General features: G+C 68.8%; 50 protein-coding genes and 1 tRNA gene (1 of these 51 cut by a window edge). 30 read left to right on the plus strand and 21 right to left on the minus strand.

The window, feature by feature from the left end; genetic code table 11:
- The first annotated feature begins 184 nt into the window (after positions 1-184).
- The 11 genes from HDC34_RS15085 to HDC34_RS15135 all read left to right on the plus strand — a co-directional run bounded on the left by HDC34_RS15085 (position 185) and on the right by HDC34_RS15135 (position 15,366).
- On the plus strand, positions 185-1,102 hold the full coding sequence (locus tag HDC34_RS15085; protein ID WP_179557617.1) for a PRD domain-containing protein: 918 nt from the start codon (positions 185-187) through the stop codon (positions 1,100-1,102).
- 205 nt (positions 1,103-1,307) lie between these two features.
- Entirely contained in the window at positions 1,308-3,167 is a 1,860-nt protein-coding gene (locus tag HDC34_RS15090) for a beta-glucoside-specific PTS transporter subunit IIABC (protein WP_179557618.1), read from the plus strand.
- 81 nt (positions 3,168-3,248) lie between these two features.
- Positions 3,249-4,661 carry a glycoside hydrolase family 1 protein gene (locus HDC34_RS15095; RefSeq protein WP_179557619.1) on the plus strand — a complete coding sequence of 471 codons (1,413 nt, stop codon included), beginning with the start codon at positions 3,249-3,251 and terminating at the stop codon, positions 4,659-4,661.
- A 314-nt stretch (positions 4,662-4,975) separates the two neighbouring features.
- Positions 4,976-6,436 (plus strand): FAD-binding oxidoreductase, encoded by a 1,461-nt coding sequence (locus tag HDC34_RS15100; protein WP_179557620.1) that lies wholly within the window; start codon positions 4,976-4,978, stop codon positions 6,434-6,436.
- A gap of 86 nt (positions 6,437-6,522) precedes the next feature.
- Complete coding sequence (locus HDC34_RS15105) at positions 6,523-8,181, plus strand: ABC transporter substrate-binding protein (protein ID WP_179557621.1); 1,659 nt, start codon at positions 6,523-6,525, stop codon at positions 8,179-8,181.
- A 26-nt stretch (positions 8,182-8,207) separates the two neighbouring features.
- Positions 8,208-9,272 carry an ABC transporter permease gene (locus HDC34_RS15110; protein ID WP_179557622.1) on the plus strand — a complete coding sequence of 355 codons (1,065 nt, stop codon included), beginning with the start codon at positions 8,208-8,210 and terminating at the stop codon, positions 9,270-9,272.
- The gene (locus HDC34_RS15115) at positions 9,269-10,138 is read left to right on the plus strand and encodes an ABC transporter permease (protein WP_179557623.1); all 870 of its coding nucleotides are present in this window, start codon (positions 9,269-9,271) and stop codon (positions 10,136-10,138) included. The genes HDC34_RS15110 and HDC34_RS15115 overlap by 4 nt, the downstream gene beginning before the upstream one ends.
- Positions 10,139-10,181: 43 nt before the next feature.
- The gene (locus HDC34_RS15120) at positions 10,182-11,885 is read left to right on the plus strand and encodes an ABC transporter ATP-binding protein (protein WP_179557624.1); all 1,704 of its coding nucleotides are present in this window, start codon (positions 10,182-10,184) and stop codon (positions 11,883-11,885) included.
- A gap of 93 nt (positions 11,886-11,978) precedes the next feature.
- Positions 11,979-13,217 (plus strand): PLP-dependent aminotransferase family protein, encoded by a 1,239-nt coding sequence (locus HDC34_RS15125; RefSeq protein WP_179557625.1) that lies wholly within the window; start codon positions 11,979-11,981, stop codon positions 13,215-13,217.
- A 60-nt stretch (positions 13,218-13,277) separates the two neighbouring features.
- Complete coding sequence (locus tag HDC34_RS15130) at positions 13,278-14,162, plus strand: AraC family transcriptional regulator (protein ID WP_179557626.1); 885 nt, start codon at positions 13,278-13,280, stop codon at positions 14,160-14,162.
- Positions 14,163-14,505: 343 nt separating this feature from the next.
- Positions 14,506-15,366: a hypothetical protein gene (locus HDC34_RS15135; protein WP_179557627.1), complete on the plus strand. Its 861-nt coding sequence runs from the start codon at positions 14,506-14,508 to the stop codon at positions 15,364-15,366.
- Between the two features lie 23 nt (positions 15,367-15,389).
- On the opposite strand, the gene HDC34_RS15140 is transcribed toward HDC34_RS15135, so the two are convergent.
- The 6 genes from HDC34_RS15140 to HDC34_RS15165 all read right to left on the minus strand — a co-directional run bounded on the left by HDC34_RS15140 (position 15,390) and on the right by HDC34_RS15165 (position 22,256).
- Positions 15,390-16,343, minus strand: coding sequence for a PRD domain-containing protein (locus HDC34_RS15140; RefSeq protein ID WP_179557628.1), 954 nt, complete (start codon positions 16,341-16,343; stop codon positions 15,390-15,392).
- Positions 16,344-16,486: 143 nt separating this feature from the next.
- Entirely contained in the window at positions 16,487-17,920 is a 1,434-nt protein-coding gene (locus tag HDC34_RS15145) for a 6-phospho-beta-glucosidase (protein ID WP_179557629.1), read from the minus strand.
- Positions 17,921-17,965: 45 nt separating this feature from the next.
- Positions 17,966-19,918 carry a beta-glucoside-specific PTS transporter subunit IIABC gene (locus tag HDC34_RS15150; protein WP_179557630.1) on the minus strand — a complete coding sequence of 651 codons (1,953 nt, stop codon included), beginning with the start codon at positions 19,916-19,918 and terminating at the stop codon, positions 17,966-17,968.
- Positions 19,919-20,153: 235 nt separating this feature from the next.
- Positions 20,154-20,939: an EI24 domain-containing protein gene (locus tag HDC34_RS15155; RefSeq protein WP_179557631.1), complete on the minus strand. Its 786-nt coding sequence runs from the start codon at positions 20,937-20,939 to the stop codon at positions 20,154-20,156.
- Positions 20,940-21,031: 92 nt separating this feature from the next.
- The gene (locus HDC34_RS15160; protein ID WP_104310709.1) at positions 21,032-21,655 is read right to left on the minus strand and encodes a superoxide dismutase; all 624 of its coding nucleotides are present in this window, start codon (positions 21,653-21,655) and stop codon (positions 21,032-21,034) included.
- A 61-nt stretch (positions 21,656-21,716) separates the two neighbouring features.
- Positions 21,717-22,256 (minus strand): flavin reductase family protein, encoded by a 540-nt coding sequence (locus HDC34_RS15165; protein ID WP_179557632.1) that lies wholly within the window; start codon positions 22,254-22,256, stop codon positions 21,717-21,719.
- 115 nt (positions 22,257-22,371) lie between these two features.
- On the opposite strand from HDC34_RS15165, the gene soxR reads away from it, so the two are divergent.
- Together soxR and HDC34_RS15175 are read left to right on the plus strand one after the other, a co-directional pair.
- The gene (gene soxR / locus HDC34_RS15170) at positions 22,372-22,845 is read left to right on the plus strand and encodes a redox-sensitive transcriptional activator SoxR (protein ID WP_258067888.1); all 474 of its coding nucleotides are present in this window, start codon (positions 22,372-22,374) and stop codon (positions 22,843-22,845) included.
- Between the two features lie 198 nt (positions 22,846-23,043).
- A complete protein-coding gene (locus HDC34_RS15175) occupies positions 23,044-23,214 on the plus strand; it encodes a hypothetical protein (protein WP_179557633.1) in 171 nt (56 codons plus the stop codon).
- Between the two features lie 149 nt (positions 23,215-23,363).
- Here the strand turns inward: HDC34_RS15175 and HDC34_RS15180 are convergent, their stop codons facing one another.
- Positions 23,364-24,032, minus strand: a complete 669-nt coding sequence (locus HDC34_RS15180; RefSeq protein ID WP_179557634.1) for an SRPBCC domain-containing protein — start codon at positions 24,030-24,032, stop codon at positions 23,364-23,366.
- A gap of 251 nt (positions 24,033-24,283) precedes the next feature.
- Entirely contained in the window at positions 24,284-25,573 is a 1,290-nt protein-coding gene (locus HDC34_RS15185) for an MFS transporter (protein ID WP_308807366.1), read from the minus strand.
- 165 nt (positions 25,574-25,738) lie between these two features.
- On the opposite strand from HDC34_RS15185, the gene HDC34_RS15190 reads away from it, so the two are divergent.
- A tRNA-Arg gene (locus tag HDC34_RS15190) sits at positions 25,739-25,811 on the plus strand.
- Positions 25,812-25,992: 181 nt separating this feature from the next.
- Here the strand turns inward: HDC34_RS15190 and HDC34_RS15195 are convergent.
- Positions 25,993-26,244 carry a hypothetical protein gene (locus tag HDC34_RS15195; protein WP_179557636.1) on the minus strand — a complete coding sequence of 84 codons (252 nt, stop codon included), beginning with the start codon at positions 26,242-26,244 and terminating at the stop codon, positions 25,993-25,995.
- Between the two features lie 186 nt (positions 26,245-26,430).
- Between HDC34_RS15195 and HDC34_RS15200 the strand changes: the two genes are divergently transcribed.
- Positions 26,431-27,009 (plus strand): hypothetical protein, encoded by a 579-nt coding sequence (locus HDC34_RS15200; protein WP_179557637.1) that lies wholly within the window; start codon positions 26,431-26,433, stop codon positions 27,007-27,009.
- A 77-nt stretch (positions 27,010-27,086) separates the two neighbouring features.
- On the opposite strand, the gene HDC34_RS15205 is transcribed toward HDC34_RS15200, so the two are convergent.
- Both HDC34_RS15205 and HDC34_RS15210 read right to left on the minus strand, forming a co-directional pair.
- Positions 27,087-28,391, minus strand: coding sequence for an FAD/NAD(P)-binding oxidoreductase (locus tag HDC34_RS15205; protein ID WP_179557638.1), 1,305 nt, complete (start codon positions 28,389-28,391; stop codon positions 27,087-27,089).
- Positions 28,392-28,506: 115 nt separating this feature from the next.
- Positions 28,507-29,121, minus strand: coding sequence for a TetR/AcrR family transcriptional regulator (locus HDC34_RS15210; protein ID WP_179557639.1), 615 nt, complete (start codon positions 29,119-29,121; stop codon positions 28,507-28,509).
- A gap of 114 nt (positions 29,122-29,235) precedes the next feature.
- Between HDC34_RS15210 and HDC34_RS15215 the strand changes: the two genes are divergently transcribed.
- Entirely contained in the window at positions 29,236-30,060 is an 825-nt protein-coding gene (locus HDC34_RS15215) for an SDR family NAD(P)-dependent oxidoreductase (RefSeq protein ID WP_179557640.1), read from the plus strand.
- Positions 30,057-31,106, plus strand: coding sequence for a 2,3-butanediol dehydrogenase (locus HDC34_RS15220; RefSeq protein WP_179557641.1), 1,050 nt, complete (start codon positions 30,057-30,059; stop codon positions 31,104-31,106). Before HDC34_RS15215 ends, HDC34_RS15220 begins: the two co-directional genes overlap by 4 nt.
- A 78-nt stretch (positions 31,107-31,184) precedes the next feature.
- On the opposite strand, the gene HDC34_RS15225 is transcribed toward HDC34_RS15220, so the two are convergent.
- Positions 31,185-31,412, minus strand: a complete 228-nt coding sequence (locus HDC34_RS15225; protein ID WP_104310698.1) for a DUF1272 domain-containing protein — start codon at positions 31,410-31,412, stop codon at positions 31,185-31,187.
- Positions 31,412-32,032, minus strand: a complete 621-nt coding sequence (locus HDC34_RS15230; RefSeq protein ID WP_179557642.1) for a DJ-1/PfpI family protein — start codon at positions 32,030-32,032, stop codon at positions 31,412-31,414. Before HDC34_RS15230 ends, HDC34_RS15225 begins: the two co-directional genes overlap by 1 nt.
- A gap of 159 nt (positions 32,033-32,191) precedes the next feature.
- Between HDC34_RS15230 and HDC34_RS15235 the strand changes: the two genes are divergently transcribed.
- Positions 32,192-32,656 carry a hypothetical protein gene (locus HDC34_RS15235; RefSeq protein WP_179557643.1) on the plus strand — a complete coding sequence of 155 codons (465 nt, stop codon included), beginning with the start codon at positions 32,192-32,194 and terminating at the stop codon, positions 32,654-32,656.
- Positions 32,657-32,753: 97 nt separating this feature from the next.
- Here the strand turns inward: HDC34_RS15235 and HDC34_RS15240 are convergent, their stop codons facing one another.
- Positions 32,754-33,734, minus strand: coding sequence for an NAD(P)H-quinone oxidoreductase (locus HDC34_RS15240; RefSeq protein ID WP_179557644.1), 981 nt, complete (start codon positions 33,732-33,734; stop codon positions 32,754-32,756).
- A gap of 39 nt (positions 33,735-33,773) precedes the next feature.
- On the opposite strand from HDC34_RS15240, the gene HDC34_RS15245 reads away from it, so the two are divergent.
- The 8 genes from HDC34_RS15245 (at position 33,774) to HDC34_RS15280 (ending at position 42,750) form a co-directional block, all read left to right on the plus strand.
- Positions 33,774-34,673 carry a MurR/RpiR family transcriptional regulator gene (locus HDC34_RS15245; RefSeq protein WP_179557645.1) on the plus strand — a complete coding sequence of 300 codons (900 nt, stop codon included), beginning with the start codon at positions 33,774-33,776 and terminating at the stop codon, positions 34,671-34,673.
- A gap of 316 nt (positions 34,674-34,989) precedes the next feature.
- A complete protein-coding gene (locus HDC34_RS15250) occupies positions 34,990-35,709 on the plus strand; it encodes a tyrosine-protein phosphatase (RefSeq protein WP_179557646.1) in 720 nt (239 codons plus the stop codon).
- Positions 35,706-36,686 (plus strand): metallophosphoesterase, encoded by a 981-nt coding sequence (locus HDC34_RS15255; RefSeq protein WP_179557647.1) that lies wholly within the window; start codon positions 35,706-35,708, stop codon positions 36,684-36,686. The genes HDC34_RS15250 and HDC34_RS15255 overlap by 4 nt, the downstream gene beginning before the upstream one ends.
- Before the next feature lie 33 nt (positions 36,687-36,719).
- Positions 36,720-37,763, plus strand: a complete 1,044-nt coding sequence (locus HDC34_RS15260) for an ABC transporter substrate-binding protein (protein ID WP_179557648.1) — start codon at positions 36,720-36,722, stop codon at positions 37,761-37,763.
- Positions 37,764-37,782: 19 nt separating this feature from the next.
- Complete coding sequence (locus HDC34_RS15265; RefSeq protein WP_179557649.1) at positions 37,783-39,474, plus strand: iron ABC transporter permease; 1,692 nt, start codon at positions 37,783-37,785, stop codon at positions 39,472-39,474.
- Positions 39,475-39,529: 55 nt separating this feature from the next.
- The gene (locus HDC34_RS15270) at positions 39,530-41,080 is read left to right on the plus strand and encodes an ABC transporter ATP-binding protein (protein WP_179557650.1); all 1,551 of its coding nucleotides are present in this window, start codon (positions 39,530-39,532) and stop codon (positions 41,078-41,080) included.
- A complete protein-coding gene (locus tag HDC34_RS15275; RefSeq protein ID WP_179557651.1) occupies positions 41,077-41,616 on the plus strand; it encodes a histidine phosphatase family protein in 540 nt (179 codons plus the stop codon). Before HDC34_RS15270 ends, HDC34_RS15275 begins: the two co-directional genes overlap by 4 nt.
- Positions 41,617-41,643: 27 nt before the next feature.
- Positions 41,644-42,750, plus strand: a complete 1,107-nt coding sequence (locus HDC34_RS15280; protein ID WP_308807367.1) for an alpha/beta fold hydrolase — start codon at positions 41,644-41,646, stop codon at positions 42,748-42,750.
- 184 nt (positions 42,751-42,934) lie between these two features.
- On the opposite strand, the gene HDC34_RS15285 is transcribed toward HDC34_RS15280, so the two are convergent.
- Positions 42,935-43,576, minus strand: a complete 642-nt coding sequence (locus HDC34_RS15285) for a TetR/AcrR family transcriptional regulator (RefSeq protein WP_179557652.1) — start codon at positions 43,574-43,576, stop codon at positions 42,935-42,937.
- A gap of 136 nt (positions 43,577-43,712) precedes the next feature.
- On the opposite strand from HDC34_RS15285, the gene HDC34_RS15290 reads away from it, so the two are divergent.
- Both HDC34_RS15290 and HDC34_RS15295 read left to right on the plus strand, forming a co-directional pair.
- The gene (locus HDC34_RS15290; protein WP_179557653.1) at positions 43,713-46,280 is read left to right on the plus strand and encodes an MMPL family transporter; all 2,568 of its coding nucleotides are present in this window, start codon (positions 43,713-43,715) and stop codon (positions 46,278-46,280) included.
- Between the two features lie 153 nt (positions 46,281-46,433).
- Positions 46,434-47,528: a type I restriction endonuclease gene (locus HDC34_RS15295; protein ID WP_179557654.1), complete on the plus strand. Its 1,095-nt coding sequence runs from the start codon at positions 46,434-46,436 to the stop codon at positions 47,526-47,528.
- Between the two features lie 128 nt (positions 47,529-47,656).
- Here the strand turns inward: HDC34_RS15295 and HDC34_RS15300 are convergent, their stop codons facing one another.
- Positions 47,657-48,316, minus strand: coding sequence for a dihydrofolate reductase family protein (locus HDC34_RS15300; protein ID WP_257023352.1), 660 nt, complete (start codon positions 48,314-48,316; stop codon positions 47,657-47,659).
- A gap of 261 nt (positions 48,317-48,577) precedes the next feature.
- The gene (locus tag HDC34_RS15305) at positions 48,578-50,905 is read right to left on the minus strand and encodes an HNH endonuclease signature motif containing protein (protein ID WP_179557655.1); all 2,328 of its coding nucleotides are present in this window, start codon (positions 50,903-50,905) and stop codon (positions 48,578-48,580) included.
- A gap of 267 nt (positions 50,906-51,172) precedes the next feature.
- On the opposite strand from HDC34_RS15305, the gene HDC34_RS15310 reads away from it, so the two are divergent.
- Positions 51,173-51,841 (plus strand): hypothetical protein, encoded by a 669-nt coding sequence (locus HDC34_RS15310; protein WP_179557656.1) that lies wholly within the window; start codon positions 51,173-51,175, stop codon positions 51,839-51,841.
- A gap of 123 nt (positions 51,842-51,964) precedes the next feature.
- Here HDC34_RS15310 and HDC34_RS15315 read toward each other — a convergent pair whose 3' ends face one another.
- The 3 genes from HDC34_RS15315 to HDC34_RS15325 are packed head-to-tail and all read right to left on the minus strand — an operon-like array spanning position 51,965 to position 55,171.
- Entirely contained in the window at positions 51,965-53,254 is a 1,290-nt protein-coding gene (locus HDC34_RS15315) for an ABC transporter permease (RefSeq protein ID WP_179557657.1), read from the minus strand.
- Positions 53,251-54,111, minus strand: coding sequence for an ABC transporter ATP-binding protein (locus HDC34_RS15320; RefSeq protein ID WP_179557658.1), 861 nt, complete (start codon positions 54,109-54,111; stop codon positions 53,251-53,253). Before HDC34_RS15320 ends, HDC34_RS15315 begins: the two co-directional genes overlap by 4 nt.
- 1 nt (position 54,112) lies before the next feature.
- Positions 54,113-55,171, minus strand: coding sequence for a hypothetical protein (locus HDC34_RS15325; protein ID WP_179557659.1), 1,059 nt, complete (start codon positions 55,169-55,171; stop codon positions 54,113-54,115).
- A gap of 158 nt (positions 55,172-55,329) precedes the next feature.
- On the opposite strand from HDC34_RS15325, the gene HDC34_RS15330 reads away from it, so the two are divergent.
- A complete protein-coding gene (locus HDC34_RS15330) occupies positions 55,330-56,223 on the plus strand; it encodes a hypothetical protein (RefSeq protein WP_179557660.1) in 894 nt (297 codons plus the stop codon).
- A 234-nt stretch (positions 56,224-56,457) separates the two neighbouring features.
- On the opposite strand, the gene purT is transcribed toward HDC34_RS15330, so the two are convergent.
- Positions 56,458-57,082: the 3' portion of a formate-dependent phosphoribosylglycinamide formyltransferase gene (purT, locus tag HDC34_RS15335; protein ID WP_179557661.1), read on the minus strand. It continues 584 nt past the right edge of the window; the window shows 625 of its 1,209 coding nt (coding positions 585-1,209); its start codon lies beyond the right edge, outside the window — the gene reads right to left on this strand; it ends in the stop codon at positions 56,458-56,460.

The following is a 57,082-nucleotide window of genomic DNA, read 5'->3' on the forward strand; positions in this document are numbered from 1 at the left end:
GGTACTGCAGGGGGGACCCTGTGGGAGAGTAGGTCACCGCCGGACTTCTTCATGAGCCGGGGTTGGTTGGTGAGTGAGCAGAGATGCTCCTCACCCATCAACCCCGGCTTTTTTGTTGCCCGGAAACACGGCTGCAGACCACGCACGACGATTCCTCCGAGCCAGGAGCAATACAATGCCGCACATGGGTGAATCCCGCAGGAGGAACTCCCACGACGCCAGCAACTCCCCGGGCCCCGGCATCTCGAAGGTCATCAACAACAACGTTGTGATCCAGATCGACGGATCCGGGCACGAGCGCGTGCTGATGGGGCGAGGGCTCGGCTTCCAACTCAAGCCGGGCGACCTCATCGAGCCATCCCGCGTCGAGAAGACCTTCGTGCTCGCAACGGGCAGCGAGGGCGACCAGGCACTGCAGCTGCTGAGCGCCGTGCCCTACGCGGTCGTCGAAGCCGTCATGGGCGCCGTCGACGAAGCCGAGCGCACCCTCGGCCGTGACCTCGGCAAGCGCCTGCCCCTCGCGATCATCGACCACATCCAATACGTCCTCGAACGCCTCGACAAGGGCATCCGCATCCCCGCGACCTCCATGCCGGAGCTCCGGGTGCTGCACCCCCAGGAATTCGCCGCCTCCAAGCAGATGGCAGCGTCGATCTCCGCGGCACTCGGACGTGAGCTCCCGCCGGAAGAAGCAGTCTTCCTGACCATGCACGTGCTGAACTCCACACGCGACGAACCGGACGGCACCTCGGCGCTCCTGTTCCGGCGCGTGCAGCACGTCGTCGTCACCGTGGAGGCCGGCCTCGGGGTCGACCTCGACGTGGACAGCCACGACTACGCGCGCTTCATCCTCCACATCCAATTCCTCCTGCAGCGGCTCGTGTCGCGCAGCATGCTCCGCTCAACAGACTCGTCATTCTTCGACTTCACGAAGCGCACCTACCCGCGCTCGTTCGCGATCGCCGAGCAGGTGAAGGGCTACGTGCGCGAAGCGACGGGGGTCGAGCTGACCGACGAGGAGCTGCTGTACGTCACCGTGCACATCGAACGCCTCGCTCAGCACATTGCCTATGGCACGGACGTCGAGCCGATGCTAGAGTGACTGCCGCAGGGCAATGAAGTCCTGCGGAATCCTTGGATTGTTACCGGTCAAGCGGGCAAAACCTGAACTCATATCGCCGAAATGGCGGTGTTCGAGTTCAGGTTTTTTTGTTGCCCAAAATCTCCTACGAGACGCCTGGCGGGGGCGACAGCCCAGGGACTCCAGACTGAGTTGCCGCCACAGGCGGGAGAAGGAGAGCGGTCCCATGGATCACTCAAGAGTTGCAGCGGATGTGCTCAAGGGCGTCGGCGGCGAAGAGAACGTCAAGTCGGTCGTGCACTGCATGACCCGACTGCGCTTCGCGATCAGGGACGACGCGAAGATCGACAAGGCGGCCGTCAAGGCCATCCCGGGCGTCATCACGACGGCCGAGGCCGGCGGCCAGTACCAGGTCGTCATCGGCAACGAGGTGCCAGAGGTCTACGCCGAGCTCGGCAAGATCTCGGGCCTCGTCGCGGGCACGCAGACCACGACGGTCGACCCCGACGAGCCGAAGAAGAACCTCTTCAACCGCTTCATCTCGATGATCGCGGCCCTCTTCACGCCCCTGCTCTGGGCGCTGGCGGGCACCGGCCTCCTGAAGGCCTTCCTGTCCGCTGCGGCGACGTTCGGCTGGATCGCAACCGACACGTCGACCTATCTGGTCCTCAACGCGCTGTCCGACGCGTTCATCAACTTCCTGCCGATGGCCCTTGCGATCACGGCCGCGCGGTACTTCAAGGCCTCCGAATGGACCTCCTTCGCGATCGCCGGAGCGCTCGTCTACCCGACGATCACCCCGCTGGTCGGAGCCGAGGGGCTGACGTTCTTCGGTATCCCGTTCACGATGGTCAGCTACGTCTCCAGCGTCATCCCGATCATCCTCATCGTGTGGCTGCAGAGCTACGCCGAGAAGTTCCTCTACGCGAAGCTGCACTCCTCGGTTCGCCGCTTCCTGACGCCCATGATCGTCGTCCTGATCGCGGTCCCACTCGTCTTCGTGGTCGTCGGCCCGATCTCCGCGCTCCTGAGCGGATGGCTCGGCGAGGGCATCGGCTGGGTCTTCGCGAACGTGCCATGGCTCGGCGGCGCCATCATGGGCGGTCTGTGGCAGGTGTTCGTCATCTTCGGTCTCCACTGGGGCTTCGTGCCGCTGTTCACGCTCGAACTCCAGTCGACGGGCCAGCTTTTCCTCGTCGGCCCCGTCTTCGCTGCTGTCCTGGCCCAGGCCGCGGCCGTCGCAGGAGTGTGGGTGCGAACGCGAAACAAGAACATCAAGTCGCTCGCCGCTCCCGCCACACTTTCTGGGTTCCTCGCCGGCATCACCGAGCCAGCCATCTACGGCATCAACCTGCCGCTCAAGCGCCCCTTCATCTTCGGTGTCGTCGGGGGTGCCATCGGCGGGGCGATCATCGCCTCAGGAGGCGTCTTCTCCAGCGCCTTCGTGATCGCCTCGGGTCTTGCCCTGCCGGCGCTGTTCGGCAACGGCAACATGGTGTTCCTCGGCCTCGGCCTGTTCGCCGCGATAGTGGTGTCCTTCCTGCTCACCGTCATCCTCGGCTTCAAGGACCCGGTGGATGAGGATGCCCCGGCCGCGGTCGCCAACAACGACCTCGAGGTCCGAAGCCCCCTCGACGGCACCGCCGTCGCGCTCTCCGAGGTGTCCGACCCAGTGTTCGCGGGCGGTGTGCTCGGCAAGGGCGCTGCCGTCCTCCCCAGCTCCGGCGCCGTCTACGCACCCTTCGACGGTGTTGTCGCTGCCGCCTTCCCGACGGGACACGCCATCGGGCTGCGCCACGCGGATGGTGCCGAGGTGCTCATCCACATCGGCGTCGACACGGTGAAGCTGAACGGCCAGCACTTCTCGATGAAGGTCGAGTCCGGCCAGGCCGTCACCGCGGGGCAGCTGCTCATCGAGTTCGACGTCGACGCCATCAAGGCGGCCGGCTACGACGTCACGACGCCCGTCATCATCACGAACGCCGACCTGTACCCGGAGATCACGAGCCAGGTCACCGGCCCCATCTCGCATGGAGAGGCGCTCTACCTGGCGAAGTCGGTCGAGGCCGTCGCGCTCGCCAAGTAGGCGCATCCACGCCTCCAGCCGCACCTCCACATCCACACGAACTCACGCACGAACGCATCGCAGAACGAAGGAGACACGCGTATGACGACAACGAACTTCCCAGACGGATTCCTCTGGGGCGGCGCGACCGCAGCCAACCAGCTCGAAGGCGGCTACCTCGACGGGGGCAAGGGCCTCTCCATCCAGGACGTCATGCCGAAGGGCGTCCTGGCGCCTCCCACCGAGGGGCCGACGGACGACAACCTCAAGCACGTCGGCATCGACTTCTACAACCGGTACGCGGAGGACATCGCGCTCTTCGCCGAGATGGGGTTCAAGACGTTCCGCTTCTCGATCGCGTGGAGCCGCATCTTCCCGAAGGGCGACGAGCTCGAGCCGAACGAAGAGGGGCTCGCGTTCTACGACCGCGTGCTCGACGAGCTCGAGAAGCACGGCATCGAGCCGCTCGTCACCATCTCCCACTACGAGACGCCGCTGCACCTCGCGCAGAAGTACGACGGCTGGGTGAGCCGTGAGCTGATCGGCTTCTACGAGCGCTATGCGCGTGTGCTGTTCGAGCGCTACGGGTCGCGCGTGAAGTACTGGCTCACGTTCAACGAGATCAACTCGGTGCTGCACGTTCCGCTCATGAGCGGCGGCATCCTCACACCGAAGGACCAGCTCAGCGAGCAGGACCTCTACCAGGCCATCCACCACGAGCTCGTCGCCTCGGCGCTCGCGACCAAGATCGCCCACGAGATCGCCCCGAACGCGCAGGTCGGCTGCATGCTCATCGCCATGCCCGTCTACCCGCTCACCCCGAGCCCGGCCGATGCGCTCGTCGTCATGGACGTCGACCACTCGAACCTCATGTTCGGCGACGTGCACGTGCGCGGCGAGTACCCGGGCTTCGCGCTTCGCCTCTTCAAGGAGAAGGGCATCAACCTCAACATCACGGATGAGGACCGCGAGATCCTGAAGAACACGGTCGACTTCATCTCGTTCAGCTACTACATGAGCATCGCGGAGACGGCGGATCCCGCGGCTGGCGCCGGCGAGGGCAACATCATGGGCGGCGTGCCGAACCCGACGCTCGAGAAGAGCGAATGGGGCTGGGCGATCGACCCGGTCGGTCTGCGCATCGTCATGAACCAGTTCTGGGAGCGGTGGCAGAAGCCCCTGTTCATCGTCGAGAACGGTCTCGGGGCGAAGGACCAGCTCATCGAGGTCGGCGGGGTCAAGACCGTCGAGGACGACTACCGCATCGCCTACCTCAACGACCACCTCGTGCAGGCCGGCGAGGCGATCGCCGACGGCGTCGAGCTGCTCGGCTACACGACGTGGGGCTGCATCGACCTCGTCTCGGCGAGCACGGCGCAGCTGAGCAAGCGGTACGGGTTCATCTACGTCGACCGCAATGACGACGGCTCGGGCACGCTCGAGCGCTACAAGAAGAAGTCGTTCGACTGGTACGCCGAGGTCATCCGCACGAACGGTGGCAGCCTGCAGGCGTAACGGCCAACCCCCATCTCCTCCGGTAGTCCATTACTCGGGGGATCGGCGCTCGCAGAGGCGGGCCGCGCACATCGCGCGGCCCGCCTTTCGTGTCTCTGCAGATGAAGCGGCGCGCGCCCGGTTCCACCGTGAGTTGCATGGCAGGCAACCTCATCGCGTCTCCGCGCCACTCTGCAGCGCGCGTCGTTACGAAGCGTGACGCTGTCTGAAGTCCGGCAACGTTTGGCGAAGGGATGCGACGAGGCCGCCTATCCAGGGCATCGGCCCTTCCGTACCTTTCGAGGGATCGCTCCCCGCCCCGTCGAAAGGCCAGCATGCCCACCGAGCTCGCCACCCCCGCGCCAACCGCCCAGCGCTCCGCGTCAGCCACCGTCCCAGGAGCTGAGTCCGCGGAACCTCTGCAGCGTGTCATCGGCGAGCTGGCGACCGAGCTGCCGCAGCTCGAGGTGCGCGTTCCTTCGGCAGAGACGCGCGAGTACGCGGTGGATGCGAGCACCAGGGCGCGCCTCGCCGGCATCGACCTCGGCCCGGCCGTCGCGTTCCCCGTCTCTGCCCAGGAGGTGCAGGCGGTTGTCCGCGCCGCGGGCAGGCACGGGGTCGCCGTCGTGCCGCGTGGCGCTGGCTCCGGGCTCGCGGGCGGTGCCACGGCAGACCAGCTTCAGCTCGTCGTCTCGACAGAGCGCCTCAACCGGGTCGTCGAGGTGAGCCCGCTCGACGAGGTCGCCGTCGTCGAACCCGGTGTCATCAACGCCGACCTCAACCGCCACCTCGAGCCGTACGGGCTCTTCTACGCGCCGGACCCCGCCAGCTGGGACATCTCCTCGATCGGGGGCAACATCGCCACCAACGCGGGCGGCCTGCGCTGCGCGAAGTACGGCGTCACGCGCGAGTCGATCCTCGCGCTCGACGTGGTGCTCGCCGACGGCAGTCTCGTGCATGTCGGCCACCGCTCCATCAAGGGCGTCACGGGCCTCGACCTCGTCTCCCTCTTCGTCGGCTCCGAGGGCATCCTGGGCATCGTCGTCGCGGCGACCGTTCGCCTTCGCCCCATCCCTGTCGCCCGGCGCACGGTCTCGGCATTCTTTGAGAGCCCTGCGGCGGGTGCGGATGCGCTCTCCGCCATCACGCGCAGCACGGTGCGTCCCAGCGTCGTCGAGTTCTTCGACGCGCGCACCCTCGAGAACATCGACAAGCACAGCGGCAGCACGCTCACCGCACGCGGCGGCGCCCTCCTGCTCATCGAGCTCGACGGCTACGGCATCGACGAGCAGTCCGCCGACCTGCGGGCCGCGCTCGAGGCCGTGGGCGGCCTCGTCACCGAGGAGAGCGTCGAGGACGGCGAAGCGCTGTGGGAGCTGCGCCGCTCAGGTCGTGGCTTCGACCCGGCCGAGTGGTTCGCGGGCGGCGACATCGCCGTGCCCAAGTCGCGCATCCCCGAGATCTTCGCGCACTTCCCGGTCGTCGAGGAGCGCTTCGGCGTGACGATCGGCGCCGTCGCGCACGCCGGCGACGGCAACCTGCACCCCGTGATCACGCTCCGCATCCCCGAGGGCGCCGACCCCGCCGTCGTGCCCCCGCAGCTGCACGACGCAGCCGTCGCCCTCGCACAGTTCGCGCTCGAACTCGGCGGAACAGTGAGCGGCGAGCACGGCATCGGCACCTCGAAGCTCGACCTCGCGGCCCTCGAGCTCTCCGACCGCAACCGCGAGGCGCAGCACGCCATCAAGCGCGCGTTCGATCCCGCCGCGCTCTTCAACCCGGGCAAGGCCATCTGACCCAGGCGCACGTACCCGGCTCCTCGAGCATCCCGCTCATCACCCCCTCCACGCAGCAGCACACCCCCGAGAAAGCAGCACACACCATGTCGACACGACACCCACGACTCCGACGGAAACTCGCCGCAGCCATCGGCGTGCTCGCGAGCATGTCGCTGCTCGCGGCCTGCGCGACCTCAGACGCGGCGCCCGGCGCGGCAGGGGAGGGTGAACCGCAGGACGGCGGCGACATCACGTTCCTCATCGACTCGCTCGGCGACACCTGGATCCCCAACAACAGCGCCATCTCCAGCTACCAGGGTCACGTCTGGGGCCACGTCACCGACAAGCTCGTCTACGTCGACGGGGAGGGCAACGTCAGCCCGTGGGTCGCGGAGAGCTGGGAGCAGAACGAGGACGCCACCGAGTACACGCTCAACCTCAAGGACGGCGTGACCTTCTCGGACGGCACCCCCGTCGACGCGGAGGCGGTCGTCGCGAACCTCGACATCTGGGCCAAGGGTGACCCCGACCGCGGCATCAACCGCATCGGCCTGTTCCCTGCCGCCAACTACGAGGGCGCGACCGCGGTCGACGCCACGACCGTCGAGGTGACGTTCTCGCAGCCCACGCTCGGCTTCATCCCGACGCTCGGCTACCACGGCTCGATCCTCACCTCGCCCTCCGTCATCGCGCTGCCCGCGGAGCAGCAGGCAGACCTCAGCAACTTCGTCGGCAGCGGCCCATTCACGGTCGAGTCGTGGCAGGAGGGCCAGGACGTCGTCCTGACCAAACGCGAGGACTACAACTGGGGGCCGGAGGCGCTCGAGCACACGGGGCCAGCGTTCCTCGACTCCATCACGTACCAGATCGTCGCCGAGCCGTCGCTGCGCACGTCCTCCGTGCAGGCGGGGCAGGCCGACGTCGCGTACAACACCTCCCCGCAGGAGCTGGATGCGCTTGCCGACGAGGGCTTCGAGGTCGCGGTTCCCCGCTACCTCGGCTTCGTCAACGGCTACGCGCTGAACACGCAGGTCGCCCCGTTCAACGAGACCGAGGTGCGGCAGGCGTTCCAGCACGGAATCGACCGCGACGAGATCCTCTCCACCGTCTACACGGAGGACTGGGAGGCCGCGGAGTCGTTCATCCAGAGCAACGTGCCGGAGGCGACCGACCACAGCGCCGCGTTCGCGTTCGACCCCGAGGAGTCCAAGAAGCTGCTGGATGCGGCCGGCTGGGCCGAGGGTGCTGACGGCATCCGCTCGAAGGACGGCGAGACGCTCGCCGTGACGCTCTACCCGAACCCGTACCTCGCCACCTCGCAGTCGGTCGACGAGCTCGTCGCGCAGCAGCTGAAGAAGATCGGCTTCGACGTGAAGATCGAGGCGTACGACGTCGTCACCTACGGGGAGCGTGTCCTCAACAGCGGCGTCGAGATCCCGGCGACGGAGATCACGCGCAGCTTCATCGACGTCGGCACCGTCGCGGGCATCCTCACGAGCCAGAACACCGGCGACGAGGACTGGTTCGGTGTCGGCACGAGCGACACGAAGCTCAACGAGTACGCCGAGGGCATCTCCAGCTCGAGCGACACGGATTCCCGCGCGGCGCTCGCCGACGAGCTCCAGGGTTACGTGCTCGAGCAGGGCTACTTCGCCCCGCTCACGCAGATCGTGCAGCGCGTCTACGTGCAGTCGCCGAACCTGCACGACGTCACCTACAACGGCGTCGCCTACGCCAACTACTACACGGCATGGGTCGACTAGGACCCGATCGTCGGGAGCTGAGCACCATGAGACAGAACTACACGCGTTTCGCGCTGAGGCGCACGGGACAGGCGGTCATCGTCGTCCTGCTCGCCTACGTCTTCACGTTCTTCGTCATCAGCGTGCTGCCGGGCGACCCGGTGACGAGCACGCTCCGGAACCCGGACAACGGGTTCACGGAGGAGGAGATCGCCCGCATCGTGGCCTACTACGGCCTCGACCAGCCGTTGCTCGTGCAGCTGTGGGGGTCGCTCACGCGGTTCGTGGTCGGTGACTTCGGCGTCTCGCTGCGGTCGAACCTCCCGGTCGCCGACCTCATCGGGGATGCGCTGCCCTCGACGCTCGCGCTCGCGGGCAGCGCCCTCCTCGTCGCCGTGGTGCTCGCCGTGCTCATCGCGTTCGGCACACAGGTGCTGCCTGTCCGCTACGGCCAGGGCCTGCTCCGCGCGTTCCCGTCGCTGTTCCTGTCGGTGCCGAACTTCGTCATCGGCCTGCTCCTCATCAACGTGTTCGCGTTCGGGCTCGGGCTGTTCCGCATCGTGGACCCGGAGAGCGGGTGGGCGACGTTCTTCGCCGCCGTCGCCCTGGGCATCCCCGTCTCGGCGCAGATCGCGGAGGTGCTCATCACGAACCTCGACCACGCGTCCTCGCAGGAATACGCGTCGGTGGCGCGCTCGCGCGGCCTCACGCAGCGTCGCCTCTTCACTCGCCACCTGCTGAAGCCGTCGGCGCTCCCCGCCGTCACGGTCCTCGCGCTCACGGTGGGCGAGCTGCTCGGCGGCTCGCTCATCACGGAGGCCGTCTTCGGGCGGAGCGGCATCGGCAGCATCGTGCAGCGCGCCGTCGCGAGCCAGGACCTCCCTGTGCTGCAGGCGGTCGTCGGCCTCGCCGCGGTCGTCTTCGTCGTCGTCAACCTGCTCGCCGACCTCGCCTACCCGATCCTCGACCCGCGCGTCGACATCGAGGGCAACCGCAAGAAGGGCGGCCCCGTGATCGGCGACGGGGATGCATCCACGCCCGAACGCGCGATGGCGACAGCCGCGTCGACCAGGTCCATCTCCCCGCTCAAGGAAGAGGCGAGCATCGTATGACCTCCGCAGTTCTGAACGCCGCCCCAGGCGCCACGGGCGGACGCAGCCCGAAGGCCGCATTCAAGGTGCGCGCGATCGGCGTGCTCCCGCCGACGGTCGTTCTGTCGTTCGTCGTTCTCGCCCTGGTACTGGCCTGGTCGCTGCTCCCCGGTGTCTTCACCTCGTACAGCCCCGTCGACGGGGTTCCGGCCGACAAGTTCCTCGGCCCGAGCCTGCAGCACTGGTTCGGCACCGACCACCTGGGCCGCGACCAGTTCGCTCGGGTCGTCTTCGGCACGCAGTCGTCGATCTCGTCGGCGCTCGTCGCCGTCGTCATCGGCGTCGTGGTCGGCGGCGCGATCGGCCTCATCGGCGGCTTCATCGGCTCGTGGACCGACACGGTGCTCGCCCGGTTCGTGGATGTGCTGCTCGCGATCCCGAGCTTCCTCCTCGCCGTCGTCATCGTCTCCTCGCTCGGCTTCCAGACCATCAATGCCGCGATCGCGACGGGCGTCTCCGCGGTCGCCGTCTTCGCCCGTGTCATGCGCTCCGAGGTGCTGAAGACGAGGCGGGCCACGTTCGTGGAGGCCGCGTACCTGCAGGGTGGCTCGAAGTGGCACGTGCTCGGCGGGCACGTCCTGCCGAACGCCTCCCGCTCCGTGCTGGCGCTCGCCGTGCTGCAGTTCGGGCTGTCGATCCTCGTCATCGCCGGCCTCGCGTTCCTCGGCTACGGCGACCCGCCTCCCGCATCCGACTGGGGCCTCCTCATCTCCAACGGCAAGGACTACCCGCGCGCCCCCTGGCTTGTCCTGTGGCCCGCGCTTGTCACCATCGCGACGGTGCTCTCCGTCAACCGCATCAGCCGGTGGCTCCGGCAGACGTCCTGATCGCTCGCCTGATCCCGACTGAACAGACGAAGAGAGACACGCTATGACTTCAGCATCAGCATCAGCATCAGCATCAGCATCAGCATCAGACCGTCAGCCCCTCCTGCAGGTGGAGAACCTCTCGGTCGCGTACGGGAAGAGCCAGGTCGTCACCGACGTGAGCTTCACCCTCGACCGTGGCGAGAGCCTCGCGCTCATCGGGGAGTCGGGGTCGGGCAAATCGACGATCGCCCGCGCGATCCTCCGCCTCCTGCCGGACGGCGGCAAGGCCGCCGGCAGCATCCGCTTCGAGGGCAGGGATGTGCTCGCCTACTCGCCGCGCCAGTTCCGGCCGCTGCGGGGCACGCGCATCGGCTTCGTGCCGCAGGACCCGGCCAACGCCCTCAACCCCGTGCGCACCATCGGCTCGCAGGCGCACGAGGCGGCCGACCTCGTCGACGGCCTGTCGCGCGACGAGCAGCGGGAGCTCATCTTCGCGACCTTCGAGCGGGTCGGGCTGCCCGACCCGAAGCGGGTCTACGAGTCGTACCCGCATCAGCTCTCCGGCGGCATGCTGCAGCGTGTTCTCATCGGACTCGCCGTGCTCCCGAGCCCCGACCTGCTCATCGCTGACGAGCCGACGAGCGCGCTCGACGTGACGATCCAGAAGCGCATCCTCGAGGTGCTCAGCGAACTGCAGAGCGAGCTCGGCATCGGGCTCGTGCTCATCACGCACGACCTCGCGATCGCGGCCGAGCGCACGCAGAAGATCGTTGTCCTCAGGGGCGGGGAGGTGCAGGAGTCCGGCCTCACCGAGCGGGTCTTCACCGAGTCGACGTCGCCGTACACGGTTCGCCTGCGACAGGATGCGCCAGCGCTGAACCCCGACCGGTACGGCTCGCTGCGCAATCGGGATCAGCAGAGCCGCGGCGGCCGCGGCGGCCCGGCCGACCGGGTCACCGTCGCGGGCGTCTCGAAGAGCTTCTCCGTCGGCGACCGGCAGGTGGCGGCGCTCGACGACGTGTCGTTCGCCGTCAAGGCCGGAACGACGCACGCGCTCGTGGGGGAGTCGGGCTCCGGGAAGACCACGGCCGTGCGCATCCTCCTCGGCCTCGAGGAGGCGGACGCCGGCGAGGTCCGGGTCGGCGACGCGCGGGTCGACGGCAGCTCGCCGAAGCAGCTGCGTGAGATCCGCCGCCACCTGCAGCTCGTCTACCAGAACCCGTTCACCTCGCTCGATCCGACGTGGCGGGTGGAGCGCATCGTGCGCGAGCCGCTCGACCGCTACAAGGTCGGCGACAAGCGGGAGCGTGCCGAGAAGGCGCGTGCCGCGCTCGCGTCGGTGGGTCTGGGCGCGGAGTTCCTGTCGAGGAAGCCCTCGGCGCTCTCCGGCGGGCAACGCCAGCGCGTCGCGATCGCGCGCGCACTCGTGCTGCGTCCCGACGTGCTTGTCCTCGACGAGCCGACCTCGGCGCTCGACGTGACCGTGCAGGCCGAGATCTTCGAGGTGCTGTTCCAGCTGCAGGCCGAGCTCGGCCTCACCTACCTGTTCGTCTCGCACGACCTCGCGCTCGTGCGGCAGGTCGCCGACACGGTGTCCGTGCTGCAGGGCGGGCGGGTCGTCGAGTCGGGGCGCGTCGCCGAGGTGCTCGCACATCCCGAGCAGCCGTACACGCGGGCGCTCATCGACGCCATCCCGACGCCGAGCTACGGGCATGCGGCCCCAGTGCCCACGACGCCGGCCGAGCAGGTCCCGGCGCTCGTCTGATGCACACCGGCACGCCCGCGCCGCGGGTGAGCCGCTTCGAGAATTCCTGATCTGTCCGGGGCTGACCGCCCAGGCGAAAGAGAGCGACACACGATGACGACCACCGCCACTCCCCAGCACCCCACCGAGACGTCGGCAGCATCAGCGCCCCCGACCTGGACCTCGACCGAACTCGCCCGTGCGTTCACGGCGCCGAAGGGCTTCGGCGACGCCACCCTGCGCGATCGTCACCCCGATGCGATCGAGCTGCTCGGCGGCATCCCCGACCCGTCGGTGCTGCCCTCGGCCGAGCTGGCCGAGGCGACCGCGCGTGTGCTCTCGGTGCCGGGCGTGCCGGCCCTGCAGTACGGGCGCACCGAGGGCGTCCCCGCGCTCCGGGAGTGGATCGCCGCCCGCGAAGGTGTGCCGGTGTCGCGCATCCTCGTCACGAACGGCGGTTTCCACGGCATCTCGCTGGCCGTGCAGCTCGTCGTCGAGCGCGGAGGGCTCGTAGCAGTCGACAACCCGATCTTCCCCTTGTTCCTGCGTGGGCTCGAGCTCTCGGACGCCAAGATCCTGCCGATCACGGTCGGTCGCAACGGCTTCGACGTCGCCGAGCTGGAGGCGCACCTCGACGCCGGTGCTCGCCCCTCTGCTGTCTACACGGTGCCCGACTTCCACAATCCGTCGCAGCACAGCCTCACCCTCGAGGGTCGCCGCGAGCTCGTGCGCCTCGCGGAGCAGTACAACTTCATCCTCCTCGCCGACAACCCGTACCGGGAGCTCGGCTTCCGAGGCGAGGAGCTCGATTTCGAGGTGTTCAACACCTCGTCGCACGTGATCCACATCAACACGTTCACGAAGACGCTCGGCCCCGGCCTGCGCCTCGGCTGGATCGTGCTGCCAGAGCGGCTCGTGCCCGACTTCGTGTCGTTGCGCGCCCGCCAGGACTCGCATTCGTCGCAGCTCGTGCAGCACGCGGTCGCCGAGCTGCTCGGCTCGACGCCCACGTTCTTCGACGACACCCTCGCCTCTGCCCGCGCCCTGTACCGGGAGCGAGCGGATGCGCTCGCGGCTGCCCTCGAAGCCGAAGCCCCCGGGGTCTTCGAGATCGACGCACCGGAGGGCGGCCTGTTCCTCTGGCCGCGCATCGCGGACGACTCGATTGACGCCGACAAGCTCGCGGACGACGCGACGGCCGAAGGCATCAGCTACCAGCGCGGCTCGTTCTTCCCGTCAGGGCCGGGCACGGATTCGGATCGACGCCTCCGGCTCTCCTACGGCGACACGTCCGTCGAGCGACTTGAAGAGGGCGCGTCGCGCCTCGGAAGAGCCGTCGCGAAGCAGCGATGAGGGGGGTGCGGGTGGACGTCGAATCCGTGCTGTTCAGCTGAGTCATGGGAAAATAGCCGGGTGGCATCCCCCCAACGACACCGGCACCGGGGGAGCAGTGCACTCACGTTCGCCGAGCTGAGCGGCTACCGGGTGGAGCAGGCCGGGCCCGACTTCGCCGTCGACGTCACCGCAATCGACCTGGGCGAGGTCGCCATGTGGAGGCTCCGGTTGTCCCCGGTGCGCGCCACGATCGGCGAGATCGCACCAGGCGACCTCGAGACCGTGCAGGTGCTCTCCTCCATCACCGGAACCACCACGGTCACCATCGCGGGCGTCGCGCACGAGCTGCCCCCTGGCTCGTTTCTCCTCTTCGATCCGCGGAAGCCGCACGAGTTCTCGAGCCCTGATGAGACGACCCTGTTCCTCTACTCGGTGCGACGCTCCGCCATCGAGCCGATCATCAGGGAGTTCCCGCTCAGAGTCGACGCCGACCCCGTCTACAGCCGCGCCCTGCGCGCGCTTGTCACGAGCATCCTGGATTCGGACACCGAGTACTCGGGGCCGGGTGCGGGCAACCTCCGCATCGCCATCGAGTCCGCCCTGCTCGCGAGCATCGCGGAGGCCGTCGGGCGGTTCAGGGCGGATGCGGGTGACGGGGGCGACCGCTTCATCGTGCTGCTCGAGGGGGCGCGGCAGATCATCGCACGCGAGTTCGCGGATCGCACGCTCACGGCGACGACGCTCGCTCAGCGCCTCAACGTCTCGCGGTCGCTGCTGCACAGGGCATTCGAGAGCGTGGGGATGACCCCGGCAGTGGAGTTGCGGAACGCCCGCGCGAGGCACGCCGGGCACCTGCTCGCCGAGGGCGATTCGGCCGCCCAGCGCAGATCGGCGGCGAAGTCGGCGGGCTTCGCGTCCGTGCTCTCCATGCAGCAGGCGATCGAAGCGCTCGGGCGCGACTGAACGCTACGCCGATCCGGGCCCTCGTTGAGGCGCCGGCGCTGCACGTCTCTCGGCGAGAAGGTCGACGATCTGTCGCGGGATTCGTCTGATGCGTCGCCGGACCGACCGGTAGGTCTATGGTTTCGCATAGTGTTTTGGGTATCGAGCCGTTCGTCGCGAACCGGCACCGCGTACCGCCACAGGGCGGAGACCGCGGCTGCGGAGGCGGCGATGGCCAGCACGCTCTCGCACCGAACGCACCCCCGCGCGGTGCTCTTCCGTGCGCCAGCACTCACATCGCCACTGCCCCCAGTGTCGCCGTTGTCGCTGGCGTGCTCTCATGCCCCCGCAGAAGGACGCGCTCATGCAGAACATCGAACCGACCAAGCCCGGAACCAAGACCGAAACCACCGCACTCCAGACCACGAGCCGCCGCAGCCTGCTCACCGCGGCGGCCTGGTCGGCGCCAGTGCTCGCGCTCGCGGTCGCCGCCCCGCTCGCAGCCGCCTCCACGCTGTGCATCGACCCCGACTTCAAGATCGACTGGGGTCTCGCCAGCGTCTCGGGTACGAGCGTGGCCCTTGGCCGCTCGACGCCCGTGGAAAAGATCGCTGTGTTCACTCCGCAGCCGGGCGCGAAGCCGGGTTCGACAAACATCGCGGGGCGCGTCACGCACACGTTTGCGGGACAGATGCGCACAGAAGCAACCAACGCGAGGATCTCATCTGGCTTCGTCGGAGGTATCGGCCAGCGCGGATATCAGATCAGCCAGCACAACGGCGCGAGCACGCAAGTCGCGCCGACTGCAAACGATGTCCAGACGGTCACGTTCTCGTTCGAGGAGGACCTCTACAACGTCCGCTTCGCGATCACCGATATCGACCGCATGTGGCAGGCGGGGTTCATGCGCACAAGGGATTTCATCGACGGAGTCGTGCTGGAGTCCTCAGCCCCCTGGGCTGCTCGTCTCCCTGTCGGTTCGACGGTTACTGGAGCGGGGAGGAGGGATGCCCCCTGGCGCAACACCGCCAACGAGGACAAGAACGAAGACGGCCCGGGCGGTCAGGTCGATGTCGTCTTCCCCGGGCCGATGCGCTCCTTCACGATTCGGTACTCGAACCTCGGGCACACCGAAGCGCCCGCTATGAACGGCGCGCCAACGCAGAACACCAACCAGACGATCTTCGTCACAGGCATGACGGTGGAGCGTCGCACCGTGTGCTGACCGCGCTCGCGCGGGGGACAGGCTTAAGTCTGAGGACTGTTCTGTGAGTGGGTTGCGGTCGCCGATTCAGTGGACGGCTCGTCCGCAGCCGCAGCTGACTCGGCGGGTGCCGCCTGCGGCTCCCGGCCGCTCGTCGAGAGGCGCGCGAGGTGGATCTCGAGGTAGCAGATCTCGGCCTCGCTGAGCTTCCCGCCCTGCGCTTCGATGATGTCCCGCACTCGGTCGCTCGTGGCGACGATCTCGGGGTACGAGTCGCGGATGGCCGTGAAGAGCTGCGGGGGAGCGCTGTCGAGCTGTGTGCGGGTCGTCATGCGCGCGTACAGGTAGCGCAGGTGGGTGACGAAGCGGGCGACGTTCGTGGGGTCGGCGGTCGCATCCGCCCCCAAGGTTTCGGTGACCACGTCGACGACGCTCTGCAGGGTCTTCGTCATGGCGACGGTCTGCGAGGTGTCGGACTTCGCGAACTGCGCGTTGACGAAGTGCATGGCGAAGGCGGTGGCCTCGTCGGCGTCGATGGCCGCATCCGCGCCGAGCTCCTCGTTGGCGAAGCCGACGGTCGCCTGCCCGAGCTGCGTCTCGCGCGGGTAGAGCTGCGCGATCTCCCACTTGAGGGGGAAGTCGACGCGCAGGCCGGTCTGGGCTCGGACGACCGCGAAGTGCAGGTGGTCGGCGACGGAGAGCAGGAGCGCCTGGCTCGGCCGCACGTCACCTGCCGTCTCGGCGTGGTCGACGGCCCGGCGCGCCACGCGGAAGACCTCGAGCGGGATCTCGCGGGCGAAGTCGGCGAGCTGCCGCAGCTCGAGCGCGGTGGAGGGGGCGAACGATTCGGTCGCGGAGGCCAGCTCGACGGTGTCGCCGAGGCGCTTCCCGAAGCCGATGCCGCGGCCGAGCAGGATGACGCGGTCACCGGCGGCGTCGACCATGACGGCGTTGTTGTTCAACACCCTCAGCAGGGTTCCCGTCTGCGTCTTCGTCATCGGGTCTCCCCTCCTCACGTTCTCTGGTTCGGCGTGCCGCGTCTGTATTCAGCCGCCGCACGCACAGATGAAGACTACGTCCGCTTGGACGCAGCCCGAGTGGATTCCCGGGGACCCCGACGTGCGGGGCCCCGGGAAGGACACTAGATTCCGGTGCCGTTGGCGCCGATGACGCCCGCGTACCAGTCGAACGACTTCTTCTTCGAGCGCTCCATGGTGCCGTTGCCGGCGTTGTCGCGGTCGACGTAGATCATGCCGTAGCGCTTCTTCATCTCGCCGGTCGTGAACGAGACGACGTCGATGATGCCCCACGGCGTGTATCCCATGAGGTCGACGCCGTCTTCGGAGACGGCGAGCTCGACCTGCTCGATGTGCGCCTTCAGGTACTCGATGCGCGCGTCGTCGTCGATCGAGCCGTCCTCGTTCACGACATCGATCGCCCCGAAGCCGTTCTCGACGATGAAGAGGGGCAGCTCGTAGCGCTCGGTGAGCACGTTGAGGGCGTAGCGCAGGCCGACGGGGTCGATCTGCCATCCCCAGTCGCTGGCCTTCACGTACGGGTTCGGCACGGAGTTGGCGAGGCCGCCGTTGAAGATCTTCTCGTCGTTCTGCACGTCGGCCTTCGCGACGGTCGACATGTAGTAGCTGAAGCCGAGGTAATCGACAGTGCCAGCCGCGAGGATCTCGGCGTCGCCGTCCTGCCAGCCGATGTCGTAGCCCTCGCGCTCGCGCTCCCGCACCGCGTAGGCCGGGTAGTGGCCGCGCACGTGCACGTCGGGGAACAGGAAGCGGTCGCGGCTCGAGATCTGCGCCTCGAGCACGTCGGCCGGGTTGCAGGAGTACGGGTAGATCGGGACGTGCGAGATCATGCCGCCGATCTGCAGGTTCGGGTCGACGTCGTGGCCGGCCTTCACCGCGAGAGCGGATGCGAGGAGCTCGTTGTGCGCGACCTGCAGCACGACCTCGCGCGGGTTGTCCTCCGGTGTAAGGAGCACTCCCGAGTTGGTCCAGAGGAACAGCTCGTTGCGGGTGTCGAGCTGGTTGTTGATCTCGTTGAACGTCATCCAGTATTTGACCTTCGTCGCGTACCGCTCGAAGCACACCTTCGCGAAGCGCTCGAAGAAGCCGACGAGGGCACGGTTGCGGAAGCCGCCGTACTCGCGGGCGAGGTGCAGGGGCACCTCGAAGTGCGAGAGCGTGACGACGGGCTCGATGCCGTGCTTCAGCAGCTCGTCGAAGAGGTCGTCGTAGAACTTCAGGCCGGCCTCGTTCGGCTCGAGCTCGTCGCCCTTCGGGAAGATGCGGGTCCACTGGATGGACGTGCGGAAGCACTTGAGGCCCATCTCGGCCAGCAGTGCGATGTCCTCGCGGTACCGGTGGTAGTGGTCGATGGCCTCGTGGTTCGGGTAGAACTCACCGGCCTCGACGGAGTCGGTGATGCGGCGGGGCACGCCGTGCTCACCCGCGGTGAGGACGTCGACGACGCTCGGTCCCTTGCCGTCCGCATCCCACCCGCCCTCGAGCTGGTGTGCTGCGACGGCGCCGCCCCAGAGGAAGTCGCTTGGGAGTCTGCTCATGGTGATGAGTGCCTTTCTCGTCTGTGATCTCGTCGGGAGTGCTGGTCAGTTGCCGGCGGGCGCGGTGGCGGATGCGGACGCGACGGCGACGGCGAGCTGGTCGCCTGCTGCGACTGCTCCCGCTCCGGTCGCGACGACCTCGCTGTAGCTGCCGGAGTTGGTGATGAGGACGGGGGTGATGAGGGAGTAGCCCTCGGCCTTGATGGCGACGGCGTCGAACTCGAGGAGGAGCGCGCCCTGCTTCACCTCGGTGCCCTCGGAGACGTGGGCGGTGAAGTGCTCACCGTTCAGCTGGACGGTGTCGATGCCGACGTGGATGAGCACCTCGACGCCCTCGTCGGAGATGAGGCCGATGGCGTGCTTCGACGGGAAGACGGAGACGACCGTGCCGTCGAAGGGGGCGAAGACCTGGTGGCCTGCGGGGTCGATGGCCGCGCCCGAGCCCATGACGCCTGCCGAGAAGACCTCGTCTGGCACCTCGGCGAGGGTCAGCACCTGGCCTTCGAGCGGGCTGGCGACGACGCCGGTGCTGTTCGATGCGGTGAGGGCTGCCTCGAAGCGGGCGTTCTGCTCAGGGTCGGTGGGGCGAGCCTGGTCGAGGTCGCTCGTGGGGAGGTTCTCGGCGACGACGTCCTTGAAGCCGATGAAGTACACGAGTGCGGCGGCTCCGAAGAAGGCGACGGCGCATCCGACGACCATGCCGATGATGGAGTTGGGGTTGTCGGGGCTGACCGAGTTGACGATGGTCAGCATGCCCGGCAGGCCGGCGTACGCGTAGTAGCGCGAGCCGAAGAAGGAGATCGTGATCGCTCCGACCGCGCCGGCGATGCAGGCGAGGAGGAACGGGCGCTTGAGTCGGAGCGTGACGCCGTAGATGGCTGGCTCGGTGATGCCGAAGATGCCGGTGACGGCCGCGGAGCCGGAGACGCCGCGCATCTCCTTGTTGCGGGTCTTGAGGAACACGCCGAACGCGGCACCGACCTGGGCGATGACGGCCGCGGTCTGGAATGCCTGGAACGAGTCCTGGCCGAAGCGGTCGAAGTTGTCGAGCACGAACGGCGTGACGCCCCAGTGCACGCCGAAGATGACGGCGACCTGCCAGAAGGCGCCGATGAGGCCTGCTGCGACGGCCGGCGCGATCTCGACGAGCCAGTTGTAGCCGTTGGCGACGCCGGATGCGCCTGCTGCGGAGAGCGGGCCGATGACGAGCAGCACAAGCGGAACCATGACGACGGCCGAGATGAGCGGCACGAGGAGGGCCTGCGCGACGCCGCGAAGGTATCTGTTGAGGAAGCGCTCGAGGTAGGAGAGCACCCAGACGAGGATCAGCGGGGGCAGCACGGATGACGAGTAGGTCGTCGAGTTGAGGGCGATGCCGAGGAAGTCGATGGTCTCGCCACCCTCGATGCGGCCCGCGAGGGCGGCCCAGTCGGGGTTCATGATCGCGGCGGCGCAGAGCACGGCGATGTAGGTGTTGACCTTGAAGTGCTTCGACGCGGTGATGGCGATGAAGATCGGCAGGAACGCGAATGGCGTCCAGGAGATGAACGTGAGCACGAGGTCGGTGCCGGTGCCTTCGAACGCCGGCCAGATCATGCGCGTGATGATGAGCGAGCCCTGCAGGAGGCCTGCGGAGGCGAGGATGTACACGAAGGGTGCGAACACGGCCGACATGGTCGCGATGACGCGGTTCAGGATGGACGGCTTGTGGGCCGTCGTCTCCGGCACGTTGTTCGAGATGTTGGCGTTCGACATGAGCGCCTCGTGCACCTCGCCGACGTGCGAGCCGATGACGACCTGGAACTGGCCGCCAGCCTCGACGACGGTGATGACGCCGGGCAGCGCGGCCACCTTGTCCTTGGCACCGGCGGGGGTGTCGTTCAGGACGAGTCGGAGCCGGGTCGCGCAGTGCGACGCCGACTGGATGTTCTTCTCGCCGCCGACGAGATCGACGATCTCGCCTGCGAGCCTGGGATAGTTGCGGACTGCTTCAGCCATGGCATTCTCCATTGATGCTTGGGATGGGGACGTTCCCGAGCGGAGAGCCTGACGACATGACGGTGCAAGAACAGATAGCGAGGTCGACGCCCTGCGGAGCAGCAATGCTCGCAGTGCGTTGCGTCAGCTCCACTCGGGAGCTGTGACGTGGGTTCTTGCCTCGCTGAGTAACAGGCCCGCAGTCGCCTCGAACTCTAACCTCATCCTCGCCGATTCGGCAAGCGCGGTTCGAGAGCTACATTGGTCCGGAGACCTCCGGCGTGCCCTCGCGGCTGCCGACACCAGTGAGGCCGCGCTCGTCGAGGAGGCGCCGCGCGAGCACCGTGGAGCCTGCGACGGCGGCTGGCATCGTGAAGACCGCGCCGCCCGGAACCATGAAGCAGAGCTGCGTCGCGACGCCGAAGCCGAGCAGCTGTGCGCGGTTGCCGCGGATGACGGACGCGCGCTGATCGCCGAGCAGGCGGCGCGCATCCAGTGCCCTGCCGGTGAGCTCCCGGGAGAGCACGGTGCCGTTGAGGGCGACGCCGACGATTGCCGCGGTGACCGAGCCGACGAGCGGGATCACGCCGATGACGGCGACGACGATGGCGGAGAGGATGCCCATGCCGACGAGCCAGAGGCTGCCTTTCGCGGCGGCCCAGAAGCCGAGGCCCTCCCCGGGGTTCTCGTCGCCGAGGTCGCGTTCGACGCTCAGCCAGATGCGCTCGTAGAACGGGTCGCCGACGGTCAGGGTGATGGCCGTGAAGGTCGTCACCGACAGGAAGACGCCACCGGCGATGATGAGGGTCATGAAGGCGATGCGGAGGGTGTTGCGCCAGACCTCGTCCCACTGCGCGGCCCACGGCGTCGCCCATTCGACGATGTCGTCGACGAAGAAGAACAGCGTCACGAGGGCTGCGCCGACCAGCACGAATACGATGAACGCCGGGATGAGCCCCAGCAGCATCATGTGCGGCTTCCGCTTCCAGTACCCGAAGCCCTGGAAGAGCGCGCCGACGCCTGCGAAGAACTGCCCGATCATGCCACCGAGACTACTGAGGCGCGGCAGGGAAGCGGATGCGTGCATCCACGTCCCCGCCGCGCCTCAACGCTCGCGGTTCGTGCGAGAAGGAACTACAGCGTGATGAGGCCGTTCGTCTTCGTGGTCGCGGCGTCGTAGCGCTGCTGCACGTTGTTCCAGTCGGCGATGTTCCAGAATGCCTTGATGTAGTCGGCGCGCACGTTGCGGTAGTCGAGGTAGTACGCGTGCTCCCACACGTCGAGCATGAGCAGCGGGACGAGGCCGAACGGCACGTTTCCCTGCTGGTCGAAGAGCTGGAAGATCGCGAGCTGCTCGCCGAGCACGTCGTAGGCGAGCACTGCCCAGCCGGAGCCCTGCACGCCGAGCGCGACGGCCGTGAACTGCGCGACGAACTTGTCGAACGAGCCGAACTGCGCGTCGATCGCCGTGGCGAGCGAGCCGGTCGCCTCACCGCCGCCGTTCGGGGAGAGGTTCGTCCAGAAGATGGAGTGGTTGACGTGGCCGCCGAGGTTGAACGCGAGGTCCTTCTCGAGCTTGTTCACGTTCGCGAGGTTGCCGCTCTCGCGGGCTTCGGCGAGCTGCTCGAGGGCCGTGTTCGCGCCCTTGACGTAGGTGGCGTGGTGCTTGGAGTGGTGCAGCTCCATGATCTCGCCGCTGATGCTCGGAGCGAGCGCGGAGTAGTCGTACGCGAGGTCGGGAAGGGTGTATGCGGTCATGGTGTGACCTTCTTTCTGTCGGTTTTCGTGGAGTGGTTCGTGGCGGCTGTTCGCGCGAGCGCTACTGGTCGAAGGACGACGCGTCGAGGCGACCGAAGCGACGGTTCTGGTACATGAGCGGCGGGGTGCTGCTGCCGTGAAGCACTTCGAGTACCTCGGCGAGCACGATCGTGGAGCCGCCGACCTTGACGGTGCTGGCGATGCGGCACCGAAGCGTCTCCCGCGCCTGGGGGAGGTACGGCTCGCCGGTGGGGAAGTGCTCCCACCCCTGCTCCGGCGTGAAGCGCGGGGCACCGCTTCGGGCGAAGTCGAGGGCGAGCGTCTCCTGGTCGAGGCTGAGGAGGTTCACCGTGATGTCGCCCGCCTCGAGGAGGCCTCCCGCGCTGCCCGTTGCGCGGGTCACCGAGAACGAGAGGGTGGCCGGGTCGACGGCGACGGAGCTGACGCTCGACGCGGTGAGTCCGACCGGGCCGGTGGCGGTCCGCCCCGCGATGATCGCCACGGCGGCGGGATGCTCCCGGAAGGCCGTCTTGAATTCGTCGGCCAGTGCTGCTTGGGCCGATGCCGCTTGAGCTGCTGCCTCGGGGGCGGAATCTGTCATCGAATCGGCTCTCTGCCTTCGCTGAAGGACGGGGATCGGAGTTGCGTGTGCGTTCTGTCTTCGAGGCTAGAACCTCAAGTATGGTTGAAGTCAATTCGAGCGGTGGGATTTCACTGTGAGCGAGACACGCAAGGACACACAGGGGTCGCCCCTGCCCTCCGACGAGCTGCTCACGGTGAGCGAGATGGTGCGACGCACCGGGGTCGCCGCATCCGCCCTGCGCTTCTACGAGGAGCTCGAGCTCATCGCGGCGGTGCGCACTGCGGGCAACCAGCGCCGGTACGCGCGGCACATGATCCGCCGCGTCTCGCTCATCTCGGTGGCGAAGCGCCTCGGCATCCCGCTCTCGGACGTGCAGGATGCGTTCGCGGACCTGCCGCGTGACGCGACCCCGAGCCAGGAGGACTGGCAGCGGGCCTCCGGGCGGTGGAAGCGCACGCTCGAGGAGCGGCGGCGCGGCATCGAGCGCCTCGAGGAGGAGCTCATGGGGTGCATCGGCTGCGGTTGCCTCTCGATGAAGGCGTGCGGGCTCCTCAATCCCGACGACGCCCTAGCGGGCGGCGGGTCCGGCCCGCGCAGGCTGGACTGAAGCGGGCTGTTGCAGTGCTTGCGCGCCGCTTCCGCTGGAAAGGGGTCCGCGATCGTGGGGGACGGCCGTTCCGTGACAAATGTCACGTCAGGAAGTGACGCGCGAGACTGGCTGGTGTCGGTGGTCGCGAATATCGTTCGAAGGACCGGCGCAGAGCCGGGACGGCAGAGAGCCGGAACAGCAAACAGGGGAGAGGCCATGGCTGAGTTCAAGATCGGTGACACTGTGCAGGTGACGGGGGACACGATGACCGGCAACGTGGGGACGGTCACGTCCTACGACGAGAAGCGCGAGAAGTACCTCGTGCTCATCAGCGCCGTCACGCAGAACTACTTCACTGCCGACGAGCTGAAGCTCTTCACGGCGTAGAGCGCGGCGGTCCGGAGGCGGCTACGGCGCAGCTAGCTCAGGAGTCTCAGCGGACGCAGCCAGCTCGTCAGGCTCAGCGAGTCGACTGTGCCTGATGACTGTGCCTGATGACTGTGCCTGGTGACTGCGCGTGGTGACGGAGCCTGGTCTCAGCTGTTGAGGCCGTCGAGGTAGGCGTCCGTGGTGCGCTTCTGTGCGGCGCGGGCGTCCGCCTCGTCTGAGCCCGCGGCGATGGATGCATCCGCCCAGGCTTCTGCGCTCAGCACGAGGAACGTGCTCGCGTCGTCCGTCTGCACCCAGGCGGTGGTCTCGAGGGGCACGCTTGCACCCGTCGCGAGGTGGTGGGCGAGGCTCGCGAAGCTGAGGTCCCAGCCGACTCCCGTCGCGCCGACCCCGAACTTCGGCCACGTCTCCTCGTCGGTTGGCGAGTGGTGCTCGAGTGAGAGGGTCGCGTGGGTCTCGTCGACCTTCGTGAAGTGAACCTCGATGTGGGAGTGCTCGCCGTCGTACTCCCACGTGGCAGTGAACGAGTCGGGGGCGTGGCATCCCGTGATGTGCCCGTGGGCGTTGTCCTGAATCTGGTAGGTGCCACCCTGGCGGAGGCTCCCGTCGACGGGGGCGAACCACTGTGCGAGACGGGAGATCTCGGTTGCGGCGGACCACAGCGAGCTGCGCTTCGCCGCGAACGTCTGCGTGAGGGTGATGACGAAGCCGTCGTGGCCGTCGAGCTCCTGCATCCGCACCGAGCGGGCGACGGCGGCAAGCTGGCCGGCGCCGTCGAACGTCGGAGTGCTGGTGGAGGCGGGCGTCGTGGTCATGTGCCCTCCTTCTGTGTGTCGGCGCGGGTTGAGCTGCGGGGTGAGGGTGATGAGCTGCGGGCGGCGGGGTCTGGGGCGCCTTGTCTTCTGGGGTGCGGGCGTGCGAGGTGGGCACGCAACCCGTCCCTCAAGGGTCCCACCCCGGCGCATACCTTTGCAGGCTCGGCGCGGGGTTCGCTGTGACGATTACGTGAAGTTGCGGTTGCGGGCGTGCGACGACGCCGCGGGTCGTGCGGGGTGGGTCCCGTGCGTCAGGGAACGCGGATGGCCTGGGTTGCCGCCGTCTCACCCTTCCACGGCAGGAGGAAGAGTGCGAGCAGCCCGGCGATGATGGTGAGCCCGCCGACCATCCAGATGACTCCTGGCCAGTCGAAGTGCTGGAAGAAGACGCCGCCGAGGAACCCGAAGATGCTGGAGCCGCCGTAGTAGCCGAGGTTGTAGAGGGCTGTCGCCTGGGCGCGGCCTCTGCTCGGGTAGGCACCGGCCCAGCCGACGGCGACGGAGTGGGCGCCGAAGAAGGCGGCGGTGAAGATCGCGAGTCCCGTGATGACGAGCCACAGCTGCGGCGAGAGGGTGAGCGCGAGCCCGCCGAGGGAGATGGTGGTGGATGCGAGCAGCACGAGCTTGCGTCCGTGGCGGCCGGCGAGGCGGGCGATGAAGGGCGACGAGAAGGAGCCGGCGAGGTAGGTCACGAAGACGAGCGACACGAGCCAGACGGGCAGGAAGTAGGGGGCTTGGGTGAGGTGGAAGCCGAGGAAGTTGTAGACGGCGACGAACCCGCCCATGAGGAAGAATCCCTGCGCGAAGAGCCCGAGCATCCTGGTGCTGGAGAGGTGGGCGGTGATGGCCTTCCAGGCGCGGCCGATGCTCGCGCCGAGGGTGCCGCCTGCGTTCTTCGCGAGTGGTGCGAAGCCGCGGGGCTTGGGGATGAGCCAGATGAAGAGCACGGCCATGGCGACGGAGATGAGCGACACCGTGAGCAGGCCGAGTCGCCAGTCGAGGAGCTCGGCGACGGGGGTCGGCACGATTCGGCCGCCGAGTCCGCCGAGGGTGTTGCCGGCGACGAACGTGCCGGCGGCGCCGGCCGCCGCGGTGGGGTGGAGCTCCTCGTTGAGGTAGGCGATGGCGCAGGCGGGGACGCCGCCGAGGGCGATGCCTTCGAGGAGGCGAAGCACGAGGGCGAGCTCGAAGCTGGGCATGAGGATCATGAGCAGGCCGAGGATGGTGGCGCTCGAGATGGAGATCGTGATGGCGCGGACGCGACCCATCCGGTCGGCGGCGATCGACCACGGCAGCACCGAGATGGCGACGCCGAGGGTGCCCATGGAGACCATGAGGGCGGCGGTCGCGGGGTCGATGGCGAAGGTCGTCGAGATCTCCGGCAGCAGCGCCTGCGGGGCGTACAGCTGCGCGAACGTCGCGAACCCGGCGCACAGCATCGCGAGCTGGATGCGCCGGTAGTCGCGGGACCCGCCGAGGTGACCGAGCCAGGGGTTGCCTGTGGATGGGGGCTTCGGGGTGTTGGTGCGGTCGGGCGTCACTCGTTCGAGGGTACTCCGGGGGCTTCGGGTCGGCGTTGTGCGCCTGCATGGGTGCGCGCGCATCGTTCGTCAGCTCGCCCGAATGGCCTGCGACCCGCCGGGTTTGCGGACCGGTCGGGTCGTGTGTAAGCTATCCCCTGGTCAATCGCGCAAGCGAAACACCGGGCGCCCGTAGCTCAACGGATAGAGCATCTGACTACGGATCAGAAGGTTAGGGGTTCGAATCCCTTCGGGCGCACAGTACAAGAGCTTCACAGTTCGGGTACACAGCTCTGTGTTGAGACAGATGCAGGAAAGGCTCGCGAAAGCGGGCCTTTTTTGTCGCCTGCTGCATTCTGCCTGGTGGGCCCAGCCTGATGGGCCCAGCCTGAAGTCTCCTGCCTGCCGCCTCGGCCCCGCGAGTCAGCCGCGCCCGCGAGTCAGCCGCGCCCGGTGGTCCGGAGCGCTTCGGAGTTCGCCGCCGCGTCGCGGCGCGCGGTGCGCACGAGCGCGATGCTGCCGAGGATTAGCACCGCGAGGGCGCTGACGGGCGCGAGCATCAGGCCGAGGTATCCGAGGCCCACGAGGAACTCGGCCGCCGCGGGGTCATCGGGGCGGAGGCCTGCTGCGAGCGCGAGGGCAGCGAGCGCGACTCCGAGGGTGACTGCTGCTGCGATGAGCAAGGGCTTCATGGGGTGATCCTGGCACACCTGTTCATTCCGCAACGCTGCACTTCCAGAGGCGCTGACCCTTCCGCGGTTCCCCTCTCTCCACAGGTTGGGTCTCTCCACAGGGTGGACGCCGATCCCGGGTCTTTCAGAGTGTGCCTCGTATGGTTGGAGTCGGTATTCGAGATCACTCCGGGGGAGTTCGTGACTGTGCGTAGATCATCACCTGCTGTCGGCGCTGTCGGCGCGCTTGCTGTTGCGCTGCTGCTGAGCGGATGCACGCTCGCGGAACGCATCGGCGCCGAAGGCTCCGGTTCGCCCAGCGCGCCCTCGACGGCCGCGTCCTCAACGGGCGCATCCTCGTCGGCGGTAGCGACGCCCGCGACGCCAGCCCCCACGACGTTCCCCGTCGCCGACGCCCTCGAGGGCGACGCACTCGTGTGCCAGGATGCGAACGCGGCCACGGATGCGATGTTCTCCCTCTCGGCCGATGGCGCGAGCTACGACGGCGATGCGGACAAGCAGGCGCAGTTCACGGCGGCCGTCGACCAGCTGCTCGCTGCACGTGATGCGGAGAAAGCCGACCCGGAGGTCAAGAAGGCGATCAGCGATCTCGTCTTCACGTTCACGGGGCGAGCCTCAGACCGCGACGACTGGCTCATCTGGGATGCTGCGCGGACGCACGCCGCCGACCCAGACTCCGGCACGGTGGATGACGCGCTCGACGATGCGGATGACGCCTGCGACGACGTCGGCTACGACTGGGTCGACTGGGAGCCCCGCACCTAGCTATCGAATCGGGACTTCACGGCCCGCACGCCCGCGTCGGCCTCGCTACGGGTCACGCAGCCCTGAAGCGTGTGGCCTCACGCCCGCCCCTTCAGGATGAGGTTCCAGTAGACCCAGGGCAGCACGTGGCGGTCGAACACCCACGTGAGGCGGCGCTCGCGGGCGAGGCCCTTCCAGAACGGGATGCTCGGCCGTTGCTTGAGGGTGTCGTCGAACTCCCCGAAGACGACGCTCGAGCGCGACACTGTGAACGGGGCGACCGTGTAGCCGTCGTAGTCGCTCTCCGGGGCCTGGTCGCGGAGCACGCTCACGAGGTTCTCGGCGAGCGCCTTCGTCTGCTTCCTCAGTGCACCCCCGGAGCGCTGGCTGCGCGACACGGCGGCATCGCCGAGCGACCACACGTTCGGGAACCGGTGGTGCCGCATCGTGTGCGTGTCGACGTCCACGAATCCGCGTTCGCTCCTCATCTCGGGGGTCGGGTAGGCGAGCTCAGCGCCTGCGAGCCCGGCCTCGGCGATCCATTCGGGAGCCCGCTGCGGCGGCTCGACGATGAGGGCGTCGTAGGGGATGCGCTCGCGGTGTTCCCCAGCGGTCTCGATGACCGCGGTCTTCGCGTCGCCGAGCACCTCGGTGAGCTGTGCCTCGCGGCGCACCTCGATGCCGTATTCGGTGATCTTGCGCTCGAGCTCGCGGTCGATCGCGGGCACGCCGAGCGGCGTCGCATCCGGCAGCACGAGCACGACCCGGATGCGGTCGAGCACGTCCCGGGATCGCCAGTAGTCGCAGGCGAGGTACATGGGCTTCTGGATCGCGCCGCCGAAGGACGCGGGCTCTGGCGCCTGAACGAACACGGCCGTTCCCTGCCGCAGCTCGCGCAGCATCCGGGAGGTCTTGTGGGCGAGGCTGATCTCGTAGCTGGACGCGACGTTCGGGGTGCCGAGCGCGGCCTCGAGGCCGGGGATCGCATCCCAGTCCTGCACGACGCCGGGGCAGACGACGAGGTGCTCGTAGCCGATGCTTCGACCGGATGCGAGGACGAGCGACGACGTCTCCGGGTCGACCGAGGCGACGGCGTCGCGGATGAGGGTCACGCCGTCCGGCATCACGTCGGCCTGCGGTCGCGCGGCCTGGCTCGCCTTCGCGGTGCCGCCGGCGACGTGCGAGAGGAGCGGCTGGTAGACGTGGTTCTCGCGCGGCTCGACGACGGTGATGTCGTCGACGCCGGCCCGCCGGAGTCGGCCCGCGACGGACAGGCCAGCATTGCCACCCCCGATGACCAGCACTCGGTAGGTGGTGAGCGTCGGCTGCTGCTTCGGTGTCGGCTGCGCTGTCGTCGCTGACTGCGGTGCTGGCTGGGCGGCGCCGTTCGGGGTGGGGGTCATCACAGCGACGCTATCCGCCAGTCGCTGTCGGGGGAGCCGCGACCGGGTCATGGTCACGCAACTCCCAGCCTGCTGCCACCATCGCGAAACAACTGCGCGTGTGCGGCGATGTCGCCTACGAACGTGAGCGTCCGAGCCACCAGTCGGGTGACGCGGCGATGATGGTGCGCGCTGCGGCGTCCACGTCCACGTCCCCGTCCACGTCGCCGAGCTCGCCCGAGCGCAGCCACTCCTCGATGGCGCTGACGGTGCCGCTGCCGGCGTAGGCGACGAGGATGCGGCGGTGCCGTTCGTCGCCGATGCCGGGCTGTGCTGGCGGAGCGATCTCGGGGTGCCGCTCGAGGTGGGTGAGGAGGCCCGCCTCGACTCGGTCGACGAGGGTGTCGCGCACGGGCCCCGTGAGGCGAGGCGCCATGGCATTGAGGTAGATCTGCGCGTGGCGGGCGACGTGCCGGAGGAGCTCGCGTTCGGGCTCGTCGAAGACGCTCAGCTCGGTGCCGCTCGTGGCTGGCAGGTTCGCGATCGGGGCCATGAGGGCGTCGATCTCTTCCCCGAGGAAGTCCGCGAGGAGGTGCTCCGGGGTGGTCGCGTGACGGTAGAACGTGTCGCGGGTGATGCCGGCGGCCCTGGCGACCTGGGCGACGCTCACGTCGGCGATGGGCTGGGCGGCCGCGAGCTCGTAGATCGCCGCGCGGAGGGCCGAGCGGGTTCGTGCCTGACGCGGGTCCATTCGCCAACCCTATGGGGTGCGTGGCTCCTTCTCGGCAAACTATCTGACAGGTGACTGATAGCGGGCGTATGGTGAAGGGGCTCGCCAACGAGGGCGGGCAGAACGGAGTGAGCAATGTCACAAGAAGCAAGCTCAAGCACAGCGAGCAGCGCCGGGACCAGCGCCGGCCGGTTCGCCGGCAAGGTCGCGATCGTCACGGGCGGGGTCTCTGGCATCGGCGCGAAGATCACGGAACGGCTCGTAGCGGAAGGCGCGTCGGTTGTCGTCGCCGACATCAACGCCGAGCTGGTCGCCTCGGCGGGCGAGACATTCGGCGCCAGCGTCGTCGGCCGCCGCACGGACGTGACCGACGAGGACGACTTCGCGGGGCTCGTCACCGAGACCGTCGAGAAGTTCGGCACGCTGGATGCGCTCTTCAACGTCGCGGGCGGGTCGCGTTCCGGCACGCTCACCGACATCTCCTTCGAGGACTGGGACTTCACGGTCCGCCTCAACCTCTACAGCGCCTTCAACGGCACCCGCCTGGCGGCCCGGCAGTTCCTCGCCGAGGGCAAGCCGGGCGCGATCGTCAACGTCGCGTCACTCAACTCGCTGGTGCCGATGCACTTCGGGGTCGGCTACACCGCGTCCAAGGCTGCCGCCGTCATGCTCACGAAGCAGGCGGCGCTCGAGCTCGGCGAGCACGGCATCCGCGTCAACGCGGTCTCGCCCGGCCTCGTCGCGACGCCGCTCACGAAGGGCCTCACCGATCTCCCCGGGGTGCAGGAGGCGTACGACGAACGCATCCCGTTCCGGCGCGCAGCGCAGCCGGAGGAGATCGCATCCGCCGCCCTGTTCCTCGCGAGCGACGACGCCTCGTACATCTCGGGCGACAACCTCGTCGTCGACGGTGCCTGGTCCACGACCGGCTACCCCGACCTGCGGAAGTTCCTCGCATGAAGGCGGCAGTGTTCCACGCCAAGGAGGACGTTCGCGTGGAGGAGGTCGCCGAGCCGACGCCCGGCCCCGGCCAGGTGAAGCTGCGTTGCGCGTACGCCGGCATCTGCGGCTCCGACCTGCACGTCTACTACGCGCCCGAATCCTCGGGGCTCGACTTCGAGCATCCGCACCCCGTCACGGGGTCCATGCCGCCGCAGATCCTCGGGCACGAGTTCTCGGGAACCGTGGTCGAGCTCGGGGAGGGCGTCGACTCGGTTCAGATCGGCGACCGGGTTGCGGTCTGGCCGATCTACGCGTGCGGCGAGTGCGCCGCCTGCCGTCGCGGCAAGCCGAACGTGTGCACGAAGATCGGCTTCCACGGCCTCTCGTCGCACGGCGGCGGCATGGCCGAGTTCACGACGGTGGATGCGACGAAGCTGCACGTGCTGCCCGAGAACGTCGATCTGCGCCTTGGAGCGCTCGTCGAGCCGATGGCGGTCGCGTGGCACGCGGTCGAGCAGAGCGGTGTGCAGGCGGGGCAGACGGCGCTCATCTCGGGTGCCGGTCCGATCGGCATCGGCGTGTGGTTCGCGCTGCGGGCCAAGGGTGTGGAGACGGTCATCGTCTCGGAGCCGAGTGCGGGGCGCCGGGCTGCGATCGCCGGAGTCGGGGCGTCAAACCTCGTCGACCCCACCAAGGAGGACCTGTCGGCTCGCGTCGCGGAGCTCACGGGCGGGGACGGCGTGGATGTCGCGTTCGACGCGGCCGGGGTGGGGCCCGCCGTGGCCGCCTCGCTCGCGAACCTCACGCCGGGCGGTCGGGTCGTGGTCGTCGCCATCCACGAGCGGCCCATGGACTTCCTGCCGACGCAGCTGGTCATGGGGGAGACCGCGATCGTCGGCACCCTCGCCTACCTGCAGAGCGACTTCGACGCGGTGATCGCGGCGATGGCGGCCGGCGGATACACGGCCGACGGATGGGTGGATGACGTGCCCGTCGACGACGTGGTCGGGGCCATCAAGCGCCTGCGTTCGGGCGAGGGCATGAAGGTGCTCGTGCGCACGTAGGCGGTGCGAGGCTCGGGGCGCGGGGGCTCTCCCGGCGCGGCCCTGCGCTCTCCCCGCGCCCTCCCGCGGTACCTGTCGCTACCCGCCGTGCACGCGGACCGTGCTCGGCGGGTTCGCGGCGAGCTTCGATGCCGGGCGCACGGGTCGCCGCTCCAGGTTGCCGCCGCAGTTCGGGCACGCTCGACCGGCGAACGTGCCGACGCAGTCTCGGCACCACGTGCATTCGAAAGTGCAGATGTAGGCCTCGGCGTGCGGGGGCAGGTCGACGTCGCAGCGCTCGCAGTTCGGGCGCAGCTCGAGGGCCATCAGGCGAGCCCGTTCTTCACCGCGTAGGGGTCCCAGCTCGCGTCGGCGTGTACCTCGAGCTCGGCGGCGTCGGTGAGCGTGGTCGCGACCTCGGGCCCGTGGATCGCGGCGATGATAGCGGCCGTCATGTCCATGCCGGCGGCGACGCCGGAGGACGTCCACCGGTTCCCGTCCTCGACCCAGCGGGCCTGTGGCACCCAGTCGACGGATGCGCCCTGCGATGATGCCCACGCGAACGCCCGCTTGTTGGAGGTCGCGCGGAACCCGTCGAGCAGGCCGGCCGCCGCGAGGAGCGCGGAACCGGTGCAGACGGAGGTCACGAGCCTCGCATCCGCTGCCCACCTCCCGAGCCAGGCCAGGAACTCGGGGTCGGTGGCGAGCGGGCGCGTTCCCTGCCCGCCCGGGACAAGCACGATGTCGGGGCTCGCCGCGTCGGCGAACGCGGTCGTGGCGATGACCTCCGGGCCCTGCGAGCTGCGGACCGGGCCGGCCTGTGGGGCGATGAGCTCGACGTCGAAGAGGGACGGGTCGATGCGGAACAGCTCGACGGGGCCGAACACGTCGAGGAGCTCGAACCCCTCGAACAGGACGACGGTGACGCGGCGCTTCGCTTCAGGCATGACGCCATTCTCACAGTGCGCGGCCCGGATCTTCCAGCGGAGGCCGCGGATTGCCTCGCCGAGGGCTGAGTTGTGGCCGTCGGGCGGCGACCGGAGCGACCACAACCCCACTTTTGCGGTCTCGGCTGACGCTCATCTGCTTCCGCCAGCATGTTCCGCATGAGCGATTCCCCTGAGACCCAGCCCGCCGGCGACCTTCCCAGCGACGCGATCGACTTCGCGGACCTCAACTTCAAGCTCGCCGTCATCCAGGAGCTGATGTACGAGCAGGAGCTGCTGACGCCCCAGTTCGTGCTCACCGACTTCCTCGAAGAGCACGTGGATCGGGAAGTGGACCTGTCGAAGGAGATCTCGGAGCCGATCCCCGAGGTGCTCGAGTACTTCCGGTCGCTGCCGGTGCCCATCGAGTTCGCGCCGGCTGTCGAGGAGCTGTTCCAGGACGGCGGGAACGACATCTACATGGAGATCGCTCCGCAGTGGAGCGGCGAGGACTCGACCTTCGACATCACCGACTTCACCGACACCCGCCACTTCCCGAACCTGTCGGCGATGACCCTTCTCGGCGTCGACGAGGAGGTTCTCGACGGGCTTCGCCGGAAGGGCATCGACGCGCAGCTGCTCTGAGCGCCGGTTGGCGAAGGCAGGTGCGCGTCGGTCAGCAGCTTCGGAGCGGCGCGCACCCGTCTGTCGCTGGTGACCGGCGCGCCGCTCAGCGCATCGGTCAGCGCACGGCGAGAAGGATCTTGCCGACGTGCTCGCCGGACTCCATGCGCCGGTGGGCCCGGTGCGCGAAGTCGAGGGTCTCGACGGTGTCGAGCAGGGGCCGTACCTTGCCCGCTTCGACGAGCGGCCACACGTGCTCGCGCACCTGCGCGGTGATCTCGCGCCGCTCTTCGAGTGGGCGCGCGCGGAGGGTCGTTCCCCAGATGCGGCCGCGCTTCTGCATGAGGCGCCCGACGTTGATGGTGGCCTCGTCGCCGCCCTGCGCCGCGATGACCATGATGCGGCCGTTGGTGGCGAGGGCGTCGACATCGCGCGCCAGGTAGTCTCCGCCGACGAGGTCGAGGATCACGTCGACGCCGCGACCGTCGGTGGCGTCGGCGATGACCTCCACGAAGTCCTGGTCGCGGTAGTTGATGCCTCGGGTCGCGCCGAGCTGCTCGGTCGTGGCGACCTTCTGGGCGGTGCCGGCGGTCGCGTAGACGGTGATGCCGAGGGCGGCCGCGAGCTGGATGGCGATGGTGCCGACGCCGCTGGTGCCGCCGTGCACGAGCAGGGTCTCGCCCGCCTTGAGCTGCGCGCTCATGAAGAGGTTCGACCAGACGGTGGCGACTGCTTCGGGGAGGCCGGCCGCTTCGACGAGGTCGACGCGCTTCGGCATGGGGAGCACGAGCCCTTCGTCGACGGCGACGCGATCGGCGTAGCCGCCGCCAGGCAGGAGCGCGACGACGTAGTCGCCGACCTTCCACGCCGTGACGGATGCCCCCACGGCGACGACGGTTCCGCTCACTTCGAGGCCAGGCCAGTCGGGTGCCCCGGCCGGTGACGGGTACTTGCCTTCGCGCTGCGCGACGTCGGCGCGGTTCACGCCGGCGGCGGCCACATCGATGACGACTTCGAGGGCCCCGGGGGTCGGCTCGTCGACTTCGGAGAGGATGAGGGCCTCCGGCCCGCCTGGCGTTGGAACCGTGATTGCGCGCATGGGGGTCAGTGTTTCATGCGGGCCCCTATACTCCCTCACATGTCAGGCCTCCCCACCCCGTCAGGCCTCCCTCCCGAGTCGGGGCGCGAGGACGCGTCGGTGCGGGGCGGTTCGGTGGCGCGGCCGGAGCTGAGCGTGCTCGCCCGCGTGCGCGCCGCATCCGCCGCCCTCGGGCCCAGCGAGCGCAAGGTCGCGCAGATGGTGCTGACGCGACCCGACGAGGTGGTCGAATGGTCGACGGCTGAGCTCGCGGACGCTGCTGGCACGTCGACGGCCACCGTCATCCGTGCGTGTCAGAGTCTCGGGTTCCGCGGCTTCCAGCACCTGCGGCTCGACCTCGCGCGTTCCGCTCCGCTCGCGCCGCGAGAGCAGGCGCAGTCGGTGGAGGCGAGCACCTTCGACGATGCGATCGACGCCGTGCGGCTCGCGCAGGACAGCGTCGACCCGGAACGCATCGCCGCGGCCGTCGCCGCCCTTCGCGGTGCCAGGCGCATCGTGCTCGTCGGCAGCGGGTTCTCGGGGCCGCCCCTGCAGGACTTCGCGATGCGTATCAGCACACTCGGGCACTCCGTCGAGGCCCCGGTGGATGCGCTCGCGCAGCAGTTCGCGGTGCGGTCGCTCTCCAGCGGCGACGCGTGCCTGACGCTCAGCTACTCGGGCGCGAACGTGCAGTCGCTGCGCGCGGCGGAGGCCGCCAGGGCGCAGGGGGCGGCCGTGGTGCTCATCACGAGCTACGCCCGTTCACCGCTTGGGCGGGTCGCCGACATCGTCGTGACGACGGGGCCGGCGGGAACGGCGCACGACATCGACCCGTTCCTCGCGCGCCTCGGCCACACCGTCGTGCTGCACACGCTGCACTCCACGCTGGGGCAGGTGCTCGGTGACGACGCGGCCGTCGGGATGCGCCACGTGGTGGCCGACGCGCTCTCCGAGGACTGAGCCGACCACCCGCTGCTGCACTGCGGCGACCACCTGCTGCTGGACTGCGGCTGCACTGAGCCGACCACCTGCTGCTGGACTGCGGCTACCACCTGCTGCCGGCGGTCGTGCAGGTGCCAGCGGACGTCTGAGTCGCCGCCTCGCGAACTCGCCTCGCGGCGTTCATCCGCTCGCTCGACGCCCGTCACCGCGCGTTCACCCTCGCTCGACACACTCCCGATGTAACGACGTTCCAAGCCGTACGGAATCCGTGTAACGGATGCTCCCCCGGTGCTTGGGACCGAGGCAAGTGGTGGAAACGCAACGGGAGGTGCTCGTGAGAGCAATCGAGATCGACGGGCTGTTCAACGCCCGCGCAGCTGACGCGAACTCGCCGTGGATCGTGCGCGCTGGCTCCCCGGACGCGCTCTCGGCCGACGGTGAGTCAGCGCTGCGGGCGCTGGGCGTCGAGCTCATCCTCGACCTCCGGGAGCGCGCCGAGTCCGGTGACCGCACCCACGGCGTCCAGGTGCGCCAGGTCCCTCTCTACGGAAGCGAACCGCCAGTCGCGGGCCGTCTCGAGGACATCTACGAGACGCTCCTGCGGCGTCGAGGCGGGGCGCTCACGGAGGCTGTCGCCGTGCTCGCCAACGCCGAGCGCGGCGTGCTCGTGCACTGCACCGCCGGCAAGGACCGCACGGGGCTCGTCGTCGCTCTCGCGCAGCTCGTGGGCGGTGCAAGCGAAGCCGACGTGGTGCGCGACTATGCGCTCTCCGGGGCCGCGGTCCGCTCTATCCGCGAGGCGTTCGCCTTCGCCGTGGCCGACGCGTACCCGTCGGATCAGCGCGACGAGATCCTCCGCCTCCATCTCGACAGTCCGCCGGAAGCGCTCGAGCATGCGCTCGACATCATCCGTGAGCTCGGCGGCGCTGAAGCGTACCTGCGCTCGCATGGCCTCACCGACGATCAGGTGCACGCCCTGCGCGGCAAGTCCGGCCGGACCACGGCGAGCGCGCTCACCTCGTCGGTCGCGCCCACCCCGACGGCCGCGTCATGACTGCCGACCTCGCGCATCCCGTCGACCTCGCCCATCCTGCCGACCTCGTGCTCCCCGCGGGTCGCGTCACGCCCGACGGTCCGCGCCCGTCGGGGTCGCGTCGCACGACGGTGCTCCACCTGAGCGACGTGCACGCAACCGCTGCCGCACCCCTCTACGGGGTTGTCGACGGCATCACGCGGATGCGCGCGGCGAGCGACTACGCGCGCGCCGCGGGTCTCGAACCCGATGCGATCGTCATCAGCGGCGACCTCATCGAGCGCGGGAACGCGGCCGCCTACCCGGCCCTTCGCGACGCCCTCCTCGAGCTGGAGGATTCGTGGGGTGTGCCAGTGCTCTCGGTGCTCGGCAACCACGACGAGAGGGCCGCAGCTCGCATCCTCCCCGGTCATCGGGCGCCGGTGGGTGCGCGCGCGGAGGACGCCTCGCCCCGCGCCGTGCGGGTCGGTGCGTGGCGCTTCGTCTTGCTGGACTCGTCCACGGGGACGCTGGGGGCGGAGCAGCTCGCGTGGCTCGACGCCGAGCTGAGGTTGCCTGCCGGCACCAGCACCAGCACCGGCACCGGCACTGGCAGCTCCAGCTCCCTCGCGCCCTCGGGGACGGTTGTCGTCATGCACCACCCGCCGCTCGGGTCGCCGCTGCCGATGCTGGCGCGGGCGGGCCTCCGCGACGCCGCAGACTTCCTCGACATCGTCGAGGGCACCGACGTTCGCGCGATCCTGTGCGGGCACTTCCACCATCCGCTGTCCGCCACGATGCGCGGCGTGCACGTCTCTGCGGGGCCGGCGCTCGCCTACCACCAGGTCATGGACGCCGAGCCAGGGACGGTGAGCGGCTTCGACCGCTCGATGTTCTCGCTGGTGCACCTCGGCGCGGACGGCGTCAGCGCCTCCAGCGTCGGCGTCGAGCATCCGGCCCTGCTCTTCACTCTCACCCCCACCCCCACCACGTCTCAACCTTCACCTGTCTCCTCCTGAACAGACCCGCTCTCCTCGAACAGTTAGGTCATCATGAACTCTCTCCGTACCCCAGCCGCGCTCGCGGCCTTCGGCCTCGCCGGGGTCCTCCTCGCGGGCTGCGCAAGCTCCCCCAGCACCGCCGCCAGCGGTGACGCCAGCCCATCGGCGGAATCCACGCTGGAAGCCGCCACCATCACCCTCTACACGTCAGAGCCGCAGGAGAAGGCGGATGCGCTTGTCGCCGCCTTCAACGAGGTGCACCCGGAGGTCACCGTCGAGGTGTTCCGTGCGGGCACGGGCGACCTCACGACGCGAGTCGCGACCGAGCAGGCCTCCGGCGGCGTGCAGGCCGACGTCTTCCTCGCGGCAGACGCCGGAACGTTCGAGGACTACGCGGCCGACGATCTGCTGCTGCAGTACTCGCCGGCCGACGTCGAGTCGCTCAACCAGGACATCGTCGACCCGGAGGGCTACTACACGGGCACGCGCATCATCCCGACCGTCATCGCCTACAACACGGGCCTCGTCAGCGAGCCGCCGACGTCGTGGGCTGAGCTCACCGACGCCGAGTACGCGAACAAGCTGGTCATGCCGAACCCGGACGTCTCCGGCGCGGCCGCCTACAACGCCGCCGTCTGGCTCGACGAGCCAGCACTCGGTGAGGAGTGGATGACGAAGCTCGCCGCGAACAAGCCCGTCATCGCGGACAGCAACGGCCCCGTCTCGCAGGCCATCGCGACGGGCGCACAGCCCGTGGGCATCGTCGTCGACTACCTGGCGCGCGAGCTCGCCGCCCAGGGGTCGCCGATCGCGGTGTCCTACCCGACCGAGGGAGTGCCCTACGTGTCGCAGCCCGTCGGCATCTTCGCCGACACCCAGGAGGCGGACGCGTCGAAGGCGTTCGTCGACTTCCTCGTGAGCGCTGACGGCCAGGAGCTTGCCGTCAGCCAGTCGTACCTGCCCGTTCGCGAGGACGTCGGAACTCCAGAGGGTGCTCCCTCCATGGACGAGATCACGATCCTCTCCCCGGAGCTCGAGACCATCCGCGCCAGCCAGGATGCGGCCGTCGAGAAGTTCCGCACGCTGTTCCTCTGATGACGGCGCTGCTCCTCTCATGACCGCAACCCTCACAACACCCCGGGGCGGTGCCGCTGAACGCAGCGGTGCCGCCTCGGCGGCGGTCCGGAAGACTGCGCGTTCCTGGCTGGATGGGGTCCACGGCCTGTCGCTTGCCCTCTGGGTCGCGGTCGCCGCGTTTGTGCTCGTGCCGATCGGCGCGATCCTCGTGCTCGCCGCCGGCGGCTCGCAGCTGCACGTCCTCTGGCAGAGCGACGTCGTCGAGGCCGCGACGAACAGCCTCGTGTCGGCAGGCGCATCCGCGCTCGGCGCCGTGATGATCGGCACGGCGCTCGCGGTGCTGCTCGACCGCACCGACCTGGCGGGACGCCGCGGCCTGCGGCTCCTCGCGCTCACCCCGCTGCTCGTGCCCCCGTTTGTCGGCGCGATCGCGTGGCTCGGCATCGCCGGGCCGACGAGCCCCGTGAACCTCTGGTGGTCGCAGGCGTTCGGTGGCCCGCTGTGGTCGATCTACGGCGCGGACGGCGTCATCCTGCTCCTCACCGTGCACAGCTACCCCATCGCGATGCTCATCGTCTCGGCCGCCCTGCGCCGCGTGCCGTCCGACCTCGAGCAGGCCGCGCGCATCGCCGGGGCGAGCCCCGCCCGCAGCGTGTTCACCATCACTGTTCCCCTTCTGCGGCCCGCCCTGCTGTCGTCGTTCGTGCTCGTCGCGGTCGGCAACCTCGCCGACTTCGGCATCCCCTCGATCATCGGACTGCCCGAGCAGTACACGACCCTCGCGACGCTCGTCTACCGCTACCTGCAGTCGGGGACCGTGGATGAGCCGCTTGCGGTCGTCGCGACGATCGGGGTCGTGCTGCTGCTGCTCGCGCTCGCGGCGCTGGTCGTCGACTTCCTCATCGGCAAGAGCCGTTGGGAGCTCGACTCGTCGTCGTCCGCGCCGCAACTCCTGCCGCTCGGGCGGGCGCGCATTCCCGCGTCCATCGTGACCTGGGTGCTGGTGCTCACCGTCACCGTGCTGCCGTTGCTCGCGCTGCTGCAGCAGTCGCTGCTCCGCGCGCCGGGGCTCGCCCTGGCGCCCGAGAACCTCACGCTCGACAACGTCGTGAAAGCCGTCACCTCCGCGAACGCAATCCAGGGCGCCACGAACTCGGTCATGCTCGCGGTGCTCGCGGCCCTCATCTGCGGGTTCCTCGGGCTCGGCATCGCGGTGCTCGTCACCCGAACTCGGATGCGCGGCAGCGGGCCCCTCCGCGCGCTCGCCATGCTGCCGCAGGCGGTTCCCGGCATCGTCATCGCCGTCGCGTGGCTCGTGCTGGCACCCCACATCGGGCTCTTCAACACGCCATGGCTGATTCTCTGCGCCTACGTCACCTCGTTCACGGCGCTCGTCGTGCAGGCCGTGGCGGCGCCGCTTGCGAGCACCCCAGCGAGTGCCGAGGAGGCCGCGAGGATCGGGGGAGCGGGGCGGATGCGCGCGCTCGTCGACATCTCCAGCCGCATGGCAGCGCCCGCTGCGATCTCCGGTGCGGTCCTCGTCGCCGTCACCGCGGTGCGCGAGCTGACGCTGTCCGTGCTGCTCCTCTCTCCCGGATCGCAGACGCTCGGCGTCGCGATCTTCAACCTCCAGCAGGCCGGGGCGTTCAACACCGCCGCAGCGCTGTCGCTCATCGTGGCGCTCCTCGGCGTCACCGTCATCGGCATCGCCACGAGGGCGCCGAAGTAGCGGTCGGCGCTCTTCTCGACCTTCTCTCTGCATCACCATCCTGGAAGGAAACACCGTGGCATCCGTCACTCTCGACTCAGTCTCCGTCCGCTTCCCGAGCGGCACCGTCGGCCTCGACGACATCGACCTCGCGCTGCGCGATGGCGAGTTCCTGGCGCTCGTCGGCCCGTCCGGGTCGGGCAAGACGACGCTGCTGCGCACGATCGCCGGTTTCCAGGCCCCCACGTCGGGGCGTGTGAGCATCGGCGAGCGGGTCGTCGCCGGCGGGGGATCCGTGGTGCCACCGGAGGCCAGGGAGCTCGGCATGGTGTTCCAGCAGCACGCCGTCTGGCCGCATTGGAACGTCGGCCGCAACGTCGACTACCCGCTGCGCCGCGCCCGTGTCTCGAAGCCCGAGCGCCGTCGCCGCGTGGATGAGGCGCTCGAGATGGTCGGCCTGGACGGCTCTGCGAAGCGCGATCCGGCGACGCTCTCGGGCGGTCAGCGGCAGCGGGTCGCGATCGCCCGCGCGCTCGTCGGGAGGCCGCGGGTCCTGCTGCTCGACGAGGCCCTCTCCGCGCTCGACGAGCCGCTGCGCGACAGCCTCAGGCTCGAGCTGCACACCCTCACGCGCGAGCTCGGCCTGACGGTGGTGCACGTCACCCACGACCGCTCCGAAGCGCTGGCCCTCGCCGATCGCGTGGCGGTGCTCGACGGCGGGCGCATCCAGCAGCTCGGCACCCCGGAGGAGCTCGTGACGCGTCCCGCGTCGCCGTTCATCGCGAAGTTCCTGTCCGACGCGACCATCGTGGACGGCACGGTTGGCGGGGCGGTCGACGGCACAGTCGACGGGGCGGGTTTCGCGGCGGATGCGCACCCGCTGCGCGTGGACCGGGGCGGGCTCGAGGGGCACCAGCAGGAAAGCCGCGGTCCGGTTCAGGCGGCCATCCTCCCGAGCGACGTCAAGGTGGAGATCGTGGGCACGGTTGCGGGCTCGGTTGTGGGCAGGGCTGCGGTCGGTGCTGCGGTCGGTGCGAAGGTCGCGGGCCCGACGGATGCTCCAGGCCAGTCCGCCCACGCAGTCGGGGTAGGCGATGTCCTGCGTGAGGGCGTCTCCTGTCAGGCAGGCGAGGCAAGCGATACAGGCGAGGCAGACCTCGCGGGTGACGCGACGGTCAGGTCGGCGCTCTTCACACCGGAGGGCAGCGACCTCGTCCTCGACTGGGCTGGCCTGCGGTTGCGCGCGCGGACCCGCGGCGTTCGGCCGAAGGTCGGCGACCGGGTCACGGTCCGCGTCGCGAGAGCACGGATCTACGGCGCTGGTGTTGGCGCTGATCTCGGGGCTGGCGCTGGTACTGGTGTGGGACCCGATGCTGGCGCTAGCGCGGGTGGCGCCGATGTTGGTGCTGCGGTCGCGGGTCCCGCGGCTGCTGACTCTGGTTCCGGAGCCCGCGCATCCGCGGCTCCCGACTCCAGCTCCGGAGTCCGCGCATCAGCGGGTGGTGTCGACGCATCCACCCCCTCGGCGACTCGCTCGGAAGTGACCGGGTCAGCTGCCGGTCCGACCCCGGCTGACGCGCCGGGACTCGCAGTCGGCGTTGCCGGCTCCTCCGGGTCGGGGGCATGACGCTCGCGCTGGTGCGGCACGGTCGCACCGCCTGGAACCTGGAACGCCGGCTGCAGGGCCGCAGCGACATCGCCCTCGATGCGCACGGGGCGGCGCAGGCGGAAGCCGCGGGCCGGCTCCTCGCCCGCGCGCAGTGGGGCCGGGTGGTCACCTCGCCGCTTGCCCGTGCGGCGCAGACCGCGGCGATCGTGGGCTCGCACCTCGGCGCCCCCGATCCTGTCGTGGAACCCGGCCTGCTCGAGCGCGACTTCGGGGAGGCTGAGGGGATGCGGGTGGCCGAGGCCGCAGAGCGATGGCCGTCTGGCGACTACCCGGGCTCGGAGTCGGCAGTTGAGCTGGGGAGGCGAGCTGGCAGCGCCCTCGGCGCCCTCCTCGAGGCGTCCGGGACTGCGGTGGTCGTGAGCCACGGCGTCTTCCTGAGGGCGGGGATCGAAGCGATCACGGGTGGCGTGTGCCCTCGCATCCTGAACGGGCAGGTCGTGCTGCTCGAGCCCGGCGCCGGGCGTCGGCCGACAGCGCGCTTCCTGGGGGAGTGACGGGCGCCCCTGGTTACAGTTGATGCCGTGTCTCCCGCTTCCCGACCGGCCTCCGCCTCTGACCTCGCTGGCCAGCACGTCCAGGTTCGGTACATCCGTCACGGGGAGGTTCGGGCGCGGGTGTCGACGATCGGAGCCGACGGCGACCGTGCGTTCGTGCTCGTCGCGGGCATCGGCGTCGCCTCGAACTACTACGAGAACCTCGCGCCCGGGCTCGGGGAGTTCGGGCCGGTGCACGCCCTCGACCTGCCCGGATTCGCGGGCGTGCCGTACCCGAAGCGGCCCATGAGCATCCAGCGCTACGCAGCTGTGGTCGGCACCGTCATCGACGAGCTGGGGCTCGTCGACCCCGTCCTCGTCGGCCATTCGATGGGCACCCAGGTGGTGGCCGAGCTCGCCTCGCAGCGCCCCGAGCTGAGCACGCTGGTGCTCATCGGCCCCGTCACGAACCCCCGCGAGCGGTCGCTGCTGAAGCTGGCGTTCCGGTTCCTCGAGTCGTCGGCGCACGAGCCGTTCAGGGTCGCGATGCTGGCCGTCGGCGCCTACCTGCTGTGCGGGTTCCGCTGGTTCTCCGCCGTGCTGCCGCGCATGATGCGCTACCGGATCGAGGACGTGCTGCCCCACATCCAGGCGCACACGCTCATCATCAGGGGCGAGCACGACTCGCTCGTGCCGCGCTCCTGGCTGCGCGAGATGGCCGGGCTGCTTCCTCGAGCATCCACGTGGGAGATCGAGGGCGCCGCGCACTCCGTCATGTACGACCACGCGAAGGGTGTCGCCGAGCTCTGCGTGGACCACGCGCGGGAACCCTTCGACACGCGAAGCGCGGAGGGTGCCGGGCAGGATCTCGCCGCCGACGCCGCCGCGGGCAAGCTCGTGCAGGTCGCCGACGAGGAAGCGCGCAACCGCAGGGTGCACGTCACACCCCGACTGGTGCTGCAGGTGCTGCGCTCGCGGTGGAACGAGTTCTTCGCAAGCGCCGACAACCGCCCGCAGGACATCGCCGAGGCGAAGACGGAGCACTTCCAAGCCCAGCTCGAGGCGTTCGGCGCTGCCGAAGCCGATGCTGATGCTGATGCTGAAGTCACCGAGGGAAGCCAGCCGGATGCGCGACCGGGCGAGGGCCGCGCCTGACCTCAGCTCGCTGAGGGTGGCCAGCCGGTGAGCGGCCGGTCCGGGAACGCGCCGAGCGCGATGTCAGAGCGCCCAGCGCTCACCGCCAGACGTGGACATCCGTCGTCCGACGTTACGTTGACGCCGGAACCCGTCGCCTGACCTCGATCATTGGCGCACTGCACTGGCTCTCAGCTCTCAGCTCTCAGCCTTCAGCCTGAGCCGGTCCGAGCACCGCGTCGAGGAGGCGCTGGAGACTTTCGTCACTCGATTCGGTGCGGCTCAGCGCGCGGAGGAGGAGCGCGCCGATGATGGCCTCGCCGATCTCCTCGAGCCGTGCATCCGCTGCCAGCTGACCATCGGCGATGGCGATTTGGAACCGTTCGGTGAGGGAGTGGCTCGCGCCGAGGCTTTCGTGCAAGCGCCGGCCGATGTCGGCGTTCTCGACGGATGCGGCGATCAGCGAGCGGACGAGCAGCTCGCCCTGCGGCTGACCGAGGAGCGCGAGAACGGCGCTGAGCCAGGCCGTGAGGTCGTGGCGCAGCTCACCCGAGTTCGGCACGGTGAAGCGGTTCGGGAAGAGCTGCCCCTGCAGGAGGCAGTCGGAGACGAGCGCGCCCTTCGAGGGCCACCAGCGGTAGATGGTCTGTTTCGAGACGCCCGCCTCTGCGGCGACACCCTCCATCGTGAGGCGCTCGTAGCCGCGCTCGGCGAACAGCTTCGAGGTGGCCTCAAGCACCGCGACCCTGGCGGCTTCGCTGCGCACCGGGCCCTGTCGGTGGCCGGAAGCGGCGCGCTCGTCGACGCCTGGGGCTTGCTCTGAGGCGTCTGCGGCTTGCTCTGGCATGCCCGCCATCATATTCACAAACTGCGTAGACGAGACGTTGCGTATGATCTAGGGCGGCGCTCCCTCAGGCGGACGGTTTGGGCTCGAGCGCCACTACGAACGAGCGCGCACGATCTCGTGCGCCGAGAGGATGCTGATGGCCGAACTGCTGTACCGCCTGGGGAACTTCGCGACCCGCCGAGTGTGGGTTGTCGTGGGGGCCTGGCTGGTCATCCTCGGGCTCGCCGTTGGCGGGTTCCTGATCGGGTTCAAGGGCCTCACGTCGAGCTTCGACGTGCCAGGCACCGCATCTGGTGAGGTCATCTCGGACCTCGAGGAGCAGCTGCCCGACTTCGCGGGCGCATCCGGCACCGTCGTCTATTCGACGGCGGACGGGTCGGCGCTCACGGACGCGCAGCGCGCGGAGATCAGCGCGGTCATCGCGGATCGCGGCGACCTCGCCGACGTGGCCGACGTCATCGACCCGTTCTCGGCGACCGCAGAGCTCGAGGGGCAGGCGGCGCAGGTCGAGAGCGGTCGCACGCAGATCGCCGAGGGTCAGACGCAGCTTGACGCGGGCCAGGCGCAGCTCGATGCAGGCAAGGCCCAGCTGGATGCCGCGCAGGCGCAGCTCGATGCCGCGAAGCAGCAGCTCGAGGCGGCGGGCAACCCGGCGCCGCAGGTCGAGGCCCTCGCGGGGCAGCAAGCGCAGCTGGACGCACAGGTGCAGGCTGTCGCCGAGCAGCAGGCGACGTTGGATGCATCGCAGGCTGAGATCGACACGCAGCTGCAGCAGCTGGAGAACGGCGCGACGCTCGTCGAGCTGTCGGACGGCATCAGCCTCGTCTCGGAGGACGGCTCGACGGCGATCGTGAACGTGTCGTTCACGGAGCCTCGCCTGGAGCTGAGCGAGGAAGCCAAGCAGGGGGTCATCGAGTACTTCGAGGCGCACCCCGTCGACGGTGTCAACGTGGCGTTCTCCACGGACATCGCCCAGAGCGTGCCGCAGATCTTCGGCATCGGCGAGGCGGTTGGCCTCGTTTTCGCGGCCATCGTGCTGCTGGTGCTGCTGGGGTCGGCGCTTGCCGCATCCCTCCCCATCCTCACGGCGCTCGTGGGCGTCGCGATCGGCGTCGTCAGCGTGCTCGCGTTCTCCGGGGTCGTGCAGATGGCGTCGGTCACCCCGGTTCTCGGCATCATGCTGGGGCTCGCGGTGGGCATCGACTACTCGCTGTTCATCGTGAACCGGCACCGGAAGCAGCTCATGCAGGGCATGGAGGTGCGCGAGTCGATCGGCCTCGCCAACGGCACCGCCGGCAACGCGGTGGTGTTCGCTGGCGCGACGGTCATCGTCGCCCTGCTTGCTCTCAACGTGACGGGCATCCCGTTCCTCGGCCTCATGGGCACGGCCGGCGCGGTGTGCGTGCTCATCGCGGTGCTCATCGCGGTGACCCTCACGCCTGCGCTGCTCGGCAAGCTCGGGATGCGCGTGCTGAACAAGCGTCGGCGGGCGCACATCCGGAAGCTGCACGGCACGGGCGGCGGGGCTGGCGAGGCCGGCGGCACTGCGACTGGCAGTGTCGGGGTTGTGACGGGTCAGGTGCGTGCGGCGCACGCTGCACCGCTGAAGGCGATGCCGACGTGGCGGGCCATCGTCACCGTGTTCGCGGGCGTTGCCGTGCTGCTGACGATCGCCATTCCCGCGCTCTCCATGAGAGTCGGGTTGCCGGATGGGTCGTCGGAGCCGGAAGAGTCGGCGTCGTATCAGGCGTTCACGATCACGGAGGAGCAGTTCGGGGCTGGCACGACTGGTCCGCTGCTCGTGACGGCGACGCTGCCAGAGGGGCTCGATGATGCGGGTGTGCTCGACAAGCAGGTGCTGGTCGCGGAGAAGCTGGCGTCGCTCGACGACGTGACGGCGGTCGCCCCGATCGGGGTTTCGGACAACAAGAGCCTGACGGCGTTCCAGGTGATTCCTGCGGAGGGGCCGAACAGCGTCTCCACGGAGCAGCTGGTCGGTGAGCTGCGTGCGCTGCCGGAGATCGAGGACGGCATCACGCTCGGCGTCGCGGGTCAGGCGGCGATCAATATCGATATCTCCGAGGGGCTCAACTCGGTGCTGCCGCTCTACATCGCCCTCGTGGTCGGGCTGTCGCTGCTGATCATGATCCTCGTGTTCCGGTCGATCCTCGTGCCGCTCATCGCGACGGGCGGGTTCATCCTGTCGCTGTTCGCTACGTACGGTGCCGTGGTTGCCGTCTTCCAGTGGGGTTGGTTCGCTGACCTCATCGGGCTGCACGCGACGGGCCCCATCCTGAGCTTCCTGCCGGTCATCCTCGTGGGCATCCTTTTCGGGCTCGCCATGGACTACCAGCTGTTCCTGGCGTCCGGGATGCGCGAAGCGTACGTGCACGGGGCGGAGGCGAGGGTCGCGGTCGTGCAGGGCTTCCGCGCTGGCCGGGCTGTCGTCATCGCGGCGGCGCTCATCATGGTGTCGGTGTTCGGCGGGTTCGTGTTCGCCGAGTCGACCATGATCCGTTCGATCGGGTTCGGGCTCGCGTTCGGTGTGCTGCTCGACGCGTTCATCGTGCGCATGCTCATCATGCCGTCGCTCATGCACCTCCTCGGCAAGTCAGCGTGGTGGCTGCCGAAGTGGCTCGACAAGATCATGCCGAACGTCGACGTCGAAGGGGCCGCGCTGGAGCGCAAGCACCCCGTGCACTAAGGCGCGGACGAGGCACAGCTGCGGGGTGAGACGAATAGTCTCGCCCCGCAGTCGTCTGGTGCCTGATTGATGCCCGGATAAACCGCCATTTGTCTGGGTATAACCGCGCGAAGCGAGCGAACTACTATCTCCTTCAATCCCCGAAGGAGTGAGATGGACTTCAATGAGCGACTCGCCGCACTCGCACTCAAAGTAGCGAACCAGCGCGAGGCCATACAGACCGAAGAAGCGACGAAGAACGCGTTCATCATGCCGTTCATCTCCACGATCTTGGGTTACGACGTGTTCAACCCGCTCGAGGTCGTGCCCGAGTTCACTGCGGACGTCGGCGTGAAGAAGAACGAGAAGATCGACTACGCGATCATGCGAGACGGCGAAGTCCAGATGCTGATCGAGTGCAAGAGTTCAACAGGCACTCTCAGGATCGAGCACGCCTCGCAACTTTTCAGATACTTCGCGGTCACGAACGCTCGTATAGCGGTTCTCACCAATGGCGAGGTCTACAACTTCTACACGGACCTCGACGCGCCGAACAGGATGGACGAGAAGCCCTTCCTCGTGCTGGACCTCGGTGACATCGATGAGACGCTGATCCCTGAGCTCAAGAAGCTCACGAAGGAGGTCTTCGATCTCGATTCGATCATCAACGCCGCCGAGGAGCTCAAGTATGTAGGTGCTCTCAAGCGTGAGATTGCCGCTCAGTTCCGCGAACCGTCCGATGAATGGATCAAGTTCTTCACAAGCCGGGTCTACGACGGGTCGTTCACGCAGAAGGTGCGTGAGCAGTTCAGCCTCCTTGTGCCGAACGCCACCAAGCAGTTCCTGACGGAACAGGTCAACGACCGCTTGAAGACAGCGCTGGGGGCGTCTGCCCTGCCGGTTCCCGCACCCGCCGAGTCTCAGCACGAACTCGAGAGCGAAGCGGTCGCCATCGACGATCTCGATCGCGACACGGAGATCGAGACTACCCTCGAGGAGCTTGAGGGCTACCAGGTCGTGAAGGCCATCGCCTGCGCCCACGTCAAACCGCAGCGTGTGACGCACAGAGATGCGAAGTCCTACTTCGCCGTTCTGATCGACGACAACAACAGGAAACCGATCGCTCGCCTCTGGTTCAACGGCAAGAAGCAGAAGTACCTCGGAATCTTCGATGAAGCCAAGAACGAGACCAAGGTCCCCATCGACGAGGTCCAGGACATCTACGAGCACGCCGAGGCGATTCGCGCGTCGGCGGCTCGTTACGAGTAGGCGCCGGTTGCGGGGAAGGTGCCGGACGCCCCTGGCAGAGGCCAGACCAGGGCAGTCTGGGTCAGTTGCCCGGACCATCCTTCGACGAACGACGAGTGGATTTCTGCCAAAGGCGCCGGCCAGGCCGGTCAGCGCTCGCGAAGAGCCTCGTCCATGTCGGCGGTCTCCACGGGCCCGCCTGGTCCGTATTTGAGGAGCACGGTGCCCCTCGGAGACGCGATGGGCGGCTCGAGGAGCGTCAACCCGAGGGGTGGCCCGTCGTCGGGGAAGAGGCGCTTCCCGGCCCCCAGCACCACCGGATAGACCCACAGGTTCAACACATCGAAGAGCCCCTCCCGCACGAGTTCCTGCGCGAAGTCGACGCTCCCGACCACGTGGATGCTCGAGTGCCGCTCTCGGAGTGCCGCCACCTCGGTCGCCAGGTCCGGCCCCAGAAGGTGTGAGGTCGCCCACAGGAGTTCTGGGTTGCCGCGCGACGCCACGTACTTCGGGATGCTGTTGAACACCGAGGCGATGCTGTCCGACGGGCCGTCCGCGTATCGCGGCCAGTACGCCGCGAAGATGTCGTACGTCTTGCGGCCCAGCAGCAACGCATCCATGCTCTGGATGCCTGCGTTCACCTGCTCGCCGTCCACCTCATCGATGAGCGGCCCCTGCCAACCCCCGAACCTGAACCCACCCTCCGGGTCTTCCTCCGGACCGCCCGGAGCCTGCTGCACTCCGTCCAGCGTCGTGAAAAGGTCGATGATGATCTGGCCGGCCATGGCGTCTCCCTTGATCGCACTCATGAGCTTGCTGCTTGCTACTTGTGGGTTTGGGTCTTGCTGCTCTTGCAGTTGGCGTCGCTGTCCCGACCGCTCTCCCGACCGCTCTCGCGTCCGTTGGCACGGTCGGTGCCCGACCGCCGCCGTCAGCTCTGCTGCGAGCGCGGATGCTTCGCGGTCGTCCCATCGTGTTGTTGCGTTGCACCTGACTGCCGCCGCCCCTGCATCTCAATGTACGACCGTGAGGCGCCCTGCCAACGGTGAACGGGGTGGGAATCCGAAGGCCTAAAAGGGCGGCGGATCGTGCGAGGAGTCCGAGCCCTCCTGACCCAGGCGATCTCCGGTTCCCGCCCCGCCATCCGGCATGTTCTGCGCCAGGCCTTCAGCGTTGTCTTGTTGCGATGTTGGACGGAACTCCGGCTGCCGCGTCCGAGAGTCCGCCGCGTCGACGGCCGCCTTCTTCGCCGCACGTTCACGCCGGAACTCCTCCAGGAAACCGACCCTCGGGAAGCGCTGACGGCGATCCTCGTCGCCAGTGTCGCCAGCGTTGCCAGCATCGCCAGTGTCGCCAGTGTCGCCAGTGTCGTCGGCGTCGCTGGAGTCGCCTGAGTCGCCTGCGTCGCGGGATGCACGGGTGTCGCCAGAGTCATGATGATCGTGAGAGTCACCAAGCTCGTCAAGGCGCGCAGGGTCGCCAGGGTCGCCAGGGTTTGCAGGGTCTGCAGGGGTGTCTGGCCCTCGCGAGGTTCTCGCGTCTGGCGGGTCGACGGCATGAGCATCCGCGGCAGGGAGGGGCGGCGGCAAAGCTGTGAGCCGCCCGAACTGCACTGGCTCGTCTCGGAAGAGGAGTCCGGTGGGTGAGCTCCATTCGTAGGTCCCATCCACCAGTTGCTGCAGGGCCCAGTCACCGTGGTGCTTGCCCGTGTGGTCGCCCTTGCAGAGGTGGCCGAGGTTGGGGAGACTCGTGGGTCCACCTTCCTCCCAGGCCTTCGTGTGGTCGATCTCGCAGCGGTTCGTCGGCATCATGCAGCCCACGAAGCGGCACCGACCGTCGCGAACGGCGAGCCGACGTCGCATCGCACTCGTCGGTCGGTAGCTGTCGACCTCGACAAGCGTCCCCTTGATGGGGTCGGTGAAGATGCGTTCGAACTCGGGAGCCGCGTCGATGAGACGGCGAACCTCCGCAGTCGGAACGGGGATGTAGCCGTCAAGAAGGGCCGGAGCTGAGGCCACACGCGGCGGCAGAGCGTCGGTAGCGCCAGGCGAATCCGGTGGCACGCCCGGCACCATTCCGCGGTGTTGAGGCGCCGCCGGAGCAAGGTACGCCTCGACGGGGACCACGAAGGCTATCTTCGCCTCGACGGGGTCTCGGCCCTTCAACTCCTCTGGCGTCGCCCGGAGGAAACTGTCGCTCAGCACGTCGGCTCGCACCTCATCCAGCGAACGTGGCTCCGGCAGAGGGCCCTCGTTCGGGTCAGCTGCATCCGCACGCGTCTCCGCGCCCGCGCCCGCCGACCCATCCTCGAAGTCGCCCGTAGACAGATGGGAACCGGCCAGCTGCCCGGCCGGATCGCCGGCCTCGGCCTCGGCCTCGAGAGAGTCCGCAGCGTGACCGGAGCCCGCAGCGTGATCAGAGCCTGCCGCGTGACCGGAGTCCGCAGCGTGACCGGTGTCCGCAGCGCGACCGGAGTCGGCACGCTCTCTAGCTGCCCGTCGCTCGGCGTCGCTGATGACGCGCGCCTGCCTCGTCGTGCGGTCGAAGACAAGCCTGAGCTTCGCGTAGGAGTCAACGATGGACAGCTCGCCGAGCCCGTCTTCAAGCTGCGCAAGCGTGACCCTCCGAGTGCGGCGGGCCCGCTCGAAGCGCTCATCCAGCGACTCCTCCGTCAGCTCTTCGGCAGCGCGCTCCGCAAGCGCCTTGATGCGGCCAGGCGTCGTCGAGACTGCCTTCTCGAGCACCACCCTGCAGAACTCCGCCCTGCGGCGATCGAGCTCGGCCGGGTCGGGATGCACGATGCGAAGACCGGCGTCGACGATCACGAGCGCGTGCGCCCGACTGATCGCTCCGGCCTCCATGGTGCCCTGAACCGGCTCGAAGACCTTGGCAATCGCATACGCCCGACCGAGCTCGATCTGCACAGACCGCTGCGACCTTCCGGACACGGCCCCGATCTCGCCAGCAAGCGACCGAACCTCGAGCGCCGGGCTTGACGTGCCAGCGAGCTCATCGCCGCGGAGGCCCATCTCGAGCGCCTGAGCGTGCAGCTCGGCCTGCTCGCCGTGCAGCCTGTTGAGCTGCCGCTGGTTGTCGGCGAGCGCGGAAATCAGCAGGGCGCGGCGTGGGCCGGCCGCGCAGTCTTCAGCGTTTTGGCAGGCCCCGTCGACGACGGCGGGTTCGACGCCAAGTCGTGCCGCGAGGCGGTCGCGCACCTGACGGGTCCTGACGGAACGGGTGGGCACCCCTTGCAGCGGAACCTCGTCGCATGCCCCGTCGACGAAGGCGAGTTCGACGCCGAGGCGAGCCGCGATGTGGTCGCGCACCTCGCCCATCTTCGCGGAACGACCGAGCGCCGCTGCCTGCGGTGCCTTGGTGTCGACCGGTTCGTTCTGCATGCCTGCATCGTCTCCCGGACCACCGACATTCTGCGTTTCGGGCGTCACTTCTTGGCCATGTGCGCCACTTTTTCTGAGGCAAAGGGTGGCAGGCGGGCCCACCCATCACCCGACGAACCCATCCACGGGGGTATCGCTCGGAAGGGGCAGACAGTGGACCGCCGCGAGCGCACCGCACCCGCGTGAGCTGAGCATCCATCCGCGAGAGCCCAGCACCCACCCGCCTGAACACAGCATCCATTCGCGCGCCCCGGCTAGCGTTGTCGCATGACTTCACCGCTCGCGGCCCCGACGCTCGAGATCCAGCGCACGCTGTGGGTGTGGTGCGGCGTCTACGTGTCGGCCTGGGTGAGCGGCCTGCTGGTTGGTGCCCCCGACGTCGCCCCCAGCGACAGCTCGGCCACCATCGCCGCCGCCTACGCCACCTCGCCGAGCGTGCTCGTCAACGCGGCACTCGTGCATGGCCTCGCCGCCGTCGCCCTTTACGGGATGTCGACCCTGCTCGGCAGCGAGCGGATGCGCAGAGCCACCCGCGGTGCGGGCCTGGCAACGCTTGTGCTCTCGCTCATCCAGTTGGCAGGCGAAGCGCTCCTCACGTTCGGGCTCGCATCCGACGGAGCAGCAGGCGTGATCGGTCTCGACTCCGGGCAGATCTGGGTGGCAATCCAGGTCGTCGACGGCGTGAAGATGCTGGCGCTGGCGGCCCTCGTGCTGATCGTGCTGATCGGCCAGACTCGGCGCGTGCTCTGGGCGACGCTTGTCAGCGGTGCGACCGTCCTCGCGCTGCTCGTATCCGCCGCCGGCTACCTGACGCTGAGCGCACCCCTCATGGTCGGCGCCTACGTCGCGCTGCCGCTGCTCTTGATCTGGGCCGTCGTCGCCGCCCTTCGCTTCGGCACGCCGATCGCCGGGCCGGAAGCCGCGCAAGCCAGCTAGCCGCCGAGCTGGACCCCGCGCAGGCCAGCCAACCGCTGAGCCGCTGAGCCGCTGAGCCGCGGACGCCCGGACGCCCGGACGCCCGGACGCCCGGACCCCGAACCCGAACGACGCAGCGACGCCCTATGACCTGATCGCGTCGATCACGTTGCTGCGGGTCGCGATGACGGCGGGAATGAACCCTGCGAGCAGCCCGACTCCGACACTGACGACGATGCCGAGCACCGCAGCATCCACCGGGAACGGCACCGAATCGGTGAGTCCGAGCCCACCCGTGATCGCCTCCTGGACAAGCGGATTCTGCAGCAGCACGATCGCGCATCCGATGCCCACGACGCCTGCGAGCAGCGTCCCCACGACACTCTCCAGCAGGATCGAGAAGAAGACGCGCCCACCCGTCGCTCCGAACGAGCGACGGATGCCGATCTCCCGCACCCGCTGCTTGACCGTCACGATGGACAGGTTCACGAACCCGATCGTGCCGACCAGCAAGACGATGCCACCGACGGCCGTCACCAGGATCTGCACGGCCAGGAACGGATCGTCGCCCCACGCCAGGTAGTCCATGCGCTGCGCTTCGACCGCCCCGCCTTCCCCGAGCGCCGCCTTCAGGTCCCGAACGATCTGGCTCGACAGCTGCTCGTGGTTCTCGAGGGGCAACCACAGCTCGTAGGTGGGGAACGTGGCGGAGTCCCCCTCCCCGCCAGCGGCCAACGGGTCGGTAAAGGATCCGCTCATCATGCCGCCACCGCCCATCATCCCGCCGCCCGAGCTGGCACCGAGCAGGTGCTGCGCATCGCTGAGAACGTAGAGCTGCTCCGGATAGTCCGGATAGATGTTCGCCGAGACACCGACCACGACGGCCGTGGTCGGCGCCGACCCTGCGACCTTGAGCGTCGGATGCTCAGCCATCGAGGGGTTGCCGAGCCGGTTCCACATGGTCTCGTTGATGACGACCGCTGGCGCGAGACGGTCGGCGTCGCTGGGCGTGAGCCAGGACCCGTCGAGCAGCTTCACCCGGTGCATCTCCCCGTACGCCGGATCGACGATCATCGACTCGACATCGGCGACCCCGTCAACGAACTGGATGCGCGTCGCCCCGTACCCGGACGTCGACTGGTACGTGATCCCGTACCGTTCGATGGCGGCGGCGTACGCCGCCTCGTAGACCTCCACCTTGTCGTCCGTGGCCTCGCTCGACACCATCAGCTGGTAGCTCGCGGGCCGGCCGCTCGAGCGTTCGGAGATCTCGATGGACGACTGCCGCGTTATCGACCCGAGCCCCGTGACCGCGACGATCGCGAACACGGCGATCCCGATCCCGACGAGCGCCAGCGTGACGCGCACCCGGTGCACTCGCAGCTCATCCCAGGCCTCGATGAACGCGCCGGCGACCTGCGTGAACCAGTTCATGCGCTCCCGCCTTCCGCGGGAGTCGCCTCGGTCGTCCTGGCCCTCGTCGCAGTCGCAGTCGCGGGCGCGGGCGAGTCGACGTCGAGCTCCAGGTCCAGTTGCAGGTCTGTCGCCGTGCTCCTGTCCGAATGCAGACCGGTGCCCGGGTCCGTGGCGGCATCCGTACCCCGGCCGGCGCTCGAAGGAACCAGCACGCCCGCGTCGAGCCGCAGCATCCGGTCGGCTCTGGCCGCGACGTTCTCGTCGTGGGTGATGGTGACCAGCGCGGCCCCGGTCTCCTTCGAGATGTCGGCGAGCAGCGTCATGACTCGCGCGCCCGTCTCGACGTCGAGCGCCCCGGTGGGCTCATCGGCGAGGATCACCCGCGGCCGGCGCACGATGGCGCGTGCGATCGCGACGCGTTGCTGCTCGCCACCGGAGAGGCGAGTCGGCAGCGAGTCGAGGCGATGATCGAGGCCCACATCGGTGAGCGCCTCCCTGGCGAGCGCGTCACGCCGCCAGAACGAGCGGTCGCGGGCGTAGAGCAGCGGCATGGCGACGTTCTCCGTCGCCGTGCGTCCCTCGAGCAGGTTGAACTGCTGGAACACGAAGCCGATCTGGGCCCCCCGCATCCGGTCACGCGCCCGCAGGCGCAGCGCCGCAGTCGGCTTGCCGTCGAAGAGCAGCTCGCCGCTCGTCGGTGCGTCCAGGAGCCCGAGGATGTTCAGCAGCGTCGACTTGCCCGACCCCGAGCGGCCCACGATGGAGAGGTGCTCGCCCTCTTCGATTCGCAGGTTCACGCCGCGCAGGATGTGCAGCTCGCTGTCGTCGGCGGCCCGCACCGACTTCGAGATGTCGCGGAGTTCGATGAACGCCACCTCAGCCGCCGAGCATTCCGCAGACCTCTGTGCCGCTCATCGGGTCGATGAAGCAGTCCTCCGGGCTCGCCTGGTCGGCACCCGGCACGAACTCGAGCACGATGTCGGTCTCGGAGACCCCCTCGGCGATCTGCACGAGCGTGCCGTCGGTGAGGCCCAGCTTCACGTCGCGTTCCTCGATGGCGCCGTCGGCCCCCTGCACGAACACGACGCCCGTCTCTGCCTGGCCCTTCACGGCCGTGATGGGGAGCGTGAGCACGTTCTCCGCCACCCCGCCGTGCAGCACCACGTTGGCTTCGAGGCCGGGGAAGACGGTCACCTCGGCAGGAACGCGGCACGTGACGGTCGTCGTGTCCGTCGTCTCAGGGGCACCGGATGCGCCACTCGGGTCCTGCGCGGCGCTGCTGCTCTTCGCCGCTGCACCGGACGCGATGCGCAGCTCGGTGCACGTGAAGGGTGCAGGGCCGGCCGTGATCGTCACCTGCGCATCCGTCGGCGTCGTCGCGAGACGGTACAGCTGGGCCGGTGGGATCGTGCCCTTCACGACGAAGCTCGCCGGAGTGATCGCCACCGGCGCCTCCCCGACGGACACCTGCTGCTCCGCGATGAGGTTGAGCTTCGTGATCGTGCCCGACGTCGGGGCGACGATCTCGTTCCACTCGTACTCCGGCTCGGCCGTCGGCGCGGGCTGGGCCTCGCCGGTCGCATCCGGTGCCGTCGGAACCACGGCGGTCGGCGTCTTCTCGTTGCGGATCGACGCGAGCACGTCGCCCGCCTCGACGCGGCCGCCCTGCGTCGCGTAGACGGCGTCGATCGTGCCCATCATGGGCACTTTCGCCTCGACGGCGGGCGACTCCTGCACGTTCGCGGTCAACGTGACGTCGTTCGTGATGGTGCCGAGCACGGGGCTGACCGTCGGCTCGACGATCTCGCCGGTCGGCAGGGCGGCGGACTCCTCAGGTGCGGAGCTGAAGAAGGCGATCTTGACGAGCGCGACGGCGATCACGGCCACCAGGAGGATCTTGATTCCCGGCCAGATCCAGGACTTCCATACGCGCACGCCGAGCTCCATTCTGTCCGCATCGCAGGACCGCGACGAGATCTGCGGGTCACGCCGGCCTGATGCGGAAGCCGACCCCGCGCACAAGGTAGCAGGGGCCGACGACACTGGGCGCGCCCATCCTGGACCCGGGGACTCGCCCCCTGCCACAATGAGACGTGACCACTTCAGCGCCTGACCTCGGCCTCCTCCTCGACGTCGACGGCCCCATCGCAAGCCCAGTGACCCGCACCGTCGCGATCCAGAGCATCCTCGATGACCTCGTCACGCTCGCCGCCGCGGGCGTTCCCATCGCGTTCATCACGGGCCGCTCCGAGGAGTTCATCCGCGAGCGAGTCATCGAGCCGCTCTTCGAGAACGGGCTCGCCGAGGCGCTGCAGCAGCCGGGCGCGCGCATGTTCGGCGTGTACGAGAAGGGTGGAACCTGGTCGGCGATTTCACCCGAAGGGATGAGCGAGCTGCAGATCGACGAGACGGTTGTACCGCCCGCGGCGTACGTCGCCGCGATCCGCGAACTGGGCGAGGGGGAGTTCAGCGACGTCCTCTTCTTCGACGAGACCAAGAAGGCCATGATCTCGGTCGAGCAGCGCACCGACGTCAGCTCTGAGGCCTACCTCGAACGGCAGAAGGCCTTCGACGACGCCGCGTTCGAGCTCGCCGCGCAGCAGGGCGTCGGCATGCGCCACGGCGACCGCGAGGCCCCGGATGCGCAGGGCCTCGTCCCGTTCCGCATCGACCCCACGATCATCTCGACCGACATCGAGTCGGTGAAGCTCGACAAGGACCACGGCGCGCGCCGCGCCCTCGCCGAGTTCAAGGCCGCCGGCCCGCTGCCGAAGCGGTGGCGCTCGGTCGGCGACTCGCGCAGCGACTACAAGATGGCCGACGAGCTGCACGCCAGCGGGTACGACGCCGCGCACGTGGACGTCCGCCCCGCCGATGGCATCCTCGAGAAGGACTACGACGTCGTCACGTTCGGCGACCTCATCCACGACGATGCCGGCGCCGCGTTCCTCCGCGAATGCGTGCGCGAGCTCGGGCTGGAGAGCTAGGGCGCGCGCGTGCCCTCCCGCGGGCGCAGACCTACGAGAGATGCAGGTTCGTCTCGCGGGGAACATGCATTTCCCAGAGGTCTGTGCCTGGACGGCGCGCAGTTCGGCATCGCCGCCGCCGCCGCCGTCCTGCTCCAGTTGCTCTTCCTGCGCAAGGGCGCCGCGCGATCCCGCGCACGCTGACCCAGGCCTGCGCCCAGCCTGGCGCTCCCCAGCGGCGCAGGTCCGCTCGCCTCAGTCCAGCGTGATGCGCAGCGCCGCCGCGGCCTCGCGCGCCCGCTCCCGCGCCGCGTCGACGTCCGCGCCACGCGCGAGCGCGACGGCGACCCGGCGCTTGCCCGCGACGTTCGGCTTCCCGAAGAGCCGCACCTGCGACGTCGGGATGGCGAGCGCAGCATCCACACCCTCGATGACCGGCACGCCCGTGCCCTCGGCGAGCACCGCGCAGGACGCGGCGGCCGGCTCCCCGGACCCCGCTCCGACGCGCAGCGGCTCCGACACCGGAAGGCCGAGGACCGCGCGGGCGTGCAGCGCGAACTCCGAGACATCTTGCGACACGAGTGTCACGAGGCCCGTGTCGTGCGGACGCGGCGACACCTCGGAGAAGAGCACGTCATCGCCGACGATGAACAGCTCGACCCCGAACAGCCCGTAGCCGCCCAGGGCATCCGTCACCGTCTTCGCGACGACCTTCGCCTTCTCGAGCGCAGCCTCAGGCAACGCGGCCGGCTGCCACGACTCGCGGTAGTCGCCGTCGACTTGCGTGTGCCCGACCGGCTCGCAGAAGACGGTGCCGCCGACGTGGCGCACCGTCAGCAGGGTGATCTCGGAGTCGAAGGGCACGAAGCCTTCGACGATG

It is taken from the genome of Pseudoclavibacter sp. JAI123 (assembly GCF_013409665.1).
Lineage (GTDB): Bacteria > Actinomycetota > Actinomycetes > Actinomycetales > Microbacteriaceae > Pseudoclavibacter.

Coding starts and splice junctions, on each gene's coding strand:
- HDC34_RS15085 (WP_179557617.1), top strand. CDS start 185: ATGGGTGAATCCCGCAGGAGGAACTCCCACGACGCCAGCAACTCCCCG.
- HDC34_RS15090 (WP_179557618.1), top strand. CDS start 1,308: ATGGATCACTCAAGAGTTGCAGCGGATGTGCTCAAGGGCGTCGGCGGC.
- HDC34_RS15095 (WP_179557619.1), top strand. CDS start 3,249: ATGACGACAACGAACTTCCCAGACGGATTCCTCTGGGGCGGCGCGACC.
- HDC34_RS15100 (WP_179557620.1), top strand. CDS start 4,976: ATGCCCACCGAGCTCGCCACCCCCGCGCCAACCGCCCAGCGCTCCGCG.
- HDC34_RS15105 (WP_179557621.1), top strand. CDS start 6,523: ATGTCGACACGACACCCACGACTCCGACGGAAACTCGCCGCAGCCATC.
- HDC34_RS15110 (WP_179557622.1), top strand. CDS start 8,208: ATGAGACAGAACTACACGCGTTTCGCGCTGAGGCGCACGGGACAGGCG.
- HDC34_RS15115 (WP_179557623.1), top strand. CDS start 9,269: ATGACCTCCGCAGTTCTGAACGCCGCCCCAGGCGCCACGGGCGGACGC.
- HDC34_RS15120 (WP_179557624.1), top strand. CDS start 10,182: ATGACTTCAGCATCAGCATCAGCATCAGCATCAGCATCAGCATCAGAC.
- HDC34_RS15125 (WP_179557625.1), top strand. CDS start 11,979: ATGACGACCACCGCCACTCCCCAGCACCCCACCGAGACGTCGGCAGCA.
- HDC34_RS15135 (WP_179557627.1), top strand. CDS start 14,506: ATGCAGAACATCGAACCGACCAAGCCCGGAACCAAGACCGAAACCACC.
- HDC34_RS15140 (WP_179557628.1), bottom strand. CDS start 16,343: ATGACGAAGACGCAGACGGGAACCCTGCTGAGGGTGTTGAACAACAAC.
- HDC34_RS15145 (WP_179557629.1), bottom strand. CDS start 17,920: ATGAGCAGACTCCCAAGCGACTTCCTCTGGGGCGGCGCCGTCGCAGCA.
- HDC34_RS15150 (WP_179557630.1), bottom strand. CDS start 19,918: ATGGCTGAAGCAGTCCGCAACTATCCCAGGCTCGCAGGCGAGATCGTC.
- HDC34_RS15155 (WP_179557631.1), bottom strand. CDS start 20,939: ATGATCGGGCAGTTCTTCGCAGGCGTCGGCGCGCTCTTCCAGGGCTTC.
- HDC34_RS15160 (WP_104310709.1), bottom strand. CDS start 21,655: ATGACCGCATACACCCTTCCCGACCTCGCGTACGACTACTCCGCGCTC.
- HDC34_RS15165 (WP_179557632.1), bottom strand. CDS start 22,256: ATGACAGATTCCGCCCCCGAGGCAGCAGCTCAAGCGGCATCGGCCCAA.
- HDC34_RS15175 (WP_179557633.1), top strand. CDS start 23,044: ATGGCTGAGTTCAAGATCGGTGACACTGTGCAGGTGACGGGGGACACG.
- HDC34_RS15180 (WP_179557634.1), bottom strand. CDS start 24,032: ATGACCACGACGCCCGCCTCCACCAGCACTCCGACGTTCGACGGCGCC.
- HDC34_RS15195 (WP_179557636.1), bottom strand. CDS start 26,244: ATGAAGCCCTTGCTCATCGCAGCAGCAGTCACCCTCGGAGTCGCGCTC.
- HDC34_RS15205 (WP_179557638.1), bottom strand. CDS start 28,391: ATGACCCCCACCCCGAACGGCGCCGCCCAGCCAGCACCGCAGTCAGCG.
- HDC34_RS15210 (WP_179557639.1), bottom strand. CDS start 29,121: ATGGACCCGCGTCAGGCACGAACCCGCTCGGCCCTCCGCGCGGCGATC.
- HDC34_RS15215 (WP_179557640.1), top strand. CDS start 29,236: ATGTCACAAGAAGCAAGCTCAAGCACAGCGAGCAGCGCCGGGACCAGC.
- HDC34_RS15220 (WP_179557641.1), top strand. CDS start 30,057: ATGAAGGCGGCAGTGTTCCACGCCAAGGAGGACGTTCGCGTGGAGGAG.
- HDC34_RS15225 (WP_104310698.1), bottom strand. CDS start 31,412: ATGGCCCTCGAGCTGCGCCCGAACTGCGAGCGCTGCGACGTCGACCTG.
- HDC34_RS15230 (WP_179557642.1), bottom strand. CDS start 32,032: ATGCCTGAAGCGAAGCGCCGCGTCACCGTCGTCCTGTTCGAGGGGTTC.
- HDC34_RS15235 (WP_179557643.1), top strand. CDS start 32,192: ATGAGCGATTCCCCTGAGACCCAGCCCGCCGGCGACCTTCCCAGCGAC.
- HDC34_RS15240 (WP_179557644.1), bottom strand. CDS start 33,734: ATGCGCGCAATCACGGTTCCAACGCCAGGCGGGCCGGAGGCCCTCATC.
- HDC34_RS15245 (WP_179557645.1), top strand. CDS start 33,774: ATGTCAGGCCTCCCCACCCCGTCAGGCCTCCCTCCCGAGTCGGGGCGC.
- HDC34_RS15255 (WP_179557647.1), top strand. CDS start 35,706: ATGACTGCCGACCTCGCGCATCCCGTCGACCTCGCCCATCCTGCCGAC.
- HDC34_RS15260 (WP_179557648.1), top strand. CDS start 36,720: ATGAACTCTCTCCGTACCCCAGCCGCGCTCGCGGCCTTCGGCCTCGCC.
- HDC34_RS15265 (WP_179557649.1), top strand. CDS start 37,783: ATGACCGCAACCCTCACAACACCCCGGGGCGGTGCCGCTGAACGCAGC.
- HDC34_RS15275 (WP_179557651.1), top strand. CDS start 41,077: ATGACGCTCGCGCTGGTGCGGCACGGTCGCACCGCCTGGAACCTGGAA.
- HDC34_RS15285 (WP_179557652.1), bottom strand. CDS start 43,576: ATGCCAGAGCAAGCCGCAGACGCCTCAGAGCAAGCCCCAGGCGTCGAC.
- HDC34_RS15290 (WP_179557653.1), top strand. CDS start 43,713: ATGGCCGAACTGCTGTACCGCCTGGGGAACTTCGCGACCCGCCGAGTG.
- HDC34_RS15295 (WP_179557654.1), top strand. CDS start 46,434: ATGGACTTCAATGAGCGACTCGCCGCACTCGCACTCAAAGTAGCGAAC.
- HDC34_RS15300 (WP_257023352.1), bottom strand. CDS start 48,316: ATGAGTGCGATCAAGGGAGACGCCATGGCCGGCCAGATCATCATCGAC.
- HDC34_RS15305 (WP_179557655.1), bottom strand. CDS start 50,905: ATGCAGAACGAACCGGTCGACACCAAGGCACCGCAGGCAGCGGCGCTC.
- HDC34_RS15310 (WP_179557656.1), top strand. CDS start 51,173: ATGACTTCACCGCTCGCGGCCCCGACGCTCGAGATCCAGCGCACGCTG.
- HDC34_RS15315 (WP_179557657.1), bottom strand. CDS start 53,254: ATGAACTGGTTCACGCAGGTCGCCGGCGCGTTCATCGAGGCCTGGGAT.